The organism is Pedobacter gandavensis, assembly GCF_014172405.1.
Classification (GTDB): Bacteria; Bacteroidota; Bacteroidia; order Sphingobacteriales; family Sphingobacteriaceae; genus Pedobacter; species Pedobacter gandavensis.
Genome location: NZ_WNXC01000004.1, coordinates 230,686 through 288,356, shown reverse-complemented (window position 1 = coordinate 288,356; position 57,671 = coordinate 230,686). Strand labels below are relative to the sequence as shown.

Sequence of the window (57,671 nt, the reverse complement as noted above, 5' to 3'; positions counted from 1 at the left end):
TTTCATGCACTGGTCATGGATTATACCTAAAATTATTTATGAGAACTTTAAATGTGTAGTTTTTCATATGACGGATTTGCCATTTGGACGTGGTGGAAGTCCATTACAAAACCTTATCATAAGAGGATTCAAGGATACTAAAGTCAGTGCGATTAAGGTAGATCATGGAATTGATACGGGGGATATTTATCTTAAAAGGGATTTATCATTAGAAGGAACTGCCACAGCTATTTTTAAAAGAACAGGGGCTGTGATGAAGGAAATGATTGATGAGATCCTTAGTCAGGAGATGACGCCAGTTAAACAAGAGGGGAATCCAGTTCATTTTAAAAGGAGAACACCAGATCAAAGCATTATAAGCGATGAATTAGGTGATATTGAAGGCCTTTATAACTTTATCAGAATGTTGGATGCTGAGGGATATCCTCATGCCTTTTTAGAAAATGAACATTTCAGATTTGAATTTACAAATGGAGAAATTAAAAGTGAACAAGAATTAACCGCTAATGTTAGAATCATTAAGAAATAAAAGGATACTAGTTGTAGTTGCCCACCCTGATGACGAGATTTTGGGACTTGGAGCCACTATGCACCGATTAATTGAAGATTACGGTGTTAAAACACGCGTGATCATATTAGGTGAAGGGATTACTTCGAGATCCGACACGAGGGATAGAAGCGAGTGGAAGAAACAGTTGGAAGTCCATAGGAAAAATATATATGCTGCACAGGAAGCGATAGGCTATGATAGTGTTGGGATTTATGACCTTCCGGATAATCGATTTGATTCAGTAGCTCTGTTAGACTTAATTAAAATCCTGGAAAAGGAAAAAATAGAATTTGATCCTGATGTGATTTTCACTCATCATGGTGGAGACGTAAACATAGATCATCAAAGAACATTTGAAGCAGTTATAACGTGTTGTCGACCGATGGCTCATGAAAGTGTGAAAACTATTGTGACCTTTGAAACTATGTCGGGTACAGAATGGAGAGCTTCCACTGATCCAAAGCACTTTATCCCGAATTTTTTTGTTTCGGTTTCGAAAACGGGTATTGAGGCTAAAATTAAGGCCATGGAGTCTTATGAATTTGAAAGGAGATTGTATCCTCATCCACGATCCCCTGAAGCGTTAATGATTGTAGCTCAGAGATGGGGCATCTCAGTAGGAGTAGATTTTGCAGAGGCATTTTGTTTAGTTAGAAATATAAATTAGAATATGAAAATTGGTTCACATATTATAGGCGGTGATCATCCTGTATTTATTATTGCAGAATTGTCGGCAAATCATAACGGTAGTTTAGATATAGCTATCGAAACTATTAAAGCAGCAAAACGCGCTGGTGCTGATTGTATCAAGTTGCAGACTTATACTGCTGATACGATGACAATTGATTCTAAGAAGGATGATTTTAGATTGAAACAAGGAACGATTTGGGACGATAAATATTTTCACGAATTGTACCTGGAAGCTTATACTCCTTGGGAATGGCATAAACAATTATTTGAAGCAGCAGCAGCAGAAGGATTAGTGTGTTTTTCCTCACCTTTTGATCTTAGCTCGGTAGATTTATTAGAAGAATTAAATACCCCGGCGTATAAGATTGCTTCATTTGAAATTACAGATATCCCGTTAATAGAATATGTGGCATCAAAAGGGAAGCCTATTATTATTTCAACAGGTATTGCAGAAATTGCTGATATAGAGTTAGCACTAATTGCCTGTAAAAAAATGGGCAATGATAATATTGCTTTGTTAAAGTGTACATCAAGCTACCCTGCCCCAATAGAAGAGGCAAATCTTGTAATGATCAAGGATTTGGCGGAAAGATTTGGAACTATTTCAGGGCTATCTGACCATACAATGGGCAGTACAGCACCAATCGTAGCAACAGTAATGGGCGCTAAGATCATCGAAAAACATTTTATTCTAGACCGGTCAATTGGTGGTCCTGATGCTTCTTTTTCAATGAATGAACAAGAGTTTTCTGAAATGGTGAAATCCGTAAGGGAAGCGGAAAAGGCAGTCGGAGGGGTCAACTATGCACTTACGGAGAAGCAAAAAAGTGGTAGAGAGTTTTGTCGCTCCTTGTATGTAGTAAATGACATCAAAGCGGGAGAAGAAATAACTAAAGAGAATATCCGATCTATTCGTCCTGGTTATGGAATGCACCCAAAGCATTATAAGGATGTTTTAGGTAAAAAGGCTAGTAAGGATCTTGAAAAGGGTGATAGGTTAAGTGATGAATCAATATCTTGTTAGAAAGTAAATGAAAAAAAAATATGACCTGTGCATTCATGTAGGCACTGATGATTGGTTAGTAGATTTTTATATTAAAGTTTGGGAATTTTTCAATAATAAGGGAATTTCAGTTTTACTATTAACATTCACTCCCAATCATATCCAGATCTTTGAAGCCAGGAATTTTGAGCACTTTCTTCTTGTTCAGAAGAAAGAAGGGATGGATTTAAATGGAGCAACGTTATTAGCTCATAAGTTGGGTTTTCCTGCGTTGCAATCTCTGTACCGAACAGAAAAGTATTTTTTTGATATTGATGAAACCCATTATCAAGATCAGGTCTCAAAATACTTTTGCTTTATTTCAGAAATTAAAGATCACTACGATATTAAGGAGTTTTTTACTTACGAAGGTGATGAACTAGAGCATAATATATTTAGGGCATTTGCGAAACTGTGCAGTGGTAACCTTTCTTATTTTGGTTATTCTAACTATAATATTAACCTTCATTTTCATAATGATGAAATGAGGTATTATTTTATTCCGGAAGCACACAAAAGTTTTGAGGAAGCTATTGATGTTGAATCAAAGGAAAAAATTAAAAAATATATAGAAGGTTATACTTTGCGTCAACCTAAGTTGTGGGGTGACCCGAAGAAGTTTGATTTGAACTTTAAAACTAAATACCTGGGAATTGCTGCGAAGAAGTTTTTTCAGCAGTTAACCAATAATGTAGGCGATAAGCGGTTTAGTTTTAATGCCCATTTTAAAGCTTATTTTGGAAGATTAATTAAAAGAACAGGTGCTTTTAAATATTATGAGAAACAACCTTTGGAATCATTCAAAGGTCAGAGTATCTATTTTTTTCCAATGCATGTTCCAAATGATTCCCAATTAACTCAGCGAGGGCTTCCATTTTACAATCAAGCTAATTTAATCGAGATGATATCAAATTACCTGCCTTTTCCTTCGAAATTGCTGGTTAAAGAACACCCTAATGGTAGGGGGTTCTATAGTTTGGAAGACTTAAAGAAAATCTCGGAATTACCTAACGTAATCCTTTTGTCTCCTGAAGAGAATTCACATGAGATTATAAAAATGGTTAAAGGTATTTTTGTGATCAATTCAAGTGTAGGCTTTGAGTCTTTACTGTACCAAAAACCGGTAGTTACTTTTGGTAGATCTTTCTATAGAGGCTTAGGTTTAACCATAGATATCGAGTCCCTATATGACATAGAAACTGTTTTCAATCGAATTGATGAATTCGAGGTTCCTTATGAGAAAGTAGAGCAATTCATTTATAAACTAATGAAGCTTACGTACGATATTGATATGTATAATTTCAATAAGGATAATTATAAGGATAAAGTTGAAGTGTATGCGGACGCATTGTATGATTATATTTTTAGAACAAAAAAACACACAACTAACGGGACTAAACTAGTCGGGCACTAGCATAAATGAATTCGGCGCAGCCACTATTTTAATGGCCTGTTTTATAAAGATAGTGTCTGCTTTTTATTATTTGAACAACGATTAAATATAACGTTTAAGAGAGGTAAGTGGAGAAAAGTATTTTAAATAAGGTAAAAAGCAGTTTTATTCAGCTTTTTACGGGGGAGACAGTAACGTTCTTTGCTACATTTTTAGCAGGTTATTTTTATGCTTTAATTTTAGGACCAAGTGATTATGGAGTATGGCAAACTGCAAAGGTTTTTATTTCCTATTCCATAGTTTTTACATTTAGCCTACCCTTCGTAATGCGAAGGGATTTTGTGATGCTCAGAGCAGAAGGTAAACACGAAGAAGCTCGGAGAATTGCAGATTTAGTCTTTACTTACGAGTTATTTGTTACGCCAATCTTATCATTAGGCCTCATATTATATTCTCTGTTCTATATTGAAGCTTATCTGCTGAAAATTTCAATGATCACTGTTGGGTTGATTTATGTGAGTCAATTTATAGGTGGATACAGTAATATTTTAGCAAAGGGACTCAATAATTATAGGCTATTGAAAGAAGCCAGTATTCTAAATGCTATGCTTACGATTTTGTCGATTCCTTTAGTGTATTTTTGGGGAATAAAGGCGTTATTGATAGCTACTGTGATCATGGCAATAGCAAATTCTGTATTCCATTATTTAAAAAGGCCATTTAATTATAGAATATTTTGGGATAATAAGCTTTTTAAGACGCTTTTAGTGATCTCTTTCCCGCTATATCTACAGGACATCAGTGCTACAATTTTTGATAGTATTGATAGATTACTTATTGCCAGGTATCTTAATTTTGCTGAGGTTGGGTTTTATAGTTTATCCGGCTTGGTGATCATTCCATTAAGGTTATTTATATCCAGTTTTAGCGTGGTATTGTTTACCCAGCTTAATGAAAAATATGGTTATTCAAAGGAGGATAGTGTAATAGAGAAACATGTGTTAGTGCCACATAGTATTTTATCATATTTAGTTCCTCCCTTATTAGGGGTAGCTGTTGTTGTTTTACCTTATGTGGTGTCAATTTTTTTACCTAAATATTTGCCAGGAATTATTCCAGCTCAGATTGCTCTTTTTGCAACGTTTATTTATCTTCTGAATAGCTTTTCTGCGAATGCGCTATTCGTCGTTAATAAACAGAAGAAAACAGCAATAGTTTATCTTATAGTCGGCGTATTAAAAACCGGGTTATGCTTTTTAAGCCTTTTTTATGGTTATGGAATTATAGGGGTAGCGCTTTCCACGGTTGTAGTATATTTAATATTAGAGTTTATGATGCTAAGAATAGTTTTTATCCAACTGAAGAGGAGCTTTAATGAACTTTTATCTCATTTCAGTAAGCTAATATTCCCTTGTTTATGGGTTGCAATAGTTTGTATCATCTATATTAAGTACTTACTTCCATACTTAGATAGGATGCTTCCCGGCTATACTATTGTGGTGCCGATCGTTGGTGTATGCTTTGTCTTACTTACTAGTTCGCCTTTGATTTTGATTGGATATAGACGTATAAACTCACTTTTATCTAAAACTTAGTGTGATGTTTTTTATAATAATGATTATCGGAATCATCCTATATCTTCAGGGAAAGAAATACTTTGGATTACTCATTTTTTTATTTCTATTAACTGACGGTTTTCAGTTTGTTCCAGAGCCATTAATGCTTTTTGGTTTTAATCTGTACGGAAAGGATTATGCGTTAATCTTTACCTTAGCGATATTGATGAGCTATTTAATCGCAGGAAAAGTCAGATTTCCTGTGAAATCCATAGTTTTTGTTGCGTTATTATGTTTTCTAATTTATCTCGTTTTTGCAGCCTATATAGATTTAGCCTATTACAATCCTTCATTTTCAGGATTTATGTTAATGTTTCGGGTTAATCTGTTTTTGCTAACCTATTTTTGGTTAGATAAGATTGATAAGAAACTCTTTGAACGATTATTTAAGACAATTTTTATAATAACCGTCATACAATCTATTTTATGTTTAATCCAGATCCCTACAGGCTTGCGGTTGTTAACAGGGGGGGGAATCACTGCTTTTGATGAATTGGGTATTCCCTGGGTTAGATATACGAATCTACCCTACTTCCTGATGCCATGTCTATTTATTCTTTTGATGAATAAGACATTGGTTATTCATTATAAAGGAGGGATTATTGTTTTGTTTTTGATTACCATTTTATTTACACTTACCAGAACCTTAATTTTAGGTCTGATATTAACAATGGGATTCGCGGTTTTGTCAGGCTTATTTAATCAGCAAAAAAAGGTGATATTTTGGTTTGTGTTCATGTTTATTTTAACGCTCCCAATAATTGGGGCCAGGTTATTGTCTTCTACTGATGATATTAATGCAGCCGTATCTGATAAATCGGTAGAACAAGGAAGTAATATGACTTTTGCTTACCGAATATTCCATGTCACCGAGCGGTATTTGTATGTCAGCAAGGACCCTAAACATGAATTTTTTGGAATTGGTTTCATTCACGAAAGAGATTTTCCTAAAGATACTTTCTTACTAGGACATAGAAACGAAAAATATGAAGCAACTCAATTGGAACAGGATGACGTTTCCTGGTCTAATTTATTTTTAAGGTATGGTATTTTTGGCACTGTATTGTACATGTTTATATTTGTGGCTTTTGTTGTAGCTTTTTTTAAGCAGAAGACTAATGGGATAAATGCAGCTGCAATTATGTTTATGATTATGACGCTTATTTTGTCATTCGCCAGTGGTAAGTTTTCACAGGCTGATTACTTCTTGGTACCCATGTTTTTCTTTTTTTATATCAGGAAATCAAGGCAGGATGCAGAAACGAAGGAAAGTAATGTCTTATTATCAACAAGCGATGTACATAAGAACAGTTAATAATTTTTTAGTATGATTAGAGTGATCAGTTTATGCTTTTATTATGGAATTTTTAGATTCCTTCCTACTTCAAGCTTTCCATATTTGGGCCCAACCTCTATGCGGTTAAGATATTTATGTGCTAAAAACATCTTTGCTTATTGTGGTAGTAATGTGAATGTTGAGCGCGGGGCTTGGTTTGGAAGTGGGAGAGGGGTTAAAATTGGAGCAAATTCGGGTATTGGAATAAATGCGGTTGTGCCAAATAACATTATCATTGGTAGCAATGTAATGATGGGGCCAAATGTTGAGATCTTAGTTAGAGATCATTTGTTTAACAGAGTTGACATACCAATGATTCAACAAGGTTTTACAGCAAGTAAACAATGTATAATTGAGGATGATGTTTGGATTGGAATGAATGTACTTATTTTACCGGGAAGAACCATCAAAACAGGATCCATAATAGCAGCAGGAACGATATTAACTAAAGATTTTCCAGAATATGCTGTGGTAGGCGGCAACCCGGGGAAATTTCTGAAATCAAGGAAATCTTAAAAAAAACACTTATTAAATATGCAAAACATTAAAGTTAGTATTATTACTCCTTCTTATAATCAAGGGCAGTTTATTGAGGCAACGATTAATTCGGTGCTCAATCAGACTTATAAAAATATTGAATACATTTTATTAGACGCTTGCTCCACAGATCATACAGGAAGTGTAATTGAACGCTATAAAGATAGAATTACTAAAGTAATATGTGAGAAAGATAAAGGGCAATCGGATGCTATTAATAAAGGGTTTAAACTAGCTACAGGGGAGCTGGTGGCTTGGATTAATTCAGACGACATCTTATATCCGGATGCTGTAGAAAGGATTGTAAAGGCCTATTTGGTGAACCAGGATGCGTCGATCTTTTACAGTAGTAATTATAATGTAATAGATCGTGATGGCCTGCTGCTTAGAGAATCAGAATTGAAAGTGCCTGATCGGGAGTACTTGCTGAGAAATAAGTTTGATGTACTTCAACCTGGATCTTTTTACCTCACTGAAAAAGTACGAAAAGTAGCGTATGTAGATGAGAATATCCATTATTGTATGGATTTGGATTTATGGTTGAAATTGTTGACCCTAGGTGGAATTGTTGATATTGAGGGCACACCTACTGCCGCATATCGTGAATGGGAATTAACAAAAACCAGTACCGGGGCAGAGAAGTTCTATAAAAACATTTATGATGTGTTGAGAAAACATGGGGCATCTCTATATGATCGATCTATTAGAAGTGTATTGACATTGTATGTTAAGAATGTCGTTCGAAGTAAGTTGAAATCTTCCTAATGAAACCATCAGTATTGTTTTTCTGTGCCTCTTTTACTTCTGGTGGAGTGGAGAAGGTTTTAGTGCATCTTGCTAATCATTTTTGTAAATCAGGATACCCAACATCATTTTTAGTATGCCAACAAATCGGAGGTCTCGATATATATTTAAATGAACAAGTGAAAGTTCAGTCTTTTAATAAGCGGCTTTCAAAATGCTTTTGGTCAGCTTTGGCTTTTTTTAGAACGACGAAATCAGACGTCGTCATCTGCGGGCCCCAGTTTATTAACATATTAAGTGTGTTGATCTTGAAAATCATTTTAAGGAAAAAAACAAAATTGATTATCACACACCATAGCTTTTATGATTTGGACGTTAAGAATATGTCCTTTATGCACTTGTTTTATAAGACACTTGTCAGGTTTTTTTATAAATATGCCGATGTAGTTGTGGCGGTATCTAATGCCGTGAAAAATCATTTGGTTGAGGATATCGGGGTTCCTAAAGATAAGATTGAAGTGATTTATAATCCTGTAATCGATGAAGATTTTAAGTTGAAGGAACAAGAATCCCTGTCACATAAATGGATGAATAAAGATCGGGGTTTTAAAACGTTGGTTTGTGTCGGACGCCTGTCAAAGGTAAAGAACCAGGAAGGCCTGATTAACTTAATGCCTGACCTTGCAAAGGAGCTGAATTGTAAACTGATCTTGATTGGAGATGGGGAGGAGCGTGAGTTTTTGAAGGGCTTAGTTGCAAAACTTGGTATGGAAAATCATGTTGATTTTATTGGCAATATTACCAATCCAGTTAAGTTCATCGCCGCATCGGATTTATTAATCCTGCCCTCTGTTTCTGAGACGTTTTCTCTTGTAGCTGTCGAGTCTATTGCTGCGGGTACACCTGTTCTATCAACACCAACTCTTGGTGTGAACGAAATATTGAAAAATTGTCAAGGCTGCTTCTTTGAATCCATCGGGAACCAAAAGGACTTTATTAATAAAATTAAGGTGATATTGGCCTTAGAAAACATTGAGGTTGATAAACAGTTTGTCGAAAAATTCAATGTAGAGATAAGTGGTCGTTTATATGAGAATCTGGCTTTAAAATAAGGAAGCGGTTTCAAGGTAAGAGTTTTAATACAGTTGGGGAATAGTTATTGATATGATACAAGATAGATTAAGTAAAGAAAAGGAAATTAAAACTATAGTTATTTCGGCCATAAATTTTTTTGAGGCTGGACCTTTGTCCGTTTTAAAAGACTGTCTTAATCACCTTAATGACGATGTTTATGTTTCAAAGTATAAAATCATCGCGCTCGTGCATAAACTGGAGTTGTTTAAGGCGGATGAATATAGAAATATAAATTTTATTGAATATCCAAAGTCAAGGAAGTCTTACTGCTATAGACTTTACTATGAGTACATTCATTTTAAGACCATCGCAGTAAAACAAAATGTATTCTTTTGGTTGTCACTTCATGATATAAGCCCTAATGTTGGGGATATTCCACAAGCTGTTTACTGCCATAACGCTTCACCTTTTGGGCCAGTCGTTTTGAAGGACATTTATGTTCAACCTACTCAGTTACTTTTTAGCCTATTCTATAAGTATCTCTATAAAATAAATATTAAGAGAAATAAATACGTCATTGTTCAGCAATTATGGATCAAGGAAAAATTCCATGAAGTGTTTGGTTTAAAAAATGATTCTATAATCATAGCTAAACCTCAAGTTCCGGAGATCCCGGCTGAATTCATAAAAGAAGAGGGAACTAATCCTGAAAAATTATTTTTCTTTCCAACCTTTCCCAGACCGTTTAAAAATATTGAGGTGATTTGTGAGGCTGTAAAAATGCTGAACGAACAGGGAACTAGTGCTTTTAAGGTAATTATTACGATTGATGGAACTGAGAATTATTATTCAAGGGATATTTTGAAAAAGTATCAGCATATTCCAAATATAAATTTTGTTGGGTTGTTAAAAAGGGAGGAAGTATACAGTCTTTATGGAACGTGTGATTGTTTGATCTTTCCTTCAAAGTTAGAAACGTGGGGATTACCTATTACTGAGTTTAAACAGTATAATAAGCCAATGATCGTATCGGATCTTCCTTATGCTAAGGAATCGGTAGGCGATTATGATAAAGCTAAGTTTTTTAATCCATCAGATGCAAAACAATTAGCGCAGTATATGAGAGACTTGATTGATGGTGATGGTATTGGTTTTTCTAAATCGAATCCAATTGTGTACCCTGCTCCCTTAGCGCAAAATTGGCAAGAATTATTTAATATTTTATTGGTAGATAATAAACTGTAAGATGTATAAGAGATATGGTTTTTTGGGTTGTATCAAGTTAATTATAGCCTATATAAATACGAAATTGTTTTTTTCGAAATCCAGGTTAATACGGCTGCCGTTCGATGTAAGAAATAAGCACCTGATTTCCTTTGGTGAAGGACTGACTACCGGAATAGGTTGTCGGTTTGAAGCCTATGAATTACAAGGTAAGACCGGGAAACTATTGAGATTCGGTAATAATGTTCAAGTTAATGACTATGTGCATATCACCGCAATGAATGAGGTTGTAATTGATGATAATGTTTTAATCGCAAGTAAGGTGTATATCTCTGATTGTAGTCACGGTAGTTATAAAGGTGATCATAATGACAGTTCAGCTAATACAATCCCTAAGGATAGGGAATATCACAGTAGTAAAATCCATATTCAGGAGAATGTTTGGATTGGTGAGTTTGTAAGTATTCTACCGGGGGTTACTATTGGTAAAGGTGCTATTATCGGAACGATGTCTGTGGTATCAAAATCTATTCCACCATATTGTATTGCAGTAGGTGCGCCAGCTAAAGTCATTAAACGTTACAATTTTAAAACCGAACGTTGGGAAAGAGTATAATGTCAAAAAAGTGCAGGTCGATAGATTAAGGTAGATATAATTTTAAGTAAAAAAATTCTGAACTAAATAACTTTTTGAAAATAATGAAAAATGTACTAATAACTGGAGGAGCAGGTTTTATTGGAAGTAACTTAGCCCTTAAGCTAATTGAGAAAGGATACCAAATAACGGTACTAGATAATCTTTCATTGCAAATACATGGGGAAGACCCAGTGACTACCTCAGTTCTTTATAATAGTATAAAAGATAAGGTGAAATTTATTTTTGGAACAGTCACCTCTAAAGAAGATTGGAAAAAAGCATTAGAGGGACAAAATATCATCGTTCATTATGCTGCTGAAACGGGAACCGGACAGTCTATGTATGAAATTCAAAAGTATGTTGATGTTAATATTAACGGGACTGCAATATTATTAGACCTGTTAGCTAATGAACCTCACCAAATTGATAAAATAATTGTAGCCTCATCAAGATCTATTTATGGAGAAGGAAAGTATAAAAGTGAAGAACTCGGCTTTGTATATCCAGAACATAGAACTTCTGCTATCATGGATACCGGAGATTTTGAAGTTAAATATCCGGGCTGTAATAAACCTTTAACTCTGGTTGGTACAGACGAAGAATCAAAGATTCATCCATCTTCAGTTTATGGAATAACTAAACAAAATCAGGAGCAAATGATCATGACCGTTTGTCCTACTATAGGTATTCAACCGGTTGCTTTTCGCTACCAGAATGTATATGGTCCCGGCCAGTCTTTAAAGAATCCCTATACAGGGATCTTGTCTATTTTCTCCACACAGATTAAAAATGGAAATGCAATTAATATTTTTGAGGACGGTAAGGAATCTAGAGACTTTGTATTTATTGATGATGTTGTAGCAGCAACAATTTTGGGGATTGAGAAGGACGAAGCTAATGGACAGGTCTTTAATGTTGGTACAGGAGTACCTATTGATGTGCTAACTGTTGCTGAAACTTTAGTGAAAAACTATGGTGTTGAAGTGCCCATAAAAATTAGTGGGAACTACCGCTTAGGTGATATTCGCCATAATTATGCTGATTTAACTAAAATAAAGGAAAAGCTGGACTTTAGTCCAAAATTCACTTTTAATGAGGGCATGAAGTGCTTTACCGATTGGGTAAATACTCAGGCGGTAGAACAGGATAATTACCAGGTTTCGATAGATGAAATGAAAGCTAAAGGGTTATATAAGTAAGTATGGGGGATTTGAAGGGGAAATCGATTTTATTATTTTGTCCGATGTTTTTTGAGTACGAGCGGGAAATTATAAAGGCACTGGAAGATTTAGGCGCAAAAGTGATTTGGTTTGATGACAGGCCTTCAAATGATTTCTTTTCTAAGGCGATCATTAGAGTAAACAAGGGATTTCTAAAAAACAGGATTTATAGGTATTATAATGAAATTCTTAGTAGATTGAAAAATGAGGAAAAAGATTTTGACTATTTGTTTTTTGTAAACCCGGAAGCAATTACAAAAGATGTTTTACAACAGTTTAAGACGTTATTCCCTACTGCCAAGTGTTTGCTGTATATGTGGGATTCCTTCAAAAATAGAAAACAGAATATAGAGTTATTGCCATTCTTTGATGATAAGTTTACTTTTGACCCTGTAGATGCAAAGGCGCATGATCTTAAGTTGAGACCCTTATTTTATACTACTGCTTATGCTCAAAAGAATGTAGTGAAGCATCATAAATATGACCTTCTTTTCATTGGAACAGCTCATAGTGACCGGTATATTTTAGTAAAGAACATAACGGCTAATCTGAAGCTTGCTAAATCCAAACTTTACTTCTATTTGGGGAGCAAGATGTTATTTTTTGCAAAAAAAGTGACGGATAAAGAGTTTAGGGATGTAAATTTTAAGGACATCTCATTTGAGTCGCTTACACATACCAATATCTTTAACCTAATGTCTCAGTCCAAATCTATCCTGGATATTAATCATCCTCAGCAGAAAGGACTTACCATGAGAACATTTGAAGCTTTAGGTGCTAATATTAAATTGATAACAACGAATCCGCAAATTGTCAATTACGATTTTTATAATCCTAATAATGTTTTATTAATAGACAGGACTCAACCTGATATCGATAGCAAATTTTTTGAAGGGAGCTTTATTGTTCCTTCTCCTGAAATGATGTCAAAATATAGTATAAAAGGATGGGCAAAAGAAATTTTTAGTATAGTATGATATTGTTAACCGGCGCCTCTGGCTTTTTTGGAAGGATTGTTAAGGAGAGGTTTTCTTCGGAAATCATCACTTTAGGAAGAGATGATAAGTCTAATATAATATGCGATTTATCGCAGGAAGTACCAGTTGTACCCTCTGTTGAAATAGTGATACATGCTGCAGGTAAAGCGCATTTGGTGCCAAAAACGGCAGCAGATAAAGAGGACTTTTTTAATGTTAATGTAAAAGGAACTCAGCATCTGTTATCAGGCCTGGAAAAGCTCATAGTTCTACCTAAATCAATTGTTTTGATCAGTTCTGTTTCAGTTTATGGATTGGAGTCTGGAATAAATATTAGCGAGGATATGCCTTTAGGAGCGGTTGATCCTTATGGAAAAAGTAAGATAGAGGCAGAAAAATTAGTCCAGAACTGGTGTCTTAAAAACGGTGTGATCTGTTCCATACTTCGTCTTCCTTTGCTAGTTGGACAAAATCCTCCCGGAAACCTGGGTGCTATGATTAAGAGTATAAAACATAATTATTACTTTAATATTGCCGGTGGAACTGCAAGAAAAAGTATGGTTTTAGTGGAGGATGTATCCGATATACTTTTAACCGTAGCAAGTATTGGAGGGGTATATAATTTGACAGATGGAAATCACCCGAGCTTTATTAACCTTTCCGAAAAGATAACGCATCTATTAGGAAAAGGCCAGCCAATGAACATTCCTTTTTGGATGGCAAAGACCATGGCGGTCTTTGGGGATTTGTTAGGTCGTAAATCACCTATCAACTCAAAAAAATTAAAAAAAATCACTGCAGATTTGACCTTTGATGATTCAAGGGCAAGGGCAAAATTAGGTTGGAACCCAAAGAATGCTGTAAAGCATCTTTCTTTGTAGAAGTTCCTATTAAAATATAAAATCAGATTTAAATGAAAAAAGCACTTATAACAGGTATAACAGGTCAGGATGGAGCATATTTGGCCGATTTGTTATTGAAAAAAGGTTACGAAGTTCATGGGATTAAACGTCGTAGCTCACTATTTAATACAGACCGTATTGATCATCTATATCAAGATCCTCATGAGACCAATGTGCGATTCAAATTGCATTATGGGGATTTAAGTGACTCCACAAATTTGATTCGTATTGTTCAGGAGGTTCAGCCCGATGAAATTTACAACTTAGGGGCGATGAGTCATGTTAAAGTTAGCTTTGATACGCCTGAGTATACTGCAAATGCAGATGGTATTGGAACATTACGTCTATTGGAAGCTTTGAGAATTCTTGGCTTAGAGAAAAAAACAAGAATTTACCAGGCATCTACATCTGAACTTTATGGATTAGTTCAAGCTGTTCCTCAGTCGGAAACAACACCTTTTTATCCTCGTTCACCTTATGCCGTGGCAAAAATGTACGCTTATTGGATTACAGTGAATTACAGAGAGGCTTATGGAATGTTTGCCTGCAATGGAATTTTGTTTAACCATGAAAGCCCACTTCGTGGAGAAACCTTTGTAACGCGAAAAATAACAAGAGGTGTTTCAAAAATCGCCCTTGGCCTACAAGAGAAGCTTTATCTGGGGAATTTAGATGCCAGAAGAGATTGGGGGCATGCGAAAGATTATGTGGAAGCGATGTGGTTGATTCTACAACAGGATACACCAGAAGACTACGTAATTGCCACTGGAGTTACCACTACAGTTCGTGATTTTGTAAAAATGTCTTTTGCCGAAGTAGGCGTGGAAATTGAATTTAAAGGAGAAGGATCAGAAGAAAAAGGCTATATTAAATCATGTTCAAACATAGATTTTAATATTGAAATTGGTAAAGAGGTTGTTTCTGTTGATCCGGCATATTTTAGACCAACTGAAGTTGATCTATTGATTGGAGACCCAACTAAATCAAAAACTAAGCTAGGTTGGGTACCTAAATATGATTTATTAGCATTAGTAAAGGAAATGATGGAATCTGATATAGACCATTTCCGTAAAGAATTGATGTTGAAAGCAGCGGGTTATAAAGTCAAAAATCAATTTGAATAATGCACATAAATGACAAAATTTATATCGCAGGTCATCGGGGAATGGTTGGATCAGCAATTCTGCGTCAACTTAAATCGCTGGGATTTCATAATATAGTTGTTAGAACTTCTTCAGAGCTCGACTTACGGGATAGTAATGCAGTTGCAGATTTTTTTTCATCAGAAAGACCAGCTTATGTCTTTTTAGCTGCGGCAAAAGTTGGAGGAATCATCGCTAACAACACCTATAGAGCCGACTTCATCTATGAGAATCTGATGATTCAAAATCATGTGATTCATCAGTCGTATTTACATGGGGTCAAAAAACTAATGTTTCTTGGCTCCTCCTGTATCTATCCTAAATTAGCACCACAGCCACTTAAAGAAGAATATCTACTGACTGGTGAGCTGGAACCGACCAATGAACCTTATGCTATTGCTAAAATTGCAGGGATCAAAATGTGTGATGCTTATCGGGCACAGTATGGATGTAATTTCATTTCTGTAATGCCAACAAACTTGTATGGACCGAATGATAATTATGATTTAAATAATTCACATGTTCTTCCAGCCATGTTGAGGAAGTTTATTACAGCCAGGCGAAATGGAGATAAAGCGGTCACCATATGGGGAACAGGCAGTCCAAAACGTGAATTCTTGCATGCCGATGATTTAGCTCAGGCCTGTGTTTATTTGATGAATACTTATGACGAACCGGGTTTGGTGAATATTGGAGTAGGTGAGGATATTTCTATACTCGAATTGGCAATTTTGGTGAAAAGAATTACGGGATTTGCAGGAGAGATTTTAACTGATACGAGCAAACCAGATGGCACGCCCCGAAAATTGATGGATGTGACTAAATTGAATGGTTTGGGATGGCATGCTGAAATTTCCCTGGATGAAGGAATTGAAAAAGTTTATAACGAAATAAAAGATTCAGATTGGAACTAGAAATACATAAAAACAATTATGTCTTGATTATGGCTGGCGGAGTTGGCTCTCGCTTTTGGCCCAAAAGCCGTAATCATTTTCCTAAGCAGTTTATTGATATTTTAGGTGTTGGAAAATCGCTGTTGCAATTAACCTATGATCGTTTCTTAAAGATCTGTCCAGCGGAAAACATACATGTCCTAACTAATGAGCAATATAGTGAATTGGTTAAAATGCAAATTCCGGGTCTATCTGATGGTCAGGTTTTACTAGAACCTAGTCGTAATAATACGGCGCCTTGCATTGCTTATGCTAGTTATAAAATCTTGCAGCATAATAAGGATGCTAATATTGTGGTTGCACCCTCAGATCATTTGATCTTAAAGGAACAAGAATTCCTGATTAAGATAGCGCAGGCATTGAGTTTTACCTCTTCAAACAATGCATTATTAACTTTAGGGATCAATCCAACCAGACCTGATACCGGTTATGGCTATATTAATTTTAAAAGTGAGGAGAAAAGTGATATTTGCCCTGTCCTGTGCTTTATGGAGAAACCGGTTTTGGAGGTCGCAAAGGGCTTTCTTGATACAGGTGGATACCTTTGGAATGCAGGTATTTTTATTTGGTCAGCTAAATCTATAACGGAAGCTTTTCAGAAATATGCACCCGAAATCCATAAATTATTTAGTGCGGGAAGTGCTTTCTATAATACGAATCAGGAAGCACACTTCATAACAGAAAACTATCCTTCTGCACCGAACATTTCTATTGACTATGCGATTTTAGAAAAAGCGGATAATGTATTTACTATTCCAGCAGATATAGGTTGGTCCGATTTAGGTACATGGGCCTCTTTGCATGAGGTTGCCGAGAAAGATGAGCATCAAAATGTGTTGAACTGCAAAGCTGCGAGTCTTGAAGATACGGATAATTGTATGATATATCTCCCTGAAGGTAAGGCTACAGTTATTAAAGGCTTGAAAAATTTTATTGTTGTAGATGACGGGGAGGTTCTTTTGATCTATCCTAAATCCGATGAACAGGAAATTAAGCGTGTAGCTGGGGTTATGGTTGAAAATTTTGGTCCGGATTATTTATAACAAATCAGGTGAAGCAGGCCTTATTATTAAAAGAAGATGAGTATAAAAAATAATATCCTTGTATTTGGTGGTCTTGGCCAGCTGGGAAGCTGTATAGAAAAGGTGAGTCTTGAAAGAGGCTTAACTACTTTATTGTATCTGGATGAAATTCAGGGGAATATATTAGATCTGGATTTATTACATCAATTATTTCAGCAGGAAGGTCCTCGATTTGTAATTAACTGTGCAGCTTATACCGCTGTAGATAAGGCTGAAGATGATTTTGAGCTTTGTAAAAAAATAAATCAAGATGGTGCTGAAAACTTAGCAGGTCTTTGTGCGGAATATAATGCTACGCTTATTCATATTTCAACAGATTTTGTTTTTGAAGGAAATCTGCCAAAGCTTTTGAATGAGCAGGACATTGCTAATCCAATAAACGTTTATGGAAAAACTAAATTGGATGGTGAATTGGGAATTGCCCGGCTTTTAGATACACATTATATAATAAGAACCAGTTGGTTATATTCAGAATTTGCAAATAATTTTGTGAAAACCATGCGTAAGTTAGGAAATGACCATGATGAACTTGGTGTTATCGTTGATCAGGTTGGTACGCCAACTTATGCAATTGATTTAGCAGGTGTCATTCTGGATATTATAACCATTGATAATGAAAAATATGGAACTTATCATTATAGTAATGAAGGCGTAACATCCTGGTACGATTTTGCTAAAGGTGTTTTTGATCTAAGCAGGATTGAAGTTAAATTGAATCCAATTCCCGAATCAGCCTATCCGACTAAAGCGATAAGACCTGCATTCTCAGTAATGGATAAATCAAAAATTAAAACCACATTTGGTATTGCTATCCCGTATTGGAGAGATAGTTTGGTTAAATGTATAAATGAATTGAATAAATAAGCAATGCTTTACCTTATACTGTTACCGTTTTTTTTTATAGGAATGCTCTTGTATTTCAAGATTGCAGACCATTATAATATTATTGATCATCCGAATGAGCGTAGTTCTCATTCGGAGATTACCATTCGCGGAGGAGGAATCATCTATCTTTTGGCGGCATTGATAACACTGATCATGCACACGGAATTCTGGATGCCAATTCTGGGCTTATTTATTATTGGCATCATTAGTTTTGCGGATGATCGGATTACCTTATCTGGGAGAGTTCGAGTTGTTTTCCACCTGGCCGCTGTGACCTTGCTTTTTCTTTTTTTAGGTGTTTTTCAGATTTTTCCCATCTGGATGAGTATCATCCTCTATATTCTGGTCATAGGAATCATCAATGCCTATAATTTCATGGATGGGATTAATGGAATTACAGGTGCTTATAGCATTGTTGTACTAGGGGGATTACAATATGTAAACTATGAGGTTGTTAATTTTATCCAGCCTGATCTGATCTGGTTGCCAATTTTGGCCTCTTTAGTTTTTTTGTTTTTCAATTTCAGAAAGAAAGCCAAGTGTTTTGCAGGAGATGTAGGGAGTGTAACGGTCGCTTTTTGGATCATATTTCTATTATTGAAATTGATACTGTTGACTGATAACTATGTTTATGTCTTGTTTTTAGCAGTCTATGGCGTAGATACTGTATTGACAATTATACATCGTTTAAAATTAAAGCAAAATATCTTCGATGCACATCGGCTGCATTTTTATCAGATTTTAGCCAATGAGCAAAAATGGCCCCATTTAATAGTCTCTTCAGTGTATGCATTATTACAATTGGGCATTATTGTTGCGGTAATCTACTGGCCATGGAGTTTTTTATCTGTTTTTTTGATAACAACAATTCCTTTGGTATTGATCTATTGCTTGATTAAACCGCGAATAATAGTAGTGACTGAAATGTAATTTATACCTAAGATTAAGTATTACTTTATGGTTTATTTTTTATTAAATTTGGCAAGATGTACTAACTAAGCTCTATGTTCACTAAACTTGAAATTGTATCCCGTTGGATTATCTTTACCATTGATATTTGCCTAAGTCTCCTGGCTTTATTGTTTGCTGTTATTTTACAACACAACTTTATCATTGATAAAATTAATTTTATTGGGTTCTACAAATCAGTCTTATTGGTTATAGCTGTGAATACGTTGGTATTCTATAGCGTGAAAACTTTTGCTGGTATTGTTAGGTATACTTCTGCGCAAGACTCCTTCCGAATTTTGTTTTCTGTGATTCTGAGCTCCTTAGTGATTTTCTTTACGAATGCAGTAATCATTGTTGGGACAGGTTCTTCTGTCGTGAGCAATGTCGCTATAGTCATTTATACTTTGTTTAGCTTCTTGATGTTGATTACCTATAGAATTATTGTGAAATATTTCTTTATGTACCTTAAGAATGCGAAACTGGACAAAATTAGAGTGATCATTTATGGTGCAGGGGAAGCTGGTGTAGCCACTAAGAGAACTTTTGATCATGATGCGAAAGTAAACAAGACCATCATTGCTTTTGTAGATGATGATTTAAGAAAAGTAGGTAAAACTATTGATGGTGTTAAGATCCTGGATGCCTCTCAGCTGGAGCATTTAGTGGTAAAACACGAAGTTGATGAAATTATCTTTGCTTCTTACACGATCCCACCCGATAGGAAAAATCAAGTAGTGGATGTCTGCTTAGAACACAACGTGAAAATATTGAATATTCCTTCGCCTGATGTATGGGCCAGAGGGCAGGTGACCACGGCTCAGATCCAAAATTTAAACATCGAAGATTTATTAAATAGGAAAACTATTGAAATTGATATTGAAGGAATTCAAAATCAGTTAAAAGACAAAAGAATTTTAATTACTGGTGCTGCTGGATCTATAGGAAGTGAAATCGTCAGACAATTATTGAAGTTTGAGACTGGCTTAATTATTCTTTGCGATCAAAGTGAGACGGCATTACATAATATCTATTTAGAATTAGAGGAAACACATGCCAGTACCAATTTTCATGCTTTTATTGGAGATGTAAAGGATGAGAAAAGAATGGAGTTTCTTTTTGAGACCTATAAGCCACACTATGTGTACCATGCTGCAGCTTACAAACATGTTCCTTTAATGGAGGACAATCCAGCAGAAGCCATCAAGACAAATGTAATGGGGACCAAAATGATTGCTGATAAATCAGTGAAGCATGGTGTTCAGAAGTTTGTGATGATTTCGACGGATAAAGCGGTAAATCCTACCAATGTAATGGGGGCTTCCAAAAGAATTGCAGAGATTTATGTACAATCCTTGAATAATTCCCTGCACCATACCAATCATATTTTTAGCAATGGCTTAAGTTATATCAACGAGCTAAATACAAAACCAATTACTAAATTCATCACCACACGTTTTGGAAATGTTTTAGGCTCCAATGGATCTGTAATTCCCCGTTTTAAACAACAAATTGAAAAGGGTGGTCCTGTTACGGTAACTCATCCTGAAATTACGCGTTATTTTATGACCATTCCTGAGGCTTGCCGATTGGTGCTCGAAGCAGGTTGTATGGGTAAAGGTGGAGAAATCTTTGTTTTTGACATGGGCAAATCGGTGAAGATCGTGGAACTGGCTAAAAAGATGATTCGTTTGGCAGGTTTAATACCAAATGAAGACATTCAAATTGCTTATTCAGGCTTAAGACCAGGAGAGAAGTTGTTTGAGGAACTACTGAACGATAATGAAAATACAATGCCTACTCACCATGAAAAAATCATGATTGGTAAGGTTAGAGAATATGACTTTAATGAAGTACAATTACAATTGGTGAAATTGGCTGGTTATGCAATAACTGACCATACCACTAAAGTGGTACAACAGATGAAAGTAATGGTTCCAGAATTTAAAAGTAAAAATTCCATCTTTGAAGAGTTGGATGTGGCGCGCCAGGAAGCTCCTGGGATACCACAGAACTAGATCACCCTACATGAATTTTAAACTCAAACACTTCTCCTGGATAGGAGCCCTTCTTGTTGGTAGCTTTAGCGCTAAGGCACAGACGCCAAATGTCAATATCCCATATTCTTATCAATTTTATCAGAAATTAAACAAATCTGTTTACGATGTGAATAATCGTTCGCATTCGTCTATCAAAGGGTATTATGCAGATGATTCCTTGCTGGTTCAGCGTTATGATGAATTGATGAAGATGGGCACGGATTCTTTAAACCGCCGTTCTTGGGTAAGAAGAAAAGTCACAGAGGAGCATTTATTGAATTTTAAAGGTGAAGATTACGAAGTATATGCAGATTTTCTTCCTGATTTCCAGATTGGAAGGGAATTTAATGAGGGGAAAACCACCTGGAATAATACCAGAGGTTTTCAAGTAGGTGGAAAAGTAGGAAAGGAGTTTTCTTTCTATACCAATGTTTATGAAAATCAAGCGGTTTTTGCGAATTACTTGACAGACTTTATCAATACCAATAAAGTAGTACCAAGTCAAATGTCTGGGAAATTGGACGGCACAACTAAAGACTGGTCCTATGCAACGGCTCTATTGTCTTATACCCCAAATAAACATTTGAATCTTGCTGTAGGTTACGATAAGAACTTTATTGGAGATGGATATCGCTCCATGTTACTTTCTGATGTCGCTGCAAACTACTCTTTTGTAAGGTTGCGCGCGAGTTTAGGTAATGTGCAGTACCAGACTATTTTTGGCTATATGTTGGATCCTGGTGCAGAAAAGCTGACTACAGATAGACGTTTAGGGGATCGTGGAAAATGGGCAGCGATGCATTATATAGATTGGAATGCAACAAAGCGTTTCTCGATTGGGTTTTTTCAGGCAGTAACCTGGGCAGATGCGGAACCGGAAGGTAAAAGAGGTTTTGACTTTAATTACATCCATCCTTTTATTTTCCTTCGTTCTGTGGAGGGTGCAAATACGACTTCGCCGGATAAGATGCGTCTAGGAATTAATACAAAATATGAAATCCTGGATAAAACAACGGTTTACGGTCAGTTTATGATTGACGAGTTTACCGCCAAGGAGTTTTTTGGTAACAAAGGCTATTGGGCAAACAAGTGGGCATTACAAATTGGCTTCAGGGGTTCTGATTTATTCAAGGTTGAAGGTCTTAACTACCTTGCTGAGTTTAACACAGCCAGACCTTATACTTACGCCCACTTTGACAGGGTATCCAATTATGCGGCAATGAATCAGCCTTTGGCACATCCAATGGGTGCAAATTTCAGAGAAGTACTGGGGCTGATGAACTATACGTATAAACGACTTGATTTCCAGGGACAGTTGATGTATGCCAGATATGGTTTGGATCCGGACGGATTGAACTATGGGAAGGATATTTTTAAGCCGTATGACACACGCGTAGCTAATTATGGTAACTACATCGGGCAGGGAATCAAAACAAACCTGTACTACGCCGAAGGGCGTGTAGCCTACCTTTTAAATCCAAAGTATAACCTTCGTTTAGAAGTAGGTGGGGTTTACAGAAAAGAAAGCAATAATCTGGGTACTAAAAACACGGGCTTAATCACATTCGGGTTAAGAAGCACATTCAGAAACTTATATCAGGATATGTAATCCTACAGAAAAATAATCATGGAAACGGCCAGCATTCAAAACGCTGGCCGTTTTTCGTATCCCTAGATTTTCCTCCAGCTGGTAATCGTGTATTTTGATTTATTTTGTTGGCTGCTATTTATCTCTTTATGAGTTATTTAATGATGTGAGGCTAATCTCTATTTTGAAATTACATAGCCACAACTTTGAAATTACATAGCTTTCATTTTGAAATTACATAGACTCTACTTTGAAATTGCATAGAATTTATTTGAAATAACCGCTTTTAACATACCGATGAAAATTTGATTTCTTCTCCTGCTCCCAATCCCAATCATTTTTGAAATTTCTCTTTTTTTATAGAGAATAAACCCTACTTTTGCGTTTAATTAGATTTCTTCTAAATAGTTAATTATGGTTAACTCGTTACTTTTCAATTGATAACAGGGATGCGGGTTGGTGATTGGAACAGGAGTGGCGGAATTAATGTTAAAATTTACAATGAACAGAATATTTATCATCTTTTCTTTTCTTTTGATCTTCGTGGTCGGCTCTGCATTTTATGCGGAAGATGAACAAGATACGCTTAGAGCACAATACAGTAAGCCAGTTAGCCAATGGCCAAAACCGACGATTGATAGCGGCGTAAACTGGACGGAAATGAGCTCCCTGCCTGCAATTGACAGTAATTATTTTGCCAAGATGGAAGAGCCAAAAGTGAAGTTGGGACAAATCCTATTCTTCGATCCTTTGCTTTCCGGCTCCAATCAGATTTCTTGTAGCAGCTGTCACGATCCGGAAATTTCCTGGTCTGATAAACGTGCAGTAGCATTGGGTAATGATCATTTACAAGGGAATAGAAATACACCTTCACTGCTCAATGTAGCGGAACGTAAAACCTTGTTCTGGGATGGTAGAGCAGCAACATTGGAAAGCCAGGTAGACGGTCCGATTACTGCACACCATGAGATGAACATGAAACCTCAGGCTTTACCTAAAAAATTAGGAAAAATTAAAGGCTATAGGGAATTGTTCAAGAAAGCTTATGGACAAGAAAAGATCACTTATCCACAAATTGTGGAATCTATTGGTGAATTTGAAAGAACCATCACAAGTAGAAGAAGTCGCTTTGACCGGTTCCTGGATGGAGAAACAAAAGTTTTAGACGATCAGGAACTCCATGGATTACACCTTTTCCGCACCAAAGCAAGGTGTATGAATTGTCACAATGGAAAATACCTGACGGATGAAGATTTTCACAACATCGGACTTACCTATTACAAACGTAAGTATCAGGATTTAGGAAAACACCTGATCACTGGTAAACCGGAAGATGTAGGGAGATTTAGAACACCATCGCTTAGAGATGTGATGCACACTGGCCCATGGATGCACAATGGGATGTTCGATAACATTACCGGGGTAGTCAATATTTACAATAGCGGTATGCACATGATCGATCCAACAGAAGCGCAAGCCAAGGCTGATCCACTATTTCCGAAAACAGACCCCTTGTTAAAACCTTTGAAATTAACAACTGGGGAGATCAAGGCAGTCGTTGCTTTTATGAATGCAATTACAGCGACACAATACCACATGAGAAGACCAGAATTGCCAAGATAATTTAAAAAATCTGAGGCTCTTCCTCAAAAATATCAGCAGTTATCCTCCAGGATTTCTCGCAATCTGTCTGGTAGACAGTCTCTTTACATACCCAGGTCCGGAGCTTTTCTGAGCTCCGGAATCCCGGGATTTCTCCTTAGGATTTCTTGAAAATATCGCAGCAAAACAGGCCTTTAGGTGGGATTTTGCGTACTTTTGCGGTCTTTTTAACTTATGCCGATGATAGACAGTGCCAGGATTCTTGAAGTACTCAATAGCTCCGCAAGTGTGAATTTGCTGAAGTTGAGGAACAGGGATATTGTGATAGAATTTCTTATCCATACTTTTATAAATGAGGGAACTACCATTTCCTCCGATCATGTCCATGCTTTGTTGGCTGATTTCCTGGAACTTAAACAGGTAGATAATGATGAAGAGTATGAAATTGAAAGCTTTGACTCTTACGAGGTCAAGGCCAGGAAATATGTAAGGAAGTGGACAGATAGCGGTTTTCTAACCAATTATCAGGATGATCAGGGAGAGATATTCTATGAGATCTCCGTGCATTCCAGTAAAACCATAGATTGGTTAATGAGCCTGCAGAAGAAAGAATTTGTAGGTACAGAATCCAGGTTTAAAGACATTTTCAACCAATTGAAAGAATTGGTGGAATTTACCAATGGAGATCGCGACAATCGTTTGGCCATTTTAGAGGAGAAGCGACTGGAAATCGAACACCAGATCGAACAACTGAAAGCGGGGAAAAAGGTCAAGGTTTACCAGGATTATGAGGTCATTCCACGATACAACCAATTGAACCAAGGAGCAAAAGAACTATTGTCGGACTTTAAAGAGGTAGAAGATAACTTTAAAGAGATCACCAGAAAGATTTATCAAAAACATGCGGAAGGTAGCTTAACCAAGGATCATATCCTGGAATTTACTTTTGATGCCTTGGATCAGATTAAAGACAGTCAGCAGGGTAAAAGTTTTTATGCCTTCTGGTCGTTCTTGTTAGACCCGGTATTACAGGAAGAATGGACCACATTGAGCAATACTTTATTCGAAAGATTAGACGAACGCGGGATTGTTGTGGGTGACTTCTTCTTGAAAGGGATGAAAAAGTACCTGCATGCCTCGGGTCAGAAGGTATATAAAGCAAATGATAAGATGGCCGAGAAACTAGGTCGTATCATCAGAGAATCTGAAGGCTCTAAAGTACAGGTGACACACAACGTGATCCAGGAGATCAAAACAATGTTGATCGAAGTAGGAAAGCAGGAAAATCGTCCGGATATCGGATTGGTACTGGAAGCCAACCTGGAAATTTATCCGTTTTTTGAACAGCGCCTGATGCTGGAGCAACCAGAAGAATTACTCTATAAAGTAAGGCCTAAGCTTGCCGATAAGGACATTCTTAGCTCGCGTCATCTTGGCAAGTTATTCGGTCAGACAAAGATCGATAAAGAAGTGCTGCGGAAAAAAATCAGAACGGTATTGTCAGGGAGAGCCCGCGTTTCCCTGTTCGAAATTATTGAAGCAGATGGTGGAATTGCAGATGGCCTTCCAGAGCTGTTTGGCTATCTATCCGTCGCCAAAGAATTTAAGCATACCATCAACCCAGAAAACACACAGCGTATTTTATTTGATGCCCAGGGGCAGAAATCGATAAACGTACCTGAAGTAATCCTATTGAAGAATGAGTAATTTTGAAGATAAAATAAAGCCTTATTCCAAGGCAATCATCAGGCTGTTGAAAGGCCCGGTGTACTCCCAGTCGAGCGTTTGGGATGATATTATTCATTACCAGCGAGAGATTCAACACTATTTAAATGTGATTGGTCTGGAGCTGATCTTGAAAAAAGAAGAAGGCCTGGCTTTCTTTAAGCAATTTGAAAACAATGAAGGCAATACGATGGGACTCATCTCCCGCCGCCAGATTGGCTTCGAAACTTCTATTGTCTTGGTGATCTTACGCCAGATGCTAGAAGATTTTGATAACAACCCAACCTTAATTGATGGAAATGATAAGTTTATCAGCCATAAAGAGATTCGTGAAGAAATTGAATTGTTCCTGCCAGAAAAATATAACCGCGTGAAATTCTTGAAAGAACTGGACAGCTATATCCGCAAAATTGTGGAGCTGGGTTATTTGAAAGAGCTACAAGAAACCGATGCAGAACCTGTTTATCGGATTCAACGCATCATCAAGGAGAAGGTTACCCTGGATGTTTTAAAAGATTTTAAACTGAAACTGGAGGAATATGTATAGTTTATTTAGCACAAGTTCCGATAAAGCAGGATACCGACTGCAATACATGGAAGTGTACAATTGGGGAACATTTGATGGGGAGATTTTTAAGATTTCTCCTAAAGGAAACAATTCCCTGTTAACAGGTGCAAATGCCTCTGGTAAAAGTACGTTTATTGACGCTTTGCTCACTTTATTGGTTCCGGTAAAAGGGGATCGTTTCTATAACCAGAGTTCTGGAGTAGAGAAAAAAGGAGATAGAACGGAAGAGACCTATGTATATGGCCATTATGGCAATATTCAAAATGAAGGGGAATTAAAAGCAACCACCCAAAAACTGAGAGACCATACCGCTTATTCGGTGTTGTTGGCCTCATTTGAAAATACAGAAGGACAGGTGATCACCCTGTTTCAGGTGCGCTGGTTTAGCAATGGGGAGCTGAAAAGGAGCTTCGGTATTGCCCATGTGCCCTTGGAAATTGAAAAAGACTTTGGCCAGTTTGATGGTAAAGGGATTTGGAAAAGACGCCTGGAGAAAATATACAACTACGCAGTTTCTAAAAAACGCGTCGAGTTTTTAGATGGTCCAACTAAGTATGCGGAAAGATTAGCCCATTTATTTGGAATGCGCTCTGTAAACGCATTGAGCTTGTTCAATCAGGTAGTCGGCGTAAAGGTCCTGGAAGATCTGGATGAATTTATACGCATGAACATGCTGGAATATCAGGATGCAGAAGCAGAATTTATTCAGCTGAAAGAGAGTTTTATCACGTTGATGGATGCGAAAACAAACATCGAGAAGGCGAAAGAACAAATTTCACAGCTGACGCCAATCAATGACCTGGCGACACAGCTTTCCGAGATTGAAAATAAGCTGGAGGTTTTACAAAAAGATAAAGATACTGCTGTATTCTGGTTCGCCGGAAAAGGAGTGGAGCTGATCAGTGCCAAGCTGGAAAAAAACAAGGAAACACTGCTTCAGTTGAAAACTGATCTGATCTTGCTAAAGGAAAAGGATGAGGCCGCGAGGAAACAGGAAAGAGCGCTTTCCATGTCCATTGAAAATGAAGAAGTCTGGAAACAGATTGAAAAGATTGAAGAAGAGATCAAGCAGGCGGAGAAATTACGAAATCACCGTCAGCATAAGTTAGAAAGCTATAACCGTTTGGTGGCAGCACTGGACCTTCCTCAAAATCCAGATGCTCATGTATTTGCGGATTCCAGAGCTTTGACGCAAGAAAAGCGTGCCGAGGGCGATGTGCAGCGGGAACTGGAAGAAGAAAAGAAGAGACAGATCAAAAATGAGATGGACCGCCTGCAGGAAGAAGTGGACAACTTGTTGGCAGTAGTGGGTTCTCTTCAGAAAAATAAAAATAACATCTCCGGAAGAGAAGCCGACATCAGGGAGGATATTCTGAACCATGTAGGCGCAACAAAGGATGAATTGCCATTTATCGGGGAGCTGATTCGCGTTAGAGAAGAAGATCTGGAATGGGAGCCGGCCATAGAGAAAGTCTTGCACAATTTCGCATTAAGGCTGATTGTTCCGGAGAAATATTACAATGAGGTGAATGCTTATGTGAACCGGACCAATCTGAAAGGACGGATTACTTATCAGCGATACAAAGGTTTTACCTCGATGGGAACCCTGAGAAGGAAATCGTATGATGGGGATTTGTTGGTGAACAAGCTGGAGTTTAAAGAAGGTAGCAGCTATTCTGAATGGCTCGAGGATGCAATTGCCGGACAATACAATTACAGCTGCGCGGAAAGTCTGGAAGAATTTAACCGCTATGAAGAAAAAGCGCTCACGAAAGAAGGGCTGATCAATGCGGTAAAAGGAAAGCATGAAAAAGACGACCGTCCACACATCGCCAGAAGAGAGAATTTTGTACTTGGTTGGGACAATAAAGATAAAATCACGCTTTTAAAGAATGAGCTGAACGCTTTTCAGGAACAACAAAAGGAAAATAAATCACAACTGGAATTCATCAACCAATCGATTAAAAAGATCGATGAGCTGAAAGAAAAATTCTATCAGTTGTATTCCGATTATTCGGTATTTGAAGACTTGAACTGGGCGGTTTATGCGCAGGAAATTGAAGAAAAGAAGACCATAAAGGAAAGTCTGGAGAAGACCAACGATAAGGTAAGGGAGCTACAGAAGCAGCTGGAAGTTGTGAAAGGTCAGTTAGATTCGATTGATAAAGAAAAAGAGCGTAGCGTGAAGCTGAAGCACGATACGGAATGGATGAAGCAAAGTTTGGAGAAAGAACTGGCCTTAAACAAGGATACACTAGCCTTATTTGATGGTCATGTATTGGACGTTGCCGAATTTGAAGCGACGCATGAACATTTATTGAACATTCAGCATGTCAACTTTAAGTCCACACAAGATACCTTCCGGGAGCAGAATATGAACCTTGGGAATGACCTGCGTGCGGATAAACATAAAAAGGAAAATGCCGCCAGGATTAAGATCAATAACTTTAAACAACCCAATGAACAGCTGGTTCAGAAGTTTAAAGATTGGCGTTCTGATGTGAACGGTTTGCCGGATTCTACGAATCTGGAATTCATTAGCGAGTATCAAAAGCGCTTACAACAGCTCAAAGAAGACAATCTGCCTAAATATGAGCAGAAGTTTGAAGCCTACCTGCAAGAAACAATCATCAATAAGATTGGCGATTTTAGGATGTTCTTTGAAAACTGGTCGGAATCCATCAAGGAAAACGTGAAAGTATTGAACGAAGCGCTATTTGAAATCGATTTCAAGAGTACACCGAAAACCTATATTCAACTGGTAGCCCCGGATCGGATTTATGAAGATGTGAAAACTTTTAGAACGCTATTGAATAATGCGATCCCTAACGGGCAGGAAGGCGAGGACCTGATTGAAGGAAAGAAACGTCATTTCGACCTGCACATTGAGCCATTAATTGAGAAGCTCGAGAAAGAGGAGTGGCGCAAAAAAGTGATGGACGTACGTTCCTGGTACAGTTATAAAGCGGAAGAGTTTTATAAGGAAAGCGGTCAGAAGTATAAGACCTATGAAAATATGGGTCAGCTATCCGGTGGAGAAAAGGCGCAGTTGACCTATACGATTTTAGGTTCTGCAATTGCTTACCAGTTCGGTCTGACTAAAGAAGGGTTGCAAAACAATTCCTTCCGTTTTATCGCCATTGATGAAGCATTTAAAGCTCAGGATGAGGATAAAGCACGTTATCTGATTACTTTATGTAGACAGCTGCATTTACAATTACTCGTGGTAACTCCAAGTGATAACATCCATATCGTGGAAAATGACATCTCTTTTGTTCACTTCGTGGAACGTAAAGACGAAAGACATTCCTGGTTGTATGATATGCCAATAGAACAGTTTAAAGCTGAAAGAGCACACTTTGTGAAAGACTAAAACTAATATTTAGATTATCCGATTAGCTTTTGTCACGTTTCTTGTGATATTTAGCGTATATTTGCATCAACAGTACACGCCACGCTACCCTTAAGAACAGCGTACCAGGGCGTGTCTTTTGCTTTTATAGGGTTTCGTAATCCTAATTAATATCTATTTATGTATAGAAAAAATGCATTAACAATAGATGAGCAAATTCATCAATTAAATCGGAGAGGCTTAATTACGGGAGATGATAGTAGTCATTTTCTTGGCCACATTAGTTACTATCGGCTGGCTGGTTATTGGTGGCCAATGCAAAAGGATCCAAAAGAAGATCATATTTTTAAGGAAAACAGTAAATTTTCAGATGTCATTGCCCTCTATAATTTTGATCGAGAATTGCGGATAGTTATTTTCGATGCAATTGAAAAGATAGAGATAAGTTTGAGAACGAAGCTGATCTATCATTTGTCTCACGAGTTTGGGCCGTGGTGGTTTCAGAGGTTGGAAATTTATCAGAATGTTACAGAGGCTGAAAAAACATTATTGGTGATTCAGAAAGAGTTAAAAAGATCGAAAGATCTTTTTATTAGAGAACATATTAAAAAACATAGTGATGATCACAGACTTCCTCCCTCTTGGAAAACGCTGGAATTGACGAGTTTTGGTACGCTTTCAAAGATTTATGGAAACCTAAAGAGTAACGTGAAATCAAAAGACATAATAGCTAAAGAGCTTGGAATAGTGAATCATACCTTTCTCCCAAGCTGGCTTCAGTCAATTACTCAAATTAGAAACTATTGTGCTCACCATAGCCGACTGTGGAATAAGAAGTTGCCTGGTAGGCCTAAACTTCTTCCAAATCCACCATACTCATGGAAAATGATGTACCCATAGAAAAAGAACGACACATGCTTTATATCCATCTTTGCTGTATTAAGTATTTATTGAATGTCGTACAACCACAAAATCATCTAACAATTCAACTTGTTACTTTACTAGAGAAGTATCCGAATGTAGATCCTAATGCATTAGGAATGAAGGTTTACTGGATGAAAGAACCGCTCTGGATTTTTCCGTAAATTATGCCTAAACATTAATCAAGAGATCTAATGCCTGCAAATTTAATCTTGAAAATGAAATGATTTTAAGGGAAATAAAGAGCCTCCTATCGGGATCGAACCAATGACCTACTGATTACAAGTCAGTTGCTCTACCAGCTGAGCTAAGGAGGCTTTTATTGTGGGTCAAGAGTAAATAAATGCCCTTGATTTCCTGGTGAGGCCACAAAAGTAGGGTTTTCTTTCGTTCTGTCAAATTATTTTTGAAATAATTTCAAGGTTTGGAAAGGTGCCCTTGGGTGTTTTTATTTAACTGGTTAAAAATCAGTATTTTTAATTTCCAGCCTTTCTGAGATAAAATTGCTTGAGCAATGAAAAATCAGAGAAAAAAGCTTGAATTTATGGAAGCTGATAGGTGGCCATAACCGGAAGGTGGTCTGAAGCGTCAATATTTGGAAATACCTGATGTGAAATCACCTTCATGCGGCTCCCTTTTTTCAGCAGGATGAAATCAATTTCTTCTTTAGGATCATCCTGAGGAATGGTAGGCGCACAGTTTTCAGTGCAGCTGCGGGTAAAATGTTCTTCCAATAGCTTCATTGCAGGAGTTGTTGAAGTTAGGTTTAAATCTCCGGCAAGGATAACATCGCCCTTTTTACTACCTAGAATGCGGTTGATCTCATTTACTTGCAACATCCGGTGTTCATTATTTAAATCCAGGTGTGTACAGGCAAAGTTCAAAGATTTTCCATTGGCCAGGCTCACCTGAACTACGGCCAGACTTCGGGCTTCGGCCTCTAATCCTGCTTTGGAAGGTAATGGGTAGCGATTGCTCTCCTTGATGGGGTATTTGGAAAGTATGCCTACACCATATTCGCCACCCTCAAAATCTATCCCTTTGGAAAAGAAATAATACATTCCGGTAAGCTCGGCCAGTTTTTTCAATTGATCAACCTGTCCGGTTCTTTTAGTCAGCTTATCAATTTCCTGTAAAGCCACCAGGTCAGGAGTATGCTGTTGAATGACTGCTGCAATGCCGGGAAGGTCAATTACTCCCGGACGTTCCGGTGGGTTACCATGATGAATGTTGTACGTCATCACCTTAAGGGTTTTTGAGTTGGACTGTGCAATCGCTGCGTTGTTGAGTAGACTACAGAAGAGTAAGATCGCGCCAAAGGCGGAGAAAAAATGGGAAATTCTTTTTTGCATGTGGTTCTTTTTTTTGTGGTTATAATGAAATCGGTGTTGGCATATTAAATCAAACGTTTGCGCAGTCGATCCCTATAATTAACAAGGAATCTCTACTATATTCGGTCTAAGTTATTTATTAAAACGATATGGAAAGAAGGAAATTTTTAGCTGCGGTATCACTGGTAGGAATGGCTGGGACGTTACAGCCAAGCGAACTTTTGGCAATAGATAAACAAATATTATCTACCGGGAATAAGCCTAAAAATGACCGTGAATATTGGTGGAAGCTATTGTATAAAATCGCCAGTCCAGTAACGGAGAATCTAGCCAATGGCACTTTAAAGCAGAATATGCTGGTAGAGAAGTCACCTACGTTTGATAATCGTTCTATCCATGTCACTTATCTGGAAGCGGTGGGTCGGACTTTTGCCGGCATTGCCCCATGGCTTTCCCTGCCTGATGACGCGACAGAAGAGGGTGCCTATAGAAAAAAGATGAGAAATGACGTGTTGCAAGGGTTGACGCGCTGTTTTGATCCTTCCAGTCCGGATCAGTTGAATTTTAAAACAGACCATCAGCCCATTGTTGATGCCGCATATTTAGCCCAGACCTTTATACGAGCGCCAAAAGCACTTTGGGAGCCATTGGATGCCCAAACCAAAGGAAGAATCATTTCCGCTTTCAAATCTCTAAGAAACCGGAAGCCTTTTCAAAGCAACTGGCTTTTATTTGGTTCCATTACGGAAGCGTTTTTGTTGTCTGTAGGAGAAGAACCTGATACAGAAAGATTAAATAATGGACCTAAAAAACTAAACGAATGGTATAAAGGTGATGGTTGTTACGGTGATGGACCAAACTTTGCTTTTGATTATTACAACTCTTTTGTGATCCACCCAATGATGGTGGATACGATGAAGATCATGATGGATAAAGGGCTGGTCACTGAAAAAGAATATGAACTGGCCTTGTCGAGGATGGTCAGGTATGCCGTTGGACAAGAACGGATGATTTCTCCGGAAGGTACATTCCCGCCAATCGGACGGTCTATTACCTACCGTACCGGTGCTTTTCAGGCCTTGAGCCAGGTGGCATTGCTGGGCAAACTTCCGGAGACCATCAAACCTGAACAGGTACGGGCTGCGCTAACGCAGGTGAAGAAAAATATGTATGATAGGCCTGGAACATTTGATAAAAATGGCTGGTTGCTGTTGGGTTTCGTTGGGCATGATCCGGATATCGCCGATTATTATACCTCTACCGGCAGTTTGTATATGGCTACCCTTTCTTTTCTACCCCTTGGTTTGCCTGCCGACAACCAATTTTGGTCGGCACCAAAAGCAGATTGGACCGCGAAAAAAGCCTGGAGCAGTCAGAAATTCCCTAAAGATTATCATGTAGATTATTAATCAGCAGTACTTTTCATGATTAAATTCTGATATTTAGAATTCCCAAATGAAAAGCTTATGTTCAAGAGAGTTGTCTGCTGCTTATCGTTAATGTTTTATTTGTGTTTTGCTAATCGCAACCAAATATTTGCGCAAACGAAGGGTAAAGATGGCGGCCGACCGAAGATAGGATTGGCATTGAGTGGAGGTGGTGCAAAAGGAATGGCGCATATTGGTCTGTTGAGGCTGATTGATTCGCTGGGTATCAAAGTCGATTACATTTCCGGAACCAGTGCCGGAGGAATTTTTGGCGGTTTATATGCGATAGGTTATCATCCCGATACCCTTAAAAAAATAGCGTTAGGGATCAATTGGCGCCGGGTATTGAGCAATAAAGTACCCCTAAGGCAAATCAATATCGAGGAGAAAGACGAGTATGATAACTATATGATCGAGTTTCCGGTCTTGGGTGGTAGACCCAGGTTACCGAGTGCCATGATCGAAGGGCAGTATATGTCGGAAGTGCTCAATACCTTAACTTATTCTGCCAAACACATTAACGATTTTAATAAACTCCCAATTCCCATTACGATTACCTCTTCGGATATTGTGAACGGAGGATTGGTCTTACAACATAAGGGTTCTTTGCCCTTAGCAATTAGGGCTACATTGGCTATTCCGGCGGCCTTTGCACCGGTATGGATTGATGGACATTTATTGGTGGATGGCGGTTTAGATCGTAATTTCCCGGTACAGGAAGTGAAAGATATGGGTGCCGATATTGTAATTGGCGGTTATACAGGCTTCCGCCTGTTCACGGAGAAAGAGATTGAAAACCCGATGAAACTCATCTATCAGACCCATGCATTCCGGTCAGTGGAAGATGCTAAAAAGCAGGAAGCCCTGGCAGATGTAGTGGTAGATTTTACACAGGCCCTCAGCGATTTTTCTGCTGCAGATTTTTACAGGAATAAGCGGATCATCGAAATCGGCGAGCAGGAAGCCCGGAAATACCTGCCTCAACTCATAAAAATTGCTGAGGATCAGAAGAAATATAAGTTAGATAGCTTCTCCAGGGAAGTTAAAGACCCCAATTTACCCGTTACAGAAATCGTATATCAGAACGATAAAGGCCAGCCTTTAGACCTACCGGTGATGGAACAATTTGCCAATTCGCGCCTCGGATTGAAAACGGGCCGGCCAATTGGCCTAAAGAAATTAAATGAAGGGGTGGAAGACCTTTTCGGAACCCAGTTTTTTGATAAGGTGTATTACACTTTTGAAAACAATGCGGATACCGGTTTAACGCTCAATATGAGACTCAAACAGGGGAAACCGGGTGTGTTTAAAGCGGCAGTTCATTATGATACGGAACAAAGTGCAGGCCTGATCATCAATTATACGTACCGGAACATCTTCTTGCGGAAATCCAGACTACTGGCTACTGTGGATCTTTCTGAGCGTTTCAAAGGGCGTTTCGACTACTATAAATTCATCAATAGTGGCAACAGGCTGTGGTTTAAAGCTTCCTTCAACTATCAGGCTTTACAAAACAATTCCATTTTATACCGATTGATTTCTGATGAAAACTATTTCAACAATACGCTAACATCAGAAGTCGCATTGGGCTATAGTCTTGGCCGATCCACTGCGGTCGCTTTGAGCCTAAGCAATGAGAATGAAGCCATTAAAAGGGGGCCAAATCTTTTCAAGCGTTTCTTTGGAGAAGGGAATGATATTCGCACACTTTATCGCCACAGTAATGAGGCTTTAGCACTGTTGTTTAAACAAAACACTTTGGATAATCTGTACTTCCCAAAAAAAGGGAACACCTTAGTTGTTCAGGCGAAATACCTGGTTAACAACAGGATCAGTACCAAGATGCCAGATTCTACGGATACCAGAGGGCTGTTGATTTACGATTTCCTCAACCCACCGCCGGGAGGTTTACCTGGAAATATATTCCGGTTTTTCCTCAGTGAGCACTATGTGGAAAGGTTGAGTAGGCGGATTTCCCTAAGTGCCTCGGCCACCTGGGGCTTTAATTATTCGGATAAATATGGCTTCGATGCAGCCTATATGTATGAAAATGCGAAGTTTTCTATGGGAGGGATTGACCCACGTCAGGACATTGGGCAGAGTAATTTTATAGGGTTGAAAAGAGGGGAGTTCGGTGTAGCGAATGTAACCAGCTTTGGCCTCGCCCTTCAATACAACCTGCGTGGTAATCTATATTTGACACCGCAGGTTAATCTGGCTTGGGAAAATGGTGGACTTAATCCTTTTAAAGTCGCCGTTAATAATGATTACCTTTTTGGCTATGGAGCGAAACTGGGTTATATGTCTTTTATAGGTCCCATCAATTTCTCTATTGCTAAAACCAATGGCTTCGACAGAAATCCATGGCGGATGTACCTCTCTATAGGATTTAAGTTTTAATCTCGATGGTCATTTCTATGGCCTCTAAAGGGAGGTCATCATGGTACTCTAATAAAGCAAGTACGGAATAACGACCTTTTTTAAGGTTCGCTGGCAATTGCAGTGGAATTGTTCTTTTCGCCTCCGGAAAGATTGGGAATTCGGTATTTGGCAGTTTAATTTCTTCGCCACTTTCCATATTGGTCAGCTCCAGGTGGGCAAAGCATTGCAGCATGATGTTTCCTGTATTTTCTATGGTAAAGTTGTAAAGCCCTCTGGTAACCGGGTCTTCGCGGAGCATAAGCGCTTTAGCCGAGTAATCATGAACTCCGGGAGGAATCTGATAAATATGAATTCCGAACCTGAAAATCTCATTGATCACTGCATTTACCTTACCTTTTTTCTTTTTGTTTCCAACTTGCTCTTTTACACTTTGAATGAATAGCATTGCCCATTTCATTTCTTTCATTTGCATGCTGTCTGCTGGCGCAGCAAGGGTGATCCGGATGTCCTTTGCTGTTCGGGGTTCCAACTCCACAAAAACATTCTCCAAGCTGATCCAAGGCGCGCAAGACCGCCTTAGTTTCCCTGCGGGTAGGTATTGGTGGTTGCCAAGGCTATCGCGTAACCAGTCGCCAACCGAAAGTTGGAAAACTTGTTTTTCATCTGAAACATTGGAAATCGTCAGGGTTTGTGTGCTGGTTTCCCCTGCCGCAGTATTAAAGTTCAATTGAGTGGGATTGATATTGACCCTTTGTGCATGGCTGATATCGGTAAAGCTAAATAGGAAAACGATTAAAATAAGCAAGCATCGCATCTGCTTCATAAATGAGAATTTTGTTGGGTTAGAGATTTTGTTGGGCTTCTTGCAATAATAATGCTAAATGCTGCAGGAAAATTGTTCAGCTTATTTTGGGTCGATTTTTGCAATCTGCGGCGATATTCTATTTTGCATATGAGATGGTATTGTCTTTTTATATTTTTTATGGGGCTGGTCTTTTGTAAGGAGGCCTTTGCACAGCCAGCAGATCCAGGTACTTGTCTGGAGAGTGGCAATGCCAATCAAAATAAGCTGGTTATGAATTCTCAAGCGGCCACTTCGTTTACATTGAGTACTTTAAATCAGTTTGAAACTGCACAGGTATATACCAATAATATGGTGCTAAATGTGGTGTCAAGAGGGAGTAAATACCGTCTATATGTGGCAGGAGAAATGGTTTTGCCCAACGGTGTCACGACGCCCTTTCCGCTCAGTAATTTTAAGATTACGCCAAGTATCAGTAGCAGTAATGGTGCTGCTGCCATTACCTTGAGCACGCCTAATCTTTCGGCAGCTTATCAACTCTTAACTCAGCGTACTTCGACCACAAATGCTGCTGGAGATGTGTATAATCTTACCGTTACCTTGTCTAACATGAATACTTATGTACAGGCACCAGGTAATTACACCCTAAAGTTTCACTTCAGATTATGCCATTATTGATATGAAGATTTACAGGCTAATGCTTTTTTTTCTCTTTTTCGCCTGCGCTTTGTCGGCAAAGCTAAAGGCGCAACGTTACCTCAGCACCAGTCGTACCATCAATGTTTATAAAGTGTTGGATGTCTCCTTGGGTAATACCAGCAGTGTTTTTGATTTTTCTGCCCTAACTGATTATGACAATGGGATTTTTAAACTAGGAATGATCACGGCAACAGTAAAGGCAAATGTGCCCTGGAAATTAACGTTAACGGTGTCAAATAATATACTATCGCCACAAATTACGGCCACGCCCATGCCGGCAAGTGTGATTGGCATCAAGGCATCGACTACTGGAACTTATACGAACGTGCAAAACAACACGCCTTTTTCTGTGCAAAATAACCGGGGATTGTATGTCGTTCCATTTGACTTGAGAGCCCTGCCGGCCTTTCAATATCAAACTCAGGAATATATCGGAGATTTTTATTTTACGATTTCTGACCAATAATTTTAATGAAATGTTTCTTTGTAGTTGTGTGTATTTAATTACTCAATATTCTACATTATGGGGAATTCTCGTTTAGTCATTTCCCCATCTATACCTTGCTATATAGGTGAATATACCTGTTTTTGGTGGCATGCCATTTGTCTAGTCCGGATACCATTTATTCATAACAAACTTATTACATGAAAAAAATTTTACTTGCACTAACGGTAATTTGCGCCGGAGCTGTGTCGGCTACTGCTCAGGTAGCAACGGGGACCACCACTACCCGTACACAAAACATGAAGATCATCATTAAAGAGGTATTTGATCTTGCTTTAACACCAGGTACCCTACAAACATTCAGTTTTGACGCTTTGTCGAACTATGATGCCGCAGGTGGCATTGAACTGGCAGCAGTAAACACCATGAACTATAAATCCAACCATTTATGGAAAGTCACTGCAATTGCAAATGCACCGGAATTCGTTTTCGCATCTACAGCAAACAGTAAGGTTGCTGATGCCTCTCCAATGCCAACTTCCGTATTGCAAATTCGTAAAACCGGCGGTACTTACCAGGCTCTACCTGCAAGTACCGGAGCAGCAATTACAGTGGCCTCAGGTAGCCGTGGTTCTGGTAACTTTACGTTGGATTACAAAGCAGTACCTGGATATACTTACCAAACGGGCGAGTATACGATCGGCGTAGTTTATACCATGACCAATCAATAAGAAATTTCTTGACCATCATACAGTTGATGAAGAAAGCCCTGATTAACAGGGCTTTCTTTATTTTCATGGGTTTTCTATGCCCTGGCTTTTTAACAACGGCCAGTGGCCAATCTGTGAATCTTACTTTCCTGAAGGATACGGTAATGCAAAATGGAAATACCTATAGTTTTAATACTGTGGTGTTGAGGAATACCTCTGCCATTACGCGTAAGCTGACTATCGCAGCGGAAGTTCCGGAGGGATGGCAATTGCTTTTCGACAATAGAAGGGTCTTTGAACTGGGGCCAAATCAGACACTGTCCTTACCATTAAGGTTAGCTGCTGCTATACAATCTGCTTCCGGTGTATACCCGATCCAATTATTCCTGCAGGTAGCAGGATATTCAGAAAGGACAACCTATGCGTTTGCCGCTAGCGTTGGTTCCAATTCCAGGTGGAAGGCAACTTTGCTTCGTCCAAATCTGGTTTTGTCAAAGGCAAATAAAGACCAGACTTTCCAGTTATTATTGAGCAATAAAGGCAATGCTACAGAAGAGTTGAATGTACTGGTTAATACTTCATTACCTCTCAAACAGGGAAAAAATACCAAGGTTAGGCTTGAGTCAGGAAAAGATACCCTGCTCAATTATAGCTTTGGCCTGGCCACAAAAATGTTGGATGATTTCAAAAATCAGGAAATAACCCTACAGGTGACCAATCAAAAGAAAGAAAACCAATTGCTGCTTCAAAAGGTTTCCGCATTTGGAACGGTATTCGCCGAAAACCCTTCGGGATGGTACAACTTTCCAATGAGTGTGGAATTTGTAGCGCAAAATTTCACCAACGACCAGAAAAGTTTTTATGTAAATAGTAATGGGAAGCTGGAGCTCGGTAAAGGCCGTGATCTGAGCTTTAATTATAGAACAGATAATTTCAATTCACAGCTGGATGGCTCCTCCAGATACGCTTTTATAAACTACCGCAGTAAACAATGGCTGCTCTCGGTAGGAGATCAATCTGATTTTAGCGAATTCCTCATTGATGGAATGGGCGCACGAATAGCTTACAACAACGGCAGGAATTATCGGGCAGAAGTATTAGGCTTGAATAGTCGCATTGGCGATGCAAAGATATTAAGTGGTACACAAACGTTTAGTTTCGCTGGAAATCAACAATTGGAAAACCAGACGATCGCTAGCTTTGACCGCGAAAATCAGATCAATAGTCTCCTGAATAGGAGTACTTATGAGTTAAACTGGAATAAATATCACCACCTGATGCTTCGTGCAGGTGTAAGTACTGAAGCGTTTTATCGTCCTGAACAACAATTCAGAAGGAATGGGAGCAGTGTAGCTGCAAATTATCAATATTTTAGTCCGTGGATTATAGCCAGGCTCGGCCTTAATCATACAGATGCCAATTACCCCGGTATCAACCGCGGATTACTACAGTCGAATAACGAATTTACCCTTCAATTTAAGCGAATGTCGGTCGGCCTCCTGTTCGATTACAATGAACGACAATTGAATCCTGCATTGGATACCGGAAGGTTCAAACAGTCTCTGCTTGCCGGCAGAATTGCGGAATATGGTTTAAAAACGGGCTGGAAGTTTAATGGAGGGTACCTGACATGGATCAGTTCTATGGTCGATCAGATGCATTCCTCTTCCGATCTGCTCCTCATCAAGTCTTTTAAGCAGAACTTGAACATGGGAATCGAAATCGGAAAAGGGCTTTCTGCCAATTTCTCCGGCAATATTTTGAGAAACTATGTGCCCAAAGATCCGACTGTAAACTCGAAAGCCATAAATTTGGGGAACGCTGAGATTAAATCCGCAAAATATAGCCTCAATGCTTATGGCACAATTAGCACCAGAAACTACGGAGTTTTTGCCCGCTTAGACAATGGACCTTCTTATTATTTCGACTTTATCAATTACCTGAATAATGGGTATTCGACCCGGCGACTACAAATTGCGCCTTATTATGAACGGTCATTTTTGAAGGAGTTGCTACATTTTCGCCTTCAGATGGATTACACGAAGGACAATTCCCTGCCTATCGCGGAGTTTATGGCAAGGGGAGACCTGAGCCTGGACCTGAACAATCAAGGTCTGTCATTTCGTGTGTTTGGCGCTAAAAATGTAAAGACTGTGATGGGCAATAGGTCTGATTACGTGAGTATGAGCATCCGCAAAAGCTTCCATGTCCCATTACTTGGGATCAGGCGCTTTGTAACCATGAAACTGCAGTTGTTTAAAGACATAAACACCAACGGAATTTATGATCTTGGTGATGAGTTGATTCCAGATGCCGCCATTTCCATTGCGTCACAGCAGCTGATGACCAATAAAAAGGGGGAGATTGCTTATAAAAATATTCCGAGGGCTGCTTACACTGTTGATCTTAGTCAGGTCAACACCATAAAAGGTTGGAGACCTGCTCATGGTTTCCGCCAAACTTTTGAGCTTGGTCAGAATGAGACCTTTTACATTCCCTTCCGTCAGAGTCAATACCTTTCCGGGAAATTAAATGTTCAGAAGGACCTGCATTCCAATCAGGTATTCCATCCTGGGAACATCAGGATTATGATCAGTAATTCCAGAGGAGAAAGCTTTAGTACCCTCACTACGGAAAATGGCGAATTCTTTATGAACCTTCCACAGGATACCTATAAAGTGCGGATCAATACAGATCTTTTCGAAGAAAACTTCCGACTTCTGGAAGATACTTTTAATGCAGATCTGCTCCATAAAAACTCCGAGCATGTTGTTTTTGAACTGCGGGAACGCAAACGACAAATCAATATCCGCAAGCAAAATTAAGTCCCTTTCAAGACGGAAATTTACATTCGTTTTATTTTGCTAAAACTATTTATATCTTCGTTTATGGGCTATTGATAAGGATTGTGATTTAGGATCTTTATAGTATATTGCCTTTTTAAAATTGCTTCATTACAACCAAATATTTTTCGAAATGAGAAGAAGATCATTTATTCAAAAAGCAGGGCTCCTTGGAGCAGGACTAATGGCCAGCGATCTGGTATCTTTTGCTGCAGCACCTGCTTCCTCAGGTTCGGCATCGACTTTTCCAACGGTAAGGGTTCCACTTGCTTCACGTCATTTCAGCAGTAAAGCGGTAGAAAGCGCGATTACTGAGTTTTCTGCCAATGTGAAAAACAAAGAAATGGCCTGGTTATTCAATAACTGTTTCCCAAATACTTTAGATACAACTGTCACTTACACGGAAAAAGCGGGTAAACCGGATACCTATGTGATCACTGGTGATATTGATGCCATGTGGCTGCGTGATAGTACGGCACAGGTTTGGCCTTACCTGCCCTTCCTTAAAAAAGATAAACCGCTGAAAAATCTGGTAAATGGGGTCATCAACCACCAGGTGAAATGTATCCTGAAAGATCCTTATGCCAACGCATTTTACAATGATCCTAATAAATTAGGAGAGTGGAAAAATGATGTTACGGATATGAAACCGGGCTTACATGAGCGTAAATGGGAGATTGATTCCTTGTGTTACCCAATTCGTTTAGCCTACCGTTATTGGAAAGAAACCAATGATACGACTCCATTTGATGCCGATTGGCAAGCCTCAGTAAAACTGACCTTAAAGACTTTTAAAGAGCAACAACGTAAAGAAAACGATGGTCCATATTCGTTTCAACGTCATACTTCCTGGGCAACCGATGGTGTTCCGATGATGGGATATGGCTATCCGGTGAAGCCAGTTGGGTTAATTTGTTCTACTTTCCGCCCAAGTGATGATGCCACCGTTTTCTCTTTCCTGGTGCCTTCTAATTTTTTCGCTGTTGTGAGCTTAAAACAAGCTGCTGAAATCTTTAGAGCGATTAAAGCAGATGAACAAACTGCTAAAGACCTGGATGCACTGGCGCTGGAAGTCCAAAATGCACTTCAGAAATATGCCGTATTTAACCATGAAAAATATGGTAAAGTATATGCTTTTGAAGTGAATGGTATGGGCAGTTACAACATGATGGACGATGCAAATATTCCAAGTCTATTGGCATTGCCATATCTTGGGGCAGTTTCTGCTGATGATCCGATCTACCAGAATACCCGCAAAATGATCCATTCATTGGATGATAATCCATTCTTCTTTAAAGGGACTGCTGCGGAAGGAATCGGAGGCCCACACATCGGAAAAGACATGATCTGGCCAATGAGTATCATTGCAAGAGGCCTGACCAGTTCCGACGAAAAAGAGATTAAATACTGTTTGGAAATGTTGCAGAAATGCCATGGAGATACCGGATTCATGCATGAATCCTTCCATAAGAATGATCCTAAGAAATTTACCAGAGCTTGGTTTGCCTGGACAAACACCATATTCGGAGAATTCCTTTGGAAAACGTATAAAGAAAGGCCGCATTTGTTGGCTTAAAAGAAATACGATCTTAAAAAAGCTTAATTTCCAAAAAGCAGGCCTTCAGAATTTAATTTCTGGTTGCCTGCTTTTTTTTTGCAATAATTTTGAAATAGATCATCTTTTTGAATCATTTTGACATATCTATTGTTTGTTTGTAAATGTTATATTTGTTATGGAGCCTTAGTTTTGCTCCATATAGATTGATCATCTCTATGAAAATACCCAGTCTACCACTAGAGGAGAAGGAACGGTTGATGGCGTTAAGACGCTATCAAATCCTGGATTCTCCTGCAGAAAAGGAATTTGACAGAATTACGGAAATGGCCTCTTTGATCTGTGAAGCTCCGGTTTCGCTGATCGCATTACTGGACGAAGACCGACAATGGTTTAAGTCCAAAGTAGGGATCGACGTGACCGAAACTGCCAAGGAAATAGCTTTTTGCCAATATACGATTCTAAGTGAAGCCATCTTTGAGATAGAAGATGCCACAAAAGACGACCGGTTTAAAGATAGCATCCTGGTGACTGGATACCCCCATGTCAGGTTTTATGCAGGGCACCCTTTGGTAGATCCTTCGGGATATGCGATTGGCTCTCTCTGTGTATTGGGCTCTACACCTAAAGTCCTGACCGATATACAAAGAAAAGCCTTAGCGATGCTTGCCTCTCAGGCAATGGCGATGATTATCAACCGTAGGGAGAAGGCAGAACATCAATATTTTGACCAGCTTTATGAATTGTCAAATGACCTGATCTGTATTGCCGGCCTGGATGGTTTTTTTAAGAAAATCAACCCTGCATTTGAGAAGGTGCTCGGTTGGAAATCCTCACAATTGATGTCGCATAGCTTTTTAAGCCTTGTTCATCCCGATGATCTGGTAGGTAGTTTTGAAGAAATGGAAAAGCTTAGTGCTGGATTAACTTCCATCAATTTCGTTGTTCGCTTTTTAACCTCCAAAGGAGAATATAAAGTTCTGGAATGGACCGCAACACCAGAACCCGGAACAGATCATGTCTTTGCCATTGCCAGGGACATTAGCGTTGAAACAGAACGCGATGAAAAGATTCGGTTGAGTGAAAATAACATGCGCTCTTTCTTTGAGAACTCTCAGGGATTGATGTGCACGCATGATATGGAAGGCGGTTTTATCTCCGTAAATATTGCCGGTGCGTTGTTGTTAGGCTATAAAGCCAGCGAACTTTCCAGCCTGACCTTATTCGACCTCACCTTCCCAAAACAGCAACCTTTTGTGAGGGAATATTTGAAAGTCCTGGCGAAGAAGGGGAAAGCATCTGGATTGATGACCATTATGCATAAGGATGGATCTACCAGAGTGTTATTTTATAATAACGTCGTAGAGCATGACCTTTCCGGAAGAAAATATGCGATTGTAAATGCGATTGACGTGACCGAGAAGCATCTCCTGGAAAAGGAGTTGGAAAGGACAACCAAAATGTTGGAGCAAACCAATGAAGTGGCGCAGATTGGAGGTTGGGACCTGGATCTGATCCATCGAACGTTAAGCTGGACGGAAATCACCAGACAGATTCATGAAGTTCCGGTAAGTTATGAGCCTCAGATGGAAACTGCACTGCTATTTTATAAGGAAGGAGAACACCGGGATAAAATCGCTGCCAGCGTAAAAAAGGCGATGGAGCTGGGGGATGCCTGGGATTTGGAGCTCTTGCTGGAGACCTACAACGGAAATGAAATCTGGGTTCGCGTGTTGGGGCATACGGACTTTGAGCGGGGAGTCTGCAAGCGCATTTATGGAACATTCCAAAATATCGACGAGAAAAAACGAGCGGAAATAGCACTTTCAGAAGAAAAAGCGAGGCTGTCTGCATTTGTGACCCATGCGCCTGCTGCAGTGGCCATGTTAGATACCAAGCTTTGTTACATTGCGGTGAGTAACCGTTGGCTGGAAGAGCATCAATTACAAGGGATGGATCTTTTTGGGAAATTGCACTATGATGTCCTGCCGGATATAAGTCAGCATTGGAAGGACATTCACCACCGTTGCCTGAAGGGAGAAGTGGTTAAAAATGAAATTGATATCTGGCGACCGAAAGGTTGGGACCATGACCAGTACCTACGATGGGAATTTAGGCCATGGTACCAGTTTGATGGAAAGATCGGGGGGATCATGATCTTTAGTCAGGATATAACCGAAAGCAGCAGGCAGGGCTTGGAACTCAATAAAGCCAAAGAGCAGGCGGAGCATGCCAGCATGGCGAAATCTGAGTTTTTAGCCAATATGAGCCATGAAATTCGTACCCCACTCAATGGGGTCATCGGATTCACAGACCTGGTTTTAAAAACCGAACTCAGTCCAATTCAGGAACAATACCTGACCATCGTCAATGAGTCCGCCAATGCCTTATTGGGGATCATTAGTGATATCCTGGATTTCTCTAAGATCGAATCTGGTAAGTTGGAACTGGAAATCGAGAAATGTGACCTCCATGAAATGGGAAATCAGGCCATAGATATTAATATGTATCAGGCGCAGCGGAAAGCATTGGAAATCAAATTGATTATTGCTGAAAATGTGCCGAGATTTATATGGACAGACTGGGTTCGCCTCAGACAGGTCATGATCAATCTTCTCAGCAACGCCGTGAAGTTTACGGATACCGGAGAGATTGTCCTTAAAATCGCTGCACTATCGCCAAAACAAGGAGATTTGATGATGATCCGCTTCGAGGTCAAGGATACCGGAATCGGGATTAAATTAGATAAGCATCATAAAGTGTTTGAAGCTTTCTCCCAAGAGGATGGTTCTACTACGAAAAGATATGGAGGAACAGGACTGGGGCTGAGTATTTCTAACCAGCTTTTGGGTCTGATGGGTAGCAAATTAGAGCTGATCAGCAGCCTTGGGAAGGGAAGTACGTTCTTTTTTGATATCCTGTTAAGGGTAGAAGATGCGGTGGAGGAAGGTTGGGATACTGATCCGACAAATAGAAAGTCGCTTTTTACATGTGGGAAAGACAATTCAATGACCACCATGGAAAGAAGTCAGCAGCAGATCCATGTACTCATTGTGGAAGATAACCTGATCAATATGTTGCTCGCCAAAACCATCGTGAAAAGAATTGTACCCATGGCAGAGATTTATGAAGCAGCCAATGGACTGGAATGTTTGGTGCATTGTAAAACACAATTGCCTGATTTGATCCTGATGGATGTTCAGATGCCGGAAATGAATGGTTATGAGGCCACGCAGTACATTAGAAACGAATTGGGGCTGTTGCAGGTGCCAATTATCGCCTTAACCGCCGGTAATGTGAAAGGAGAAAAGGAAAAATGTATCCTTTCAGGAATGAACGACTTCCTGTCGAAGCCAGTTCTGGAAGAAGAAATTTCTGAGGTATTTAAGAAGTGGTTGAAGTAAAACACCTGAAATAAGGAAGGCGGTTTAAATCAGATGGATATCACCTGGTTTAAACCGCCTTCAGGTATAAAAACTGATCTGATCAGTTTTTTATTTAGAATGCGAAACCGATACGTACTCCAGTGATCACACTTGGTTTGATCGTAGTGTTGCTTCCTGCTGATTTATGCTTCTCAGTAGTAGTTACACCACCAGTTGTAGTTGTGATTTCTGATTTACCGTCTTTTTCATAAGCAAAACCGAATCCAGCTTCAGCTCCTAAGAATAAACGTTTTGCGATGTAGTAATCAGCACCAATAACGCCACGAAGACCGATAGAAGTAGTGCTCGCTAATTTGTTCTCAGAGAAGAAGTCATTCACATAGGTGCCTTTTCCAGCGCCAGTTGCTAATGCATTTTCAGTTTCAATTTTTCCTGTTCTTGAACCGAAAATTAAATCAGCACCTACATATGGAGATAAGCGAGCAGTTCCTGCGAAATGTTTCTCAACACCTAAGTTGATCATCACATTAGTCCCTGTTTCAGTAATGGTACCTTTGTTGCCTAAAAATGGTGCAGTTGTACCATAAACGTTAGTTTTATCATTGTTAGAACTTACGTTGAAACCTAAACGGAAAGCAAGGTTCTCTTTTTGGAAATAACGGAAACGTAACATTCCAGCGTTGTCATTCAAATTGAAGTTAGTTGCATTGATACCACCAGTTAAACCAAACTCAGTAGTAACGTCACCTGCAACAGGTTTAAGATCTTGTGCTTGTGCTGCAGCTCCGAAAAGTGCAAGGCCTGCGATAAGTAATCCTTTTTTCATAATTGTGTTTTTCTTGTTAAATAGATGTTAATTAACTGTAAAATTAAGAGCGCAAAATTAGCCTTAATAGAATTATTTATGTCAATATAGTGTCATTACCGCGTTTTTGGAGCTTAACTGCTTGAATATCTGTTTTGTATTTTTACACTAAGGTCTTCTGGCTTTGTTTGAATACCTGACTAATTAGTTTAATACGTCAGAATTTAATAAAGAATAAGTTTCAGATACCTAGTGGTTTATTTGTTTGAAATTGTATGTTCAAACGCAGTTTTTAATTATATGGCTACACAATAAAATGGATGCTATTGCGTTCGCTCACGATATTTTATTAAGAAAATTAAATCTAAAAATTCAGTTCTTAAAAGTCCGTTCTTGACACAATTAGGGATTATTCAACCGTTTGCGTGGAAAGATAGTTACTGTTATAGATGCGTATCGTTTTAAGAAAAATGATTACCCACTTGTCTTTGGGCTGATCGAGTCCTTAGTTATTGCTAAGTACTCAGACTTAATAAGTTAGCTTGATTTGCTGGAAATTAACTTTTGTCATTTGTAGAATGCCAGCCGGTAATTTTCTTTTATGGCATTATTTTGCACAACCGTTTGCGTAAACCAAACGCCTTTAAAGTACTTTAAATCGTGATTACTATACGTAACATTGATCAAATTACTTCTAAACAACCAAATTTAATAATGAAAAAACACCAACTATTTAAAACCACAGGGATCTGGGTTTTAATGGCAGTGATGCTTCTGTTTGTGCAGGATGCTACAGCTGTGGTTAAGCCCCGGGCTCAAAACAACAACGTGAGGACTAACCTTGCCGATATCGTTGTGAAAGGAACTGTGAAAGACGGTCAAGGCCCATTACCAGGCGTAACGGTAACTCTAAAGTCAGCACCTGGTCGTGGTACCAGCACTGATGCAAATGGAAATTTCTCGATCAGCGTACCAGAAAATGGGGTGTTGGTTTTCAAAATGCTAAGCTATGCGCCGCAGGAAATTCCAGTAAACAACCAAAAACAAATCAATGTTACTTTAGTGCCAGAGTCTAATGACCTGGATGAAGTCGTTGTAGTTGCATATGGTACACAGAAAAAAGCCAGCTTAACTGGTGCTGTGGCCTCAATCAGCCCAAAAACATTAGCAAACAGACCTGTAACTTCGGTTCAGAATGCCCTGCAAGGTGTAACTCCAGGACTAACAGTTTTACAACGCCCTGGCGATGTAGGCCGTGCATCTGATGGTACATCAGGTGGTACGGGTACGATTTCTATCCGCGGAAGAAGCAGTTTGTCTTCTGGAAACGGTCCAATGTACATCATTGATGGTATCCCTGCGACTGCACAAGAATTTGCAACCATCAATCCATTGGATATTGCCAGCATGTCTGTGCTAAAAGATGCTTCCTCGGCAGCACTTTACGGATCAAGAGCAGCAAACGGTGTCATTGTATTGACTACGAAAAGAGGATCTGGTGATAAAACTTCGATTCAATTCAATGCCAATTATGGATGGCAAACTGCTGCATTCTTACCGGAATTTGCGGGTTCTGCAGAATATGCGACCTTGTTAAACGAAGCAAAAACAAACTTCGGTGCGAAACCAGTATATACTGCTGAGCAAATTGAACTGTTCAAAAATGGTTCTCAGCCAGATTATTATCCAAATACAGACTGGTACAAAGAAGCGTTAAGAAAAAGCGCACCACAAAGCGACCTGAGCTTAAACATCAATTCTCCAGGTAAAATTACCAGCACCTATTTAAGCGTAAACTATTTAGGTCAGGAATCTTTGATCCCAAATAAAAAACAGGATCGTATGGTGGCTAAATTAAACACGGACAGTAAAGTGATTGCTGACCTGTTGACCATCGGAACAAATGTTTCCTTCATCAATCAAAACTACTCCCGTAAAGGTGGGCCGCTATCTTTTGTAGAATTGAGCCGTGCTTTACCAGTGACCGTTTCCCGTCAATCAAATGGTGCATGGGGTTCAATCAGCGGTGGTGTTCCTAATGAAAATATCGCAGGTAACAACCAGTTGCGTAATGTAGCAGAAGGTGGTCGCTCATGGGATAAAGATAATTACCTGCAAACTGCAGTAAATGCATCTCTAACGCCTTTAAAAGGGCTTTCCATCAATGGATTGGCTTCCCTGAAATATTTTAACTCTAACTCCTGGGAATTCATCAGCAGAAAGAATCCAATCAACAACTACATCACCGGATTATCAATGACCAGTACAGAAGTAAAGGTCAATGAAATGAAGGAATACTGGCGTAAAAGACAAGAAGTATTGTTGCAAGGAACGGTAGATTACCAACGTACTTTTGGCGATCACTTCGGTAAAATGACTGTAGGTACAAGTCAGGAGAGTAACATCACCAGAGATGCTTTCCTTGGTCGTAAAAACTTCCCGAATAATGACATGACAACTGTTGGAAGTGGTTCTACTAACCCTGAAGACATGAGTAGTGATGATACTGGCCAAGCCAATCGTAGTTTGCAATCGGAATGGGCATTGCGTTCTTTCTTTGGTCGTTTTAACTATGCTTATAAAGATAAATACCTGTTTGAAGCCAATGCAAGGATCGACTATTCTTCTCGTTTCCGCAAAGACCTTCGCCGTGGTATCTTCCCATCTTTCTCTGCAGGATGGAATGTAGCTAAAGAAGACTTCCTGAAAGATGCTACCTGGATCAGTAACTTAAAACTACGTGGTTCTTATGGTTCTTTAGGAAATCAAGGTTCAGTGCCAATTGGTAACTACTATGGTTTACTGGAAACAGGATATGCCTATAACTTCGAGGATAGCCCTCAGACAGGAGTTTATCAGAATGCAATTCCAGACCCTAATACAACTTGGGAAGAAGTGTACATGACCGATTTCGGTATTGATGCAACCTTCTTTGGTGGGAAATTAGATTTAGTAACCGACGTTTACATTAAAGATACCGAGAACTTATTGGTTAAAATTCCACGTTTAGCGACTATCGGTATTGATCTAGGCAAATTGCCATTGTCTAATGGTGCCTCTACCAGAAATAAAGGTTTTGAGATTGGATTGACCTATAATGATCAAATTGGTGACGATTTTAAATTCAGTATTGGTGGTAACTTCTCTGTGATTAAAAACAAAATTACCTCTTTAGGTACTGGTGCTGATGCTTTTGATGGCATGTGGATCCAGAGAGTTGGACAGTCGATTGGTTCTTACTATGGTTATGTGGCTGAAGGTCTATTTGTAGATGAAGCGGATGTTAAGAATCATGCTTTCCAAACTGCAGATACTAAACCTGGTGACATCAAATACAAAGATTTAAATGGTAATGGCGTGAAGGATGCCGGCGACCGTACGATTATCGGTAACGACGTACCTTGGTTAAACTACGGTTTTAACTTCTCCGCTACCTATAAAAGCTTTGATCTTAGTGTGCTTACCTATGGTGTAGGTAATGTGCAAACTTATTTCTCAGGAGAAGCAGCTTATCCATTCTACAATGGTGCAGGTGTGAAAACTGCCTGGAGAGACAGATGGACCCCAGAAAATCCGGATCCTAATGCCGCTTTCCCACGCATCTTAGAGACTTCTGCCGGTAAACACAACTACAATGAAACTTCTTCATTCTGGTTATTTGACGCATCTTATTTCAGAATCAGAGCCATCACTTTAGGTTATACCTTCGATAAGGAATTGATTAAAAAAGTTGGGATGTCTAACCTAAGAATTTATGGTAGTGCAAACAATCCATTCACTTTTATGGCAGACAAACGTCTTAAAGATTTTGATCCTGAAATGGCTTCTGGCCGTGCTGGATATCCTGGTATCAAAACCTGGTCTATTGGTTTAAGTGCAGCATTCTAATCGCTATGTTAAAATTTAATAATATGAACAAAAGAACATCAATATATATGCTGACAGGCTTACTGACCTTCGGGTCGATGACCGCCTGTCAAAAAGATTTCCTGGAAAGACCGCCATTGAATCAATTGTCTGAAGATACCTTCTGGAAAACGGAAAATGATGTACACCAGGCAGTGATGGGTATTTATGCGAAGATGCCAGCAGAAGGATTCATCTATGATGACGCATCCACAGATAATGCACATTCGCAATACCCTTGGGAAAGTTCAGCGAATAGCGTTTCTGCCGGAACGATCACTTCATCAGAAAATGCAGGATGGAACTTTCAAGACATTCGCCGTGCGAATTACTTCCTGGCAAATGCAGATAAAGTAACCGTGATTTCCGCAGAGCTTCTCGAGCGTTATAAAGCAGAAGTACGCTTCTTACGTGCTTTCTCTTATTTTAACCTGATGAATACTTTCGGGAATGTGCCACTATTTACAACGGTATTTAATCCGGGAGAAGAGAATGTGGCTAGAACCCCTAGAAAAGATGTACAGGATTTTATCTTGTCAGAACTGGATGCGGTATCTAAAGTATTGCCGAAAACATATGGTGGTGGTAGACCAAATGAAAAAGGTAGGATTACCAAAGGTGCTGCCTTAGCTTTAAAATCCCGTGTTTATTTATATGACGGTCAATATGCAGAGGCTGCAAAAACAGCAGCGGAAGTGATGACGCTTGGTTATACCTTGTTTACTTCAAATGAAGCATTGAAAAATGAAAACCTGGATGACTATACCAAATGGGTTGATTTCACAGATGCCAATGATAAAGCGAATTTCCTTAGAGGTTTACGTAATTATGAGCGCATCTTCTACCAAAAGAATGAAGGTAATGGAGAGGTGATATTAGACCGTCAGTACATTCAGCAATTGGATGTGAATTCTATCAATACGTATTTATTGCCCGCCAGTAGAGGTGGATGGAGTTCTGTAACGCCAACACAAGCCATGGTAGATGCCTATGGTGATTATAAAACTGGAGAAGCAATTGTTCCGGTAACTGCAGATCAACGTGCCGATTGGTATGCAAATGATCGAGTGGCTTTCGCTAAAGAATATAAAAATCGTGATCCACGTTTCTATGCCAGTATTCTTTTTGAAGGTGCAGAAGCCAATGCCTTTAAAGGAGATAAAGAAACGGGTTATTACTTTACCTGGACCAGCGGAAGTAATTTTTCCATGACCGGGTACAATTTCCGTAAACTGGTAGATCCTAGCTTTTTCACCGCGAATATTGACAACCATGCCAATGCAATCTTGATCCGTTATGCAGAAATTCTATTGACTTTTGCAGAAGCTCAGAATGAAGTTTCTGGTCCTAATGGCGATGTTTACGATGCTTTAGATAAAATCAGGACCCGTGCAGGTATGCCTGTGGTGAATAGAACGAAATATGCTTCGAAAGAAACATTGCGCGAATTCATCAGGTCAGAACGTAGGGTAGAACTTGCCTTGGAAGGTCAGCGCTTAATGGACATCAGACGTTGGAAAATTGCTCCACAGGTGATGAAGACCATTTATGCAGTGAATAAAAACTTAGTGCAAACCCGTGTATGGGATGATAAATTATACGTGATGCCGATTCCTCAAATCGAAATCGATAAGTCAAATGGGGTACTGGTACAAACCCCGGGATATAACTAATCCAAACATTGTTCCGAAAAATAAATCAGCTGAAGGCCGTTTCCTCGAAAGAGGTAAACGGCCTTCTAAATTAAGGGCAAAAAATTATTATTACCTTAGTACCCTACCAAAATGACATAGTAAATCATGAGAATTTCAGCAGAATCAATTAAAGCAGAAGTGCTAATAGAGAAAGAAAACAAATACGGTGCTCATAACTACCATCCTTTGCCGGTTGTACTGGAGAAAGGAGCAGGCGTTTTCCTTTGGGATGTAGCAGGGAAAAAATATTACGACTTCCTTTCTGCTTATTCAGCGGTTAACCAAGGGCATTGTCACCCCAGGATTATAGCGGCATTGAAGAGCCAGGCCGAAAAATTAACACTGACTTCTCGTGCCTTTTACAATGATAAATTGGGTGATTTTGAAGAGTTTCTCTGTAAGTTATTCGGTTATGACAAAGCTTTAGTCATGAATTCTGGTGTAGAAGCCGTAGAAACTGCGATGAAGCTATGTAGAAAATGGGCTTATCAGGTGAAAGGTATTCCTGCCGATCAGGCAACGATCGTGTTTGCCAATGGTAATTTTCACGGCAGAACGATCTCTGTTATTTCTGCATCTGATGATGATAGTGCAACAAAGAACTTTGGTCCATTTGTAGGTGGAATTGCGCGTGTTCCTTACAATAATGTGGATGCATTTGAGCAACTTTTAAAGGAGAACAAGAACATTGCAGGGTTCATCGTAGAGCCAATTCAGGGGGAGGCCGGTGTGGTTGTACCTGATGCGGATTACCTGTCCCGCATTAAAACTTTGTGTAAACAATATAATGTACTGTTTATTGTAGATGAAATTCAGACCGGTATTGCCCGTACTGGAAGTATGTTGGCTTCTTATGAGGTAAACGCTGAGGATAAAACTAACCAGCCAGATATGATCATCTTAGGTAAAGCAATTTCAGGTGGTGTTTTGCCAGTTTCAGCGGTTTTGGCCAATGATGAAATTATGCTGACCATTAAGCCAGGTGAACATGGTTCAACTTATGGTGGAAATCCATTGGCTTGTGCTGTCGCCCGTGAAGCAATGCAGGTGGTATTGGATGAGAACCTGGCTGAAAATGCAGCTAAATTAGGTGAAGTCTTAAGAGCCGGGCTCAATGATATTGCGAAAAGAATAGGCATCATTGAACTGGTCAGAGGGAAAGGATTACTCAATGCAATTGTAATCTATTGTCCGGAAGAATCTAATATGGCATGGGATATCTGTGTTAAATTCCAGGAGAATGGCTTATTGGCAAAACCCACACAGGGCAATAAAATCCGTTTGGCACCTCCTTTGGTCATCACAGAAGCGCAAATTAAAGAATGTCTGGTCATCATTGAAAAATCACTACTGGAATTTGCTCAAAAGGTTAATTAAGCATCGTAACGAAAGCAATAAATTAAAGAAAAAGGCCTGCTCATCTTACGATGAACAGGCCTTTCTTGTATATTGTCGATCCTGAGACCATAATTATTATTCAGTTATGATGCAATCGTTGCTGTTGTTCTCCTCACAGCGTTTTTTTTTACCACGGTAATAATGCCAGCAGTATCATAACCGCACAGTGCCCATAATTCCTGTTGTTCACCATGGTCAATAAACTCATCAGGGATACCCAAACGAGTTACGTTAGCATTGTACTGATGATCCGCCATAAACTCAAGCACAGCGCTTCCAAGGCCGCCTTGTAGGCAACCGTCTTCTACAGTGATCACATTTTTATAGCGTTTAAATACGTCATGCAATAAAGCCTCGTCTAAAGGTTTCACAAAACGCATGTCGTAGTGTGCAGGATGAATGCCTTCGCTGTTGAGCTCTTTACAAGCTTCCACAGCAAAATTACCCACATGACCGATAGTTAATATCGCCACATCTTCTCCATCACATATTTTACGACCTTTACCGATTTCTAATGCTTTGAAAGGACGTTTCCAATCAGTTAGCACGCCATTTCCTCTCGGATAACGGATAGAAAACGGACCTTGATTCTCCAATTGTGCGGTATACATCAGATTTCTGAGTTCTTCCTCATTCATTGGAGCGGCAACGGTCATATTTGGAATGCAACGCATATAAGCTAAGTCGTAGGCTCCATGGTGTGTAGCGCCATCAGAACCAGCAAATCCAGCTCTATCTAAACAGAATACCACATTCAGGTTTTGAATGGCCACATCGTGGATCACCTGATCGTAGGCCCTTTGCATAAAGCTGGAATAGATGTTACAGAAAGGAACAAGCCCTTGTGTTGCTAAACCCGCAGAAAAAGTAACCGCATGTTGTTCTGCAATACCTACGTCAAATGCACGGTTAGGCATGGCTTTCATCATGATGTTCATGGAGGACCCGGATGGCATTGCAGGTGTAATGCCGACAATCTTTTTATTTTCTTCTGCCAGTTCTACAAGTGTATGTCCGAAAACATCCTGATATTTTGGTGGCTGAGGTTTATCGACCGCCGATTTCTTGATTTCGCCGGTAATCTTATCAAATAAACCTGGTGCATGCCATTTGGTTTGGTCTTTCTCCGCCAAAGCAAAACCTTTACCCTTAACAGTGACGCAATGCAACAGTTTAGGACCTGGAATGTCTTTTAAATCGCGGATCACTTGTGCCAAACGCACCACATCGTGGCCGTCTACCGGACCAAAATACCTGAAGTTTAAGGATTCAAATAGATTGCTCTGGTTCAATAAGGTGCCTTTAATGCTTTTCTCAATTTTCTTTACAAACTTATGGGCATTTGGCCCCAGCTCAGAAAGCTTAATTAAAACATTTGAAATGTCATCGCGGAAACGATTGTATGATTTAGAAGTGGTAATACTCGTTAAATATTCCTTTAAAGCGCCCACATTAGGATCGATCGACATGCAGTTATCGTTCAGGATCACCAATAGGTTGGAGTTCTCAATACCCGCATGGTTTAAGCCTTCAAAAGCCAGACCTGCAGTCATCGCACCATCGCCTATAACAGCCACATGCTGACGGTCGGTTTCTCCTTTGTATTGAGAAGCAACAGCCATTCCTAATGCTGCAGAAATAGAGGTAGAAGAGTGGCCAACGCCAAAGGTATCGTACTCACTTTCACTGATTTTCGGAAATCCGCTGATTCCATTCAGGAGGCGGTTGGTATGAAATACTGATTTTCTTCCGGTCAGGATTTTATGTCCGTAAGCCTGATGGCCAACGTCCCAGACCAGCTTGTCATAAGGTGTATTTAAGACGTAATGTAAAGCTACAGTGAGTTCCACTACACCTAGACTTGCGCCAAAATGCCCCCCGTTTACACTCACTACATCAATGATGTACTGACGCAATTCCTGACAAATTTGTTCGAGATCTTCTTCTTTATACTGCTTTAAATCAGCAGGATAATTTATGTTTGGTAATAATGGACGGGTGATATCTTCCATGCAGTGTTTTATAGAATAGAACTACAAAGTAAGGTATTTTGTTACTAAACTAAGAAGGAAAATCATTAATTTTACAAATTAATACTTCAATAAATGACTAGAGATACTTTAATTTTTGATTTGATTGACAGGGAATTGGACCGTCAGGAAAATGGCCTGGAGCTGATCGCTTCTGAAAACTTTGTGAGCAAACAAGTAATGGAAGCCGCAGGATCATGTTTAACAAATAAATATGCTGAAGGCCTTCCAGGAAAGAGATACTATGGCGGTTGCCAGGTAGTAGATGAGGTAGAAAGCATCGCTATTGAGCGCGCAAAGCAGCTTTTTGGTGCAGAATGGGTGAATGTACAACCACACTCAGGTGCACAGGCAAACGCAGCAGTAATGCTTGCAGTGATCCAGCCGGGAGATAAAATCTTAGGGTTTGACCTTTCTCATGGTGGACACTTAACACACGGTTCTCCGGTTAACTTTTCAGGAAAATTGTATCATCCATTGTTTTATGGAGTAAAAAAAGAAGATGGTCTGATTGACTATGCAAAACTGGAAGAAATCGCTTTAGCGGAACGTCCTAAGTTGATCATTTGCGGTGCTTCGGCCTATTCAAGAGAGTGGGATTATGCTTTTATCCGTAGCGTTGCTGATAAAATTGGTGCTTTAGTGTTAGCGGATATTTCTCACCCAGCAGGGATGATTGCCCGCGGATTATTGGCCAATCCACTACCTCATTGCCATATTGTAACGACTACGACTCACAAAACTCTTCGTGGTCCTCGTGGTGGTATGATCATGATGGGTAAAGATTTTGAAAACCCATTCGGATTGAAAACTCCTAAAGGTGAAACCAAAATGATGTCTGCTGTTTTAGATATGGCAGTATTCCCTGGAACACAAGGTGGGCCATTAGAGCACATTATCGCAGCTAAAGCAATTGCCTTCGGTGAAGCATTAAGCGATGAGTATTTAACTTACATCACACAAGTGAAAGCCAATGCACAGGCAATGGCTAAAGCCTTCGTAGCTAGAGGTTACGGTATTATTTCTGGTGGTACAGACAACCATTTAATGCTGATTGACCTACGAAACAAAAATATAACTGGAAAAGCAGCGGAAAATGCGCTTGAAAAAGCAGATATTACCGTGAACAAAAATATGGTTCCTTTTGACGATAAATCGCCATTTGTAACTTCGGGAATTCGTGTAGGTACAGCTGCGATCACGAGTAGAGGTTTCAAAGAAAATGAAATGGAAATCATTGTAGATCTGATTGATCAGGTAATTACTAATTCTGAGGATGAGAATAATTTAAGTGCGGTAAAGGAAAAAGTAATCAATCTGGTAAGTCAGTTCCCATTGTATAAATAAAAGGGACTGAATTTACTCCATGCTAACGAATAACCAGACTTCATCAACTCTTGAAATGGAACGCTTGCGGGCGTTGCGGGATTATGATATATTGGATACCCCTCCAGAACAGGAATTTGATAATATTACCAAGCTAGCCAGCTTGATCTGCAATACCCCTATCG

43 protein-coding genes and 1 tRNA gene (2 of these 44 only partly in view) are annotated in these 57,671 nt (G+C 39.2%); 39 read left to right on the top strand and 5 right to left on the bottom strand.

Going from position 1 to position 57,671, the window contains the following annotated elements; all coding sequences use genetic code 11:
* The 26 genes from GM920_RS13460 to GM920_RS13335 all read left to right on the top strand — a co-directional run.
* On the top strand, positions 1 to 529 hold the 3' portion of the coding sequence (locus GM920_RS13460; RefSeq protein ID WP_182958136.1) for a formyltransferase family protein. It extends 146 nt beyond the left edge of the window; only the last 529 of its 675 coding nucleotides appear in the window; the start codon falls outside the window, past its left edge; its stop codon occupies positions 527 to 529.
* Positions 507 to 1,217 (top strand): PIG-L deacetylase family protein, encoded by a 711-nt coding sequence (locus GM920_RS13455; RefSeq protein ID WP_182958133.1) that lies wholly within the window; start codon positions 507 to 509, stop codon positions 1,215 to 1,217. Before GM920_RS13460 ends, GM920_RS13455 begins: the two co-directional genes overlap by 23 nt.
* Positions 1,218 to 1,220: 3 nt before the next feature.
* A complete protein-coding gene (pseI, locus tag GM920_RS13450) occupies positions 1,221 to 2,264 on the top strand; it encodes a pseudaminic acid synthase (RefSeq protein WP_182958130.1) in 1,044 nt (347 codons plus the stop codon).
* 7 nt (positions 2,265 to 2,271) lie between these two features.
* Positions 2,272 to 3,696: a capsular polysaccharide export protein, LipB/KpsS family gene (locus GM920_RS13445; protein ID WP_182958128.1), complete on the top strand. Its 1,425-nt coding sequence runs from the start codon at positions 2,272 to 2,274 to the stop codon at positions 3,694 to 3,696.
* Positions 3,697 to 3,803: 107 nt separating this feature from the next.
* A complete protein-coding gene (locus tag GM920_RS23935; protein WP_182958126.1) occupies positions 3,804 to 5,270 on the top strand; it encodes a lipopolysaccharide biosynthesis protein in 1,467 nt (488 codons plus the stop codon).
* A gap of 583 nt (positions 5,271 to 5,853) precedes the next feature.
* Entirely contained in the window at positions 5,854 to 6,606 is a 753-nt protein-coding gene (locus GM920_RS13435) for an O-antigen ligase family protein (protein ID WP_182958125.1), read from the top strand.
* Positions 6,607 to 6,618: 12 nt separating this feature from the next.
* A complete protein-coding gene (locus GM920_RS13430) occupies positions 6,619 to 7,143 on the top strand; it encodes an acyltransferase (RefSeq protein WP_182958123.1) in 525 nt (174 codons plus the stop codon).
* 18 nt (positions 7,144 to 7,161) lie between these two features.
* Complete coding sequence (locus GM920_RS13425) at positions 7,162 to 7,929, top strand: glycosyltransferase family 2 protein (RefSeq protein ID WP_182958121.1); 768 nt, start codon at positions 7,162 to 7,164, stop codon at positions 7,927 to 7,929.
* The gene (locus GM920_RS13420) at positions 7,929 to 9,020 is read left to right on the top strand and encodes a glycosyltransferase (RefSeq protein WP_182958120.1); all 1,092 of its coding nucleotides are present in this window, start codon (positions 7,929 to 7,931) and stop codon (positions 9,018 to 9,020) included. Before GM920_RS13425 ends, GM920_RS13420 begins: the two co-directional genes overlap by 1 nt.
* A 52-nt stretch (positions 9,021 to 9,072) precedes the next feature.
* Positions 9,073 to 10,227 carry a glycosyltransferase gene (locus GM920_RS13415; protein WP_202986109.1) on the top strand — a complete coding sequence of 385 codons (1,155 nt, stop codon included), beginning with the start codon at positions 9,073 to 9,075 and terminating at the stop codon, positions 10,225 to 10,227.
* Between the two features lies 1 nt (position 10,228).
* Positions 10,229 to 10,822, top strand: a complete 594-nt coding sequence (locus GM920_RS13410; protein ID WP_182958118.1) for an LbetaH domain-containing protein — start codon at positions 10,229 to 10,231, stop codon at positions 10,820 to 10,822.
* Positions 10,823 to 10,905: 83 nt separating this feature from the next.
* Positions 10,906 to 12,042 carry an NAD-dependent epimerase/dehydratase family protein gene (locus GM920_RS13405; protein WP_182958117.1) on the top strand — a complete coding sequence of 379 codons (1,137 nt, stop codon included), beginning with the start codon at positions 10,906 to 10,908 and terminating at the stop codon, positions 12,040 to 12,042.
* 2 nt (positions 12,043 to 12,044) lie between these two features.
* The gene (locus GM920_RS13400) at positions 12,045 to 13,040 is read left to right on the top strand and encodes a lipopolysaccharide biosynthesis protein (RefSeq protein ID WP_182958115.1); all 996 of its coding nucleotides are present in this window, start codon (positions 12,045 to 12,047) and stop codon (positions 13,038 to 13,040) included.
* Positions 13,037 to 13,921: an NAD-dependent epimerase/dehydratase family protein gene (locus GM920_RS13395; RefSeq protein WP_182958114.1), complete on the top strand. Its 885-nt coding sequence runs from the start codon at positions 13,037 to 13,039 to the stop codon at positions 13,919 to 13,921. The genes GM920_RS13400 and GM920_RS13395 overlap by 4 nt, the downstream gene beginning before the upstream one ends.
* Before the next feature lie 32 nt (positions 13,922 to 13,953).
* Positions 13,954 to 15,066 carry a GDP-mannose 4,6-dehydratase gene (gmd, locus tag GM920_RS13390; RefSeq protein WP_182958111.1) on the top strand — a complete coding sequence of 371 codons (1,113 nt, stop codon included), beginning with the start codon at positions 13,954 to 13,956 and terminating at the stop codon, positions 15,064 to 15,066.
* Complete coding sequence (locus GM920_RS13385; RefSeq protein ID WP_182958109.1) at positions 15,066 to 15,998, top strand: GDP-L-fucose synthase family protein; 933 nt, start codon at positions 15,066 to 15,068, stop codon at positions 15,996 to 15,998. Before gmd ends, GM920_RS13385 begins: the two co-directional genes overlap by 1 nt.
* A complete protein-coding gene (locus GM920_RS13380; RefSeq protein WP_317171547.1) occupies positions 15,989 to 17,080 on the top strand; it encodes a mannose-1-phosphate guanylyltransferase in 1,092 nt (363 codons plus the stop codon). Before GM920_RS13385 ends, GM920_RS13380 begins: the two co-directional genes overlap by 10 nt.
* Positions 17,081 to 17,116: 36 nt before the next feature.
* Entirely contained in the window at positions 17,117 to 17,983 is an 867-nt protein-coding gene (gene rfbD / locus GM920_RS13375; RefSeq protein ID WP_182958107.1) for a dTDP-4-dehydrorhamnose reductase, read from the top strand.
* Positions 17,984 to 18,025: 42 nt separating this feature from the next.
* Positions 18,026 to 18,934: an MraY family glycosyltransferase gene (locus GM920_RS13370; protein ID WP_235964529.1), complete on the top strand. Its 909-nt coding sequence runs from the start codon at positions 18,026 to 18,028 to the stop codon at positions 18,932 to 18,934.
* A gap of 74 nt (positions 18,935 to 19,008) precedes the next feature.
* A complete protein-coding gene (locus GM920_RS13365) occupies positions 19,009 to 20,970 on the top strand; it encodes a polysaccharide biosynthesis protein (RefSeq protein WP_182958102.1) in 1,962 nt (653 codons plus the stop codon).
* A 10-nt stretch (positions 20,971 to 20,980) separates the two neighbouring features.
* Entirely contained in the window at positions 20,981 to 22,600 is a 1,620-nt protein-coding gene (locus GM920_RS13360) for a gliding motility protein RemB (protein WP_182958100.1), read from the top strand.
* Between the two features lie 480 nt (positions 22,601 to 23,080).
* Positions 23,081 to 24,202 (top strand): cytochrome-c peroxidase, encoded by a 1,122-nt coding sequence (locus GM920_RS13355; RefSeq protein ID WP_182958098.1) that lies wholly within the window; start codon positions 23,081 to 23,083, stop codon positions 24,200 to 24,202.
* A gap of 219 nt (positions 24,203 to 24,421) precedes the next feature.
* Positions 24,422 to 25,888, top strand: coding sequence for a DUF3375 domain-containing protein (locus tag GM920_RS13350; protein ID WP_235964523.1), 1,467 nt, complete (start codon positions 24,422 to 24,424; stop codon positions 25,886 to 25,888).
* Positions 25,881 to 26,453 (top strand): DUF4194 domain-containing protein, encoded by a 573-nt coding sequence (locus GM920_RS13345; protein WP_182958097.1) that lies wholly within the window; start codon positions 25,881 to 25,883, stop codon positions 26,451 to 26,453. Before GM920_RS13350 ends, GM920_RS13345 begins: the two co-directional genes overlap by 8 nt.
* Positions 26,446 to 29,847 carry an ATP-binding protein gene (locus GM920_RS13340; protein WP_182958095.1) on the top strand — a complete coding sequence of 1,134 codons (3,402 nt, stop codon included), beginning with the start codon at positions 26,446 to 26,448 and terminating at the stop codon, positions 29,845 to 29,847. The genes GM920_RS13345 and GM920_RS13340 overlap by 8 nt, the downstream gene beginning before the upstream one ends.
* A gap of 159 nt (positions 29,848 to 30,006) precedes the next feature.
* Positions 30,007 to 30,726 (top strand): Abi family protein, encoded by a 720-nt coding sequence (locus GM920_RS13335; protein WP_202986107.1) that lies wholly within the window; start codon positions 30,007 to 30,009, stop codon positions 30,724 to 30,726.
* Between the two features lie 265 nt (positions 30,727 to 30,991).
* Here GM920_RS13335 and GM920_RS13330 read toward each other — a convergent pair.
* Positions 30,992 to 31,064: transfer RNA gene (locus GM920_RS13330), tRNA-Thr, on the bottom strand.
* Positions 31,065 to 31,289: 225 nt separating this feature from the next.
* Positions 31,290 to 32,099 carry an endonuclease/exonuclease/phosphatase family protein gene (locus GM920_RS13325; protein ID WP_182958093.1) on the bottom strand — a complete coding sequence of 270 codons (810 nt, stop codon included), beginning with the start codon at positions 32,097 to 32,099 and terminating at the stop codon, positions 31,290 to 31,292.
* Positions 32,100 to 32,227: 128 nt separating this feature from the next.
* Here GM920_RS13325 and GM920_RS13320 point away from each other — a divergent pair, with 128 nt between their 5' ends.
* Positions 32,228 to 33,487, top strand: a complete 1,260-nt coding sequence (locus GM920_RS13320; protein ID WP_182958090.1) for a DUF2264 domain-containing protein — start codon at positions 32,228 to 32,230, stop codon at positions 33,485 to 33,487.
* Positions 33,488 to 33,544: 57 nt separating this feature from the next.
* Positions 33,545 to 35,905: a patatin-like phospholipase family protein gene (locus tag GM920_RS13315; protein WP_182958087.1), complete on the top strand. Its 2,361-nt coding sequence runs from the start codon at positions 33,545 to 33,547 to the stop codon at positions 35,903 to 35,905.
* Here GM920_RS13315 and GM920_RS13310 read toward each other — a convergent pair.
* Positions 35,895 to 36,710 (bottom strand): fimbrial biogenesis chaperone, encoded by an 816-nt coding sequence (locus tag GM920_RS13310; RefSeq protein ID WP_182958085.1) that lies wholly within the window; start codon positions 36,708 to 36,710, stop codon positions 35,895 to 35,897. The genes GM920_RS13315 and GM920_RS13310 overlap by 11 nt on opposite strands.
* Before the next feature lie 159 nt (positions 36,711 to 36,869).
* Between GM920_RS13310 and GM920_RS13305 the strand changes: the two genes are divergently transcribed.
* The 6 genes from GM920_RS13305 to GM920_RS13280 all read left to right on the top strand — a co-directional run bounded on the left by GM920_RS13305 (position 36,870) and on the right by GM920_RS13280 (position 46,345).
* Complete coding sequence (locus GM920_RS13305) at positions 36,870 to 37,367, top strand: hypothetical protein (RefSeq protein ID WP_182958082.1); 498 nt, start codon at positions 36,870 to 36,872, stop codon at positions 37,365 to 37,367.
* A gap of 19 nt (positions 37,368 to 37,386) precedes the next feature.
* Positions 37,387 to 37,854 (top strand): hypothetical protein, encoded by a 468-nt coding sequence (locus GM920_RS13300; protein WP_235964522.1) that lies wholly within the window; start codon positions 37,387 to 37,389, stop codon positions 37,852 to 37,854.
* A gap of 179 nt (positions 37,855 to 38,033) precedes the next feature.
* On the top strand, positions 38,034 to 38,564 hold the full coding sequence (locus GM920_RS13295) for a hypothetical protein (RefSeq protein ID WP_182958077.1): 531 nt from the start codon (positions 38,034 to 38,036) through the stop codon (positions 38,562 to 38,564).
* Between the two features lie 8 nt (positions 38,565 to 38,572).
* Positions 38,573 to 41,368, top strand: coding sequence for a hypothetical protein (locus tag GM920_RS13290; protein ID WP_182958074.1), 2,796 nt, complete (start codon positions 38,573 to 38,575; stop codon positions 41,366 to 41,368).
* 151 nt (positions 41,369 to 41,519) lie between these two features.
* Positions 41,520 to 42,962, top strand: a complete 1,443-nt coding sequence (locus GM920_RS13285; RefSeq protein ID WP_182958071.1) for a glycoside hydrolase family 125 protein — start codon at positions 41,520 to 41,522, stop codon at positions 42,960 to 42,962.
* Positions 42,963 to 43,159: 197 nt separating this feature from the next.
* On the top strand, positions 43,160 to 46,345 hold the full coding sequence (locus tag GM920_RS13280) for a PAS domain S-box protein (RefSeq protein WP_182958068.1): 3,186 nt from the start codon (positions 43,160 to 43,162) through the stop codon (positions 46,343 to 46,345).
* Positions 46,346 to 46,439: 94 nt separating this feature from the next.
* On the opposite strand, the gene GM920_RS13275 is transcribed toward GM920_RS13280, so the two are convergent.
* A complete protein-coding gene (locus tag GM920_RS13275; RefSeq protein WP_182958065.1) occupies positions 46,440 to 47,153 on the bottom strand; it encodes an outer membrane beta-barrel protein in 714 nt (237 codons plus the stop codon).
* 693 nt (positions 47,154 to 47,846) lie between these two features.
* Between GM920_RS13275 and GM920_RS13270 the strand changes: the two genes are divergently transcribed.
* The 3 genes from GM920_RS13270 (at position 47,847) to rocD (ending at position 54,109) form a co-directional block, all read left to right on the top strand.
* Entirely contained in the window at positions 47,847 to 51,020 is a 3,174-nt protein-coding gene (locus GM920_RS13270) for a SusC/RagA family TonB-linked outer membrane protein (protein WP_182958062.1), read from the top strand.
* Between the two features lie 23 nt (positions 51,021 to 51,043).
* Positions 51,044 to 52,711: a RagB/SusD family nutrient uptake outer membrane protein gene (locus GM920_RS13265; RefSeq protein ID WP_182958060.1), complete on the top strand. Its 1,668-nt coding sequence runs from the start codon at positions 51,044 to 51,046 to the stop codon at positions 52,709 to 52,711.
* A 126-nt stretch (positions 52,712 to 52,837) separates the two neighbouring features.
* Positions 52,838 to 54,109, top strand: a complete 1,272-nt coding sequence (rocD, locus tag GM920_RS13260; RefSeq protein WP_182958058.1) for an ornithine--oxo-acid transaminase — start codon at positions 52,838 to 52,840, stop codon at positions 54,107 to 54,109.
* A gap of 104 nt (positions 54,110 to 54,213) precedes the next feature.
* Here the strand turns inward: rocD and dxs are convergent, their stop codons facing one another.
* The gene (gene dxs, locus GM920_RS13255; RefSeq protein WP_182958055.1) at positions 54,214 to 56,142 is read right to left on the bottom strand and encodes a 1-deoxy-D-xylulose-5-phosphate synthase; all 1,929 of its coding nucleotides are present in this window, start codon (positions 56,140 to 56,142) and stop codon (positions 54,214 to 54,216) included.
* Positions 56,143 to 56,235: 93 nt separating this feature from the next.
* Here dxs and glyA point away from each other — a divergent pair, with 93 nt between their 5' ends.
* Together glyA and GM920_RS13245 are read left to right on the top strand one after the other, a co-directional pair.
* Positions 56,236 to 57,507 carry a serine hydroxymethyltransferase gene (gene glyA / locus GM920_RS13250; protein WP_182958053.1) on the top strand — a complete coding sequence of 424 codons (1,272 nt, stop codon included), beginning with the start codon at positions 56,236 to 56,238 and terminating at the stop codon, positions 57,505 to 57,507.
* A 19-nt stretch (positions 57,508 to 57,526) separates the two neighbouring features.
* Positions 57,527 to 57,671 carry the 5' end (the start) of a PAS domain S-box protein gene (locus GM920_RS13245; RefSeq protein ID WP_182958050.1) on the top strand. 2,618 nt of this gene lie beyond the right edge of the window, so only the first 145 of its 2,763 coding nucleotides appear in the window; the start codon lies at positions 57,527 to 57,529; the stop codon falls past the right edge of the window.

What these genes read in the sequence shown, in the direction of transcription:
- GM920_RS13455 (WP_182958133.1), top strand. Translation starts at nt 507, where the DNA reads ATGTTAGAATCATTAAGAAATAAAAGGATACTAGTTGTAGTTGCCCAC.
- pseI (WP_182958130.1), top strand. Translation starts at nt 1,221, where the DNA reads ATGAAAATTGGTTCACATATTATAGGCGGTGATCATCCTGTATTTATT.
- GM920_RS13445 (WP_182958128.1), top strand. Translation starts at nt 2,272, where the DNA reads ATGAAAAAAAAATATGACCTGTGCATTCATGTAGGCACTGATGATTGG.
- GM920_RS13435 (WP_182958125.1), top strand. Translation starts at nt 5,854, where the DNA reads ATGAATAAGACATTGGTTATTCATTATAAAGGAGGGATTATTGTTTTG.
- GM920_RS13430 (WP_182958123.1), top strand. Translation starts at nt 6,619, where the DNA reads ATGATTAGAGTGATCAGTTTATGCTTTTATTATGGAATTTTTAGATTC.
- GM920_RS13425 (WP_182958121.1), top strand. Translation starts at nt 7,162, where the DNA reads ATGCAAAACATTAAAGTTAGTATTATTACTCCTTCTTATAATCAAGGG.
- GM920_RS13420 (WP_182958120.1), top strand. Translation starts at nt 7,929, where the DNA reads ATGAAACCATCAGTATTGTTTTTCTGTGCCTCTTTTACTTCTGGTGGA.
- GM920_RS13415 (WP_202986109.1), top strand. Translation starts at nt 9,073, where the DNA reads ATGATACAAGATAGATTAAGTAAAGAAAAGGAAATTAAAACTATAGTT.
- GM920_RS13410 (WP_182958118.1), top strand. Translation starts at nt 10,229, where the DNA reads ATGTATAAGAGATATGGTTTTTTGGGTTGTATCAAGTTAATTATAGCC.
- GM920_RS13405 (WP_182958117.1), top strand. Translation starts at nt 10,906, where the DNA reads ATGAAAAATGTACTAATAACTGGAGGAGCAGGTTTTATTGGAAGTAAC.
- GM920_RS13400 (WP_182958115.1), top strand. Translation starts at nt 12,045, where the DNA reads ATGGGGGATTTGAAGGGGAAATCGATTTTATTATTTTGTCCGATGTTT.
- GM920_RS13395 (WP_182958114.1), top strand. Translation starts at nt 13,037, where the DNA reads ATGATATTGTTAACCGGCGCCTCTGGCTTTTTTGGAAGGATTGTTAAG.
- gmd (WP_182958111.1), top strand. Translation starts at nt 13,954, where the DNA reads ATGAAAAAAGCACTTATAACAGGTATAACAGGTCAGGATGGAGCATAT.
- GM920_RS13385 (WP_182958109.1), top strand. Translation starts at nt 15,066, where the DNA reads ATGCACATAAATGACAAAATTTATATCGCAGGTCATCGGGGAATGGTT.
- rfbD (WP_182958107.1), top strand. Translation starts at nt 17,117, where the DNA reads ATGAGTATAAAAAATAATATCCTTGTATTTGGTGGTCTTGGCCAGCTG.
- GM920_RS13370 (WP_235964529.1), top strand. Translation starts at nt 18,026, where the DNA reads ATGCTCTTGTATTTCAAGATTGCAGACCATTATAATATTATTGATCAT.
- GM920_RS13365 (WP_182958102.1), top strand. Translation starts at nt 19,009, where the DNA reads ATGTTCACTAAACTTGAAATTGTATCCCGTTGGATTATCTTTACCATT.
- GM920_RS13360 (WP_182958100.1), top strand. Translation starts at nt 20,981, where the DNA reads ATGAATTTTAAACTCAAACACTTCTCCTGGATAGGAGCCCTTCTTGTT.
- GM920_RS13355 (WP_182958098.1), top strand. Translation starts at nt 23,081, where the DNA reads ATGAACAGAATATTTATCATCTTTTCTTTTCTTTTGATCTTCGTGGTC.
- GM920_RS13350 (WP_235964523.1), top strand. Translation starts at nt 24,422, where the DNA reads ATGATAGACAGTGCCAGGATTCTTGAAGTACTCAATAGCTCCGCAAGT.
- GM920_RS13345 (WP_182958097.1), top strand. Translation starts at nt 25,881, where the DNA reads ATGAGTAATTTTGAAGATAAAATAAAGCCTTATTCCAAGGCAATCATC.
- GM920_RS13340 (WP_182958095.1), top strand. Translation starts at nt 26,446, where the DNA reads ATGTATAGTTTATTTAGCACAAGTTCCGATAAAGCAGGATACCGACTG.
- GM920_RS13335 (WP_202986107.1), top strand. Translation starts at nt 30,007, where the DNA reads ATGTATAGAAAAAATGCATTAACAATAGATGAGCAAATTCATCAATTA.
- GM920_RS13325 (WP_182958093.1), bottom strand. Translation starts at nt 32,099, where the DNA reads ATGCAAAAAAGAATTTCCCATTTTTTCTCCGCCTTTGGCGCGATCTTA.
- GM920_RS13320 (WP_182958090.1), top strand. Translation starts at nt 32,228, where the DNA reads ATGGAAAGAAGGAAATTTTTAGCTGCGGTATCACTGGTAGGAATGGCT.
- GM920_RS13315 (WP_182958087.1), top strand. Translation starts at nt 33,545, where the DNA reads ATGTTCAAGAGAGTTGTCTGCTGCTTATCGTTAATGTTTTATTTGTGT.
- GM920_RS13310 (WP_182958085.1), bottom strand. Translation starts at nt 36,710, where the DNA reads ATGAAGCAGATGCGATGCTTGCTTATTTTAATCGTTTTCCTATTTAGC.
- GM920_RS13305 (WP_182958082.1), top strand. Translation starts at nt 36,870, where the DNA reads ATGGGGCTGGTCTTTTGTAAGGAGGCCTTTGCACAGCCAGCAGATCCA.
- GM920_RS13300 (WP_235964522.1), top strand. Translation starts at nt 37,387, where the DNA reads ATGCTTTTTTTTCTCTTTTTCGCCTGCGCTTTGTCGGCAAAGCTAAAG.
- GM920_RS13295 (WP_182958077.1), top strand. Translation starts at nt 38,034, where the DNA reads ATGAAAAAAATTTTACTTGCACTAACGGTAATTTGCGCCGGAGCTGTG.
- GM920_RS13285 (WP_182958071.1), top strand. Translation starts at nt 41,520, where the DNA reads ATGAGAAGAAGATCATTTATTCAAAAAGCAGGGCTCCTTGGAGCAGGA.
- GM920_RS13280 (WP_182958068.1), top strand. Translation starts at nt 43,160, where the DNA reads ATGAAAATACCCAGTCTACCACTAGAGGAGAAGGAACGGTTGATGGCG.
- GM920_RS13275 (WP_182958065.1), bottom strand. Translation starts at nt 47,153, where the DNA reads ATGAAAAAAGGATTACTTATCGCAGGCCTTGCACTTTTCGGAGCTGCA.
- GM920_RS13270 (WP_182958062.1), top strand. Translation starts at nt 47,847, where the DNA reads ATGAAAAAACACCAACTATTTAAAACCACAGGGATCTGGGTTTTAATG.
- GM920_RS13265 (WP_182958060.1), top strand. Translation starts at nt 51,044, where the DNA reads ATGAACAAAAGAACATCAATATATATGCTGACAGGCTTACTGACCTTC.
- rocD (WP_182958058.1), top strand. Translation starts at nt 52,838, where the DNA reads ATGAGAATTTCAGCAGAATCAATTAAAGCAGAAGTGCTAATAGAGAAA.
- dxs (WP_182958055.1), bottom strand. Translation starts at nt 56,142, where the DNA reads ATGGAAGATATCACCCGTCCATTATTACCAAACATAAATTATCCTGCT.
- glyA (WP_182958053.1), top strand. Translation starts at nt 56,236, where the DNA reads ATGACTAGAGATACTTTAATTTTTGATTTGATTGACAGGGAATTGGAC.